This is a genomic window from Pseudonocardia sp. TRM90224 (assembly GCF_021245725.1).
Classification (GTDB): Bacteria; Actinomycetota; Actinomycetes; order Mycobacteriales; family Pseudonocardiaceae; genus Pseudonocardia.
This window is the reverse complement of record NZ_JAJGSX010000006.1, coordinates 399,408-457,078: the sequence shown is the minus strand read 5'-3', so window position 1 is coordinate 457,078 and position 57,671 is coordinate 399,408. Positions and strand designations below refer to the sequence as shown.

Genomic DNA, 57,671 nt, shown 5'->3' with positions numbered 1-57,671 from the left:
GGCGATCGAGACCTGCTGCCGTGCGGCGATCGACAGCTCCCCCACCGGCCGCGTCGCGACGGCAGCGGGCAGCCCGATCAGCTCCAGCAGCTCCACCACCTTGGTGTGCTGCGCCGCCCAGTCGATCCGCGGGCCGGACGTGAGCTCCCGGCCCAGGAAGATGTTCTCCGCGACGGAGAGCTCGGCGAACAGCTGCGGCTCCTGGTAGACGGTCGCCACGCCCAGCGCCATCGCCTCTGCGGTGTCGCGGATCTCGACCGGGCGCCCGTCGAACTCGACGGAGCCCGTGTCCGCTGCCACCGCCCCCGAGACGATCTTGATGAGGGTGGACTTCCCGGCCCCGTTCTCGCCGACGATGGCGTGCACGGTGCCGGGCGCGACCGTCAGCTCGGCCTGCGCGATGGCCCGCACCGCCCCGTACCGCTTGCTGATGCCGCGCATCACGAGCCGGGGCGGTGCCGATGTGGTGACGGCCATCAGTAGTTGAACTTGTCCACGTTGTCCTTGGAGATCACCAAGGGGTCGCCGAGCAGCAGCATCTTGCTGGCCGAGTCCCACTTCACCGCGGGGAGCTGGGCGTTGACGTTGTTGCTGGCCTGGAACGCCTTGCCGTCGGCCAGCTGCAGGCCGGCCCACGCCGTGAGGTAGCCGAGCTGCTCGACGTCCCACAGGATCGACGCCGACGACGAGCCGTCGGCCAGGTAGGCCTTCATCGACTGCGGCGTGCCGAGCCCGACGGTGAAGACCTTGCCGATCTTGCCGGCGTCCTTGACCGCCTGCGCGACACCCGGCGCCGACGACGTGCACTCGCCGACGAGCCCGGTGAGGTCGGGGTGGGCGTTCATGAGGTCGGTGGCCATCTGCGTCGCCTTGGCCTGGTCCTCACCCGCGTAGACGATGTCGACGATCTGCGCGCCCGGGTACTTCTCGGCCGTGTAGGCCTTCTGCACCGCGATCCACGAGTTGAGGTTCTCGGCGGTCTCGCCACAGGAGACGATCGCGTACTTGCCGGCGCCGCCCATCGCCGTGAGCAGCGAGTCGGTGAGGCCCTTGCCGATGCCGTCGGCGGTGGCCTGGTTGACGAACGCCTCACGCACCGACGACGGCGCGTCGGTGTCGGAGGTCATCACCTTGATGCCCTTGCCGGCCGCCTCGGCCAGCACCGGGGCCATCGAGTTGGGGTCGTTCGGGGCGACGACCAGCACGTCGACGCCCTGCTGGATGTAGGAGCGCACGATCTGGGTCTGCGCGGCGGCGTCGGCCTGCGTCGGGCCCTGGTAGAGCCAGTTGAGCCCGAGCTCGGCCGCGGCCTTCTTCCCGCCGGTGTTCATCGCCTCGAAGTACGGGATGCCCTGCAGCTTGGGGACGAAGGCGACCGTGCGCGCCTTGGGCGCACCGCCGCTCCCGCCCGCGGCCGGTTCGTCGTTCTTGGTCGTGCATGCCGACAGCGCCAGCGCCGCCACCAGGCAGGTCGCCAACGCGGCCGTCACCCGTCGAGCCCGCATCATCGTCTCCTTCGTGTGATCTCGGCGAGCAGCGACGCTGCCCCCGCCCAGTCCTGCCCGTTCCGTGGTTCCAGCTCGACCAGCTCGGTGGACGCCGTGATCGCCGCCCGGATCTCGTCGAGCCCGCCCAGCTCGCCCAGCGCCGCGAGCTGCACCCCCGCATTGCCCAGCGCCGTCGCCTCCACCGGCCCGCACCGCACCGGCAGCCCGGTCGCGTCGGCGGCCAGCTGCGAGAGGCCGAGGTGGCGCGAGCCGCCGCCGACGATGTTCAGCGAGGTCAGCGCCGTGCCGGTGACGTCGGAGATGTCCGCGGCGACTCCGCGGTAGCTCAACGCCAGCGAGTCGACGACGCACCGCGCGACCGCGCCGATCGACTCCGGCACGGGCTGGCCGGTGCGCGCGCAGAAGTCCCTGATCCGCGCCGGCATGTCGCCGGGGGCGAGGAAGTCCTCGTGCTCGGCGGGGATCACCGAGACCAGCCCGGGCTCCGCCGCCGCCAGCTCGGCGATCTCGCCGTAGTCGAGGTCGTGCCCGTCGCGCGCCCACTGGCGCCGGCACTCCTGCAGCAGCCAGAGCCCGACGACGTTGCGCAGCAGCCGGATGGTGCCGCCGTACCCGCCCTCGTTGGTGAGGTTCGCGCGCTGGGTGCCCTCGGTGATCACCGGTGCCGGGGTCTCGATGCCCAGCAACGACCAGGTGCCCGACGACAGGATCAGCCCGCCCGGCTCGGTCACCGGCGTGCCGACGAACGCGCTGGCGGTGTCGTGCGCGGGCGGGACGATCACCCGCGCGCCGCCGAGGTCGTGGGCCTCGCCGACGTCCGTCCCGGGCGCGACGACCTCGGGCAGGAAGTGGGTCGGGATGCCGAGCCGGTCGAGCAGGCCCGTGGCCCAGCTGCCGGTGGCCATGTCGTAGGCGCCCGACGTCGACGCCGCCGTGAACTCCGTCGTGCTGCTGCCGGCCAACAGGTGGTGGATGACGTCGGGCAGCATCAGTAGCGTCCGGGCGTCGACGAGGCGCTGCGGCTGCTCGCGCTGGTCGGCGTACAGCGCGAAGATCGTGTTGATCGGGATGATCTGCACGCCGGTCGCGCCGTACAGCTCGGCCCGCGGCACGGCGTGGAGCGCGGCGGTCATCGCCTCGATCTGGCGCGGGTCGCGGTAGCAGGTGGGCTCGTCGAGCAGCGTGCCGTCGGCGCCGAGCAGCCCGAAGTCGACGCCCCAGGCGTCGACGCCGACCGACGCCACCGGGCCGTCGACCATGTCGAGTCCGGTGCGGACGCCGCCCCAGATCCGGTCGAGGTCCCAGCGCAGCACACCGTCGACGGTCCTGGGCTCGTGCGTGAAGCGGTGCACGACGTCGAGGTGCATCCGCTCGCCGTCGAACCGGACGGTCGTGACGCGGCCGCTCTCGGCGCCGAGGTCGACCGCGACCACCGTCCGGTGCGTGGCGCTGTGCGTGCTCAACTGGCTCCCTCCGGGACGGCGACGGTGCGGACCGGGACCCCGGCGCGCCCCCATTCCGCGACGACGGCGGGGTCGATCGCGTCGTCGGTGTAGAGCGCGTCGATCCCGCCGGTCGCGACGAACGGGTGCAGCGCGAAGCGGCCGATCTTGGATGCGTCGAAGAGGCCGTAGACCTCGTTGCACGCGCCGACGAGCTGCGCTTTCGCCTGCGCCTCCTCCGGCGCGACGTCCATCAGGCCGTGCTCGATCGAGAGCCCGGCGACGCCGAAGAAGCCCTTGCCGATTCGCCCGCGGCCGGCCAGCACGTCCCCGATGGGGCCGACCACCGACGCCGCGGCCCTGCGCAGCACCCCGCCGGGCAGGAACACCAGCGCCGACGACTCCTCCATAAGCAACGACGCCGAGCGCAGGCCGTTGGTGACGACCACCAGGTTGCGCCGGTCGACGAGCTCCTGCGCCAGGTAGAAGCAGGTGCTGGAGGAGTCGAGGGCGACGACGTCGCCGTTGCCGACGATGCCCGCGGCGGCGCGCGCGATCGCCTGCTTCGCGGCAGCGGCGTGGTGCAGGCGGTTCTGGAACGCGCCCTCGTCGGGGACGCCGACGCTCACCGCGCCCCCGCGGATCCGGCGCAGGAGGGTGCGGCGCTCCAGCGCGTCGAGGTCCTTGCGGACGGTCACGGTCGAGACGCCGAACCGTTCGGCGAGCTCGGAGACCGTCACCCGGCCCGACGAGCCGAGCTCGAGCAGGATCGCCTGCTCGCGGTCGAACTCGTCGAAGGGCACTGCCGGAAATTACTGACGGCGTCACGTGATCGTCAACACAACGAAATGAAGCGAAAGTCGTTTGGTTTCGGAACTGCCTCCCCTGGACGTGTGCCGGGCCAGCAGCGACGATGGGACGCGGGTGACCGGCGACGTCGAGGAGTGTGGATCTTGGGCCGCGATGTCGAGCACATGGTGTTCACCCGCGAGGACCGGCGCCGGTTCCGCGACCGGATCCGGCAGAGCCTCGACGCCCTGACCCAGATGCTGCGCGAGTCGCAGTTCGAGTTCGAGCGCCCGCTCACCGGGCTGGAGATCGAGCTGAACCTCGTCGACGACGACGGCGAGCCCGCCAACGTCAACGCGCAGGTGCTCGACCGGCTGGCCGACCCGGCGTTCCAGACCGAGATGGGCCAGTTCAACATCGAGATCAACGTGCCGCCCAAGGAGATCGGCGGGCGCGGGCTGGCCGACTTCGAGGACGCCGTGCGGTCGAGCCTCAACTCCGCCGACCAGAAGGCCCGCACCGAGGGCGGGCGGCTGGTGATGACGGGCATGCTGCCGACGCTCATGCCGCGCCACGTCAGCCTCGACGCGCTCAGCGCGAGCCCGCGGTTCGCGCTGCTCAACGACCAGATCTTCGCCGCCCGCGGCGAGGACATGCACCTGTCGATCAGCGGCGTCGAGCAGCTCACCACCTACATCGACTCGATCACCCCGGAAGCCGCCTGCACGAGCGTCCAGCTGCACCTGCAGGTGAGCCCCGACCGGTTCGCGAACTTCTGGAACGCCGCGCAGGCGATCGCGGGCGTGCAGCTCGCGCTCGGCGCGAACTCGCCGTTCCTCTTCGGGATGGAGCTCTGGCGCGAGACCCGCATCCCGCTGTACGAGCAGGTCACCGACACCCGGCCGCAGGAACTGAAGGAGCAGGGGGTGCGGCCGCGGGTGTGGTTCGGCGAGCGGTGGATCACCTCGGTGTTCGATCTTTTCGAGGAGAACGCCCGCTACTTCCCCGCGCTGCTGCCGATCTGCGAGGACGCCGACCCGCTGGAGGTGCTCGCCGCGGGCCAGGTGCCGAAGCTGGACGAGCTGGCGCTGCACAACGGCACGATCTACCGCTGGAACCGGCCCATCTACGCCGTCGTTGACGGCCGCCCGCACCTGCGGGTGGAGAACCGCGTGCTGCCCGCGGGCCCGACCGTCGTCGACGCGATGGCGAACGCCGCCTTCTACTACGGGCTGGTGCGCACGCTCGCCGACCAGGAACGGCCGGTGTGGACGCAGATGTCGTTCTCGGCGGCCGAGGAGAACTTCCACGTCGGCGCGCGGCACGGCATCGACGCCACCGTCTACTGGCCGGCCCTCGGGCCCGTGCCCGCCGGCGAGCTCGTGCTGCGCAGGCTGCTGCCCATGGCGTACGAAGGGCTGGACGCGTGGGGCGTCGACCCCGCCGAGCGCGACCGGCTGCTCGGGATCATCGAGCGGCGCTGCGTCACCGGGACGAACGGCGCGGCGTGGCAGGTCGCAACCGTGCACGAGCTGGAGGACTCGGGCGGCATGGACCGCATCCCCGCACTGCACGAGATGCTCGCCCGCTACGTCGAGAACATGCACACCAACGCCCCCGTGCACACGTGGGAGTCGCAGACGCCGTTCGGCTACTCGTAGCAACCACGGCTCCACGAACTCGCGGCCGGGGAGGGCAGGAAAGCCACTTTCCGGCCCTCACAGGGCAGGAAAGTGGCTTTCCTGCCCTCCCCCCGAGGTGACTCTGCGTCGCAATGAAGGCGACACGGTCAGGGGCTGACGGCCACGCGGAGACCGAGCGCGACCAGGACCGTCCCCATGACCGCCTCCAGCCGGCGGCGGATCGTGGGGCGGCGGAACCAGCCGCCCACCCGCGCGACACCGGCGATGAGGGCCAGGCACAGCACCGTCTCGATCGCCACTTGGACGAGCGCGAGCATGGCGGTCGTCGCGAACAGCGGCCGGTCGGCCGGCACGAACTGCGGGTAGAACGCGACCATGAAGATCGCCGCCTTCGGGTTGGCGAGCTGCACGACCGCGCCCTCGCCGAACGCCTTCCACCAGCTCGCCGTCGACACCTCCACCTCGACCTCGACGGCGTCGCCCTTCCACGCGGCCCGCAGCGCCTTGACGCCCATGTACAGCAGCACCGCCGCGCCCACCACCCGCAGCACGACGAACGCCACCTCCGACACGGCGACCAGCGCCGCGAACCCGGCCGCGGCCAGCAGCGCCCAGATGTACAGCCCCACCTCGAGCCCGACGAGCGTCGGCAGCGCCCCGCGCATCCCGTGCAGCGCGGCCCGGCGCAGGAGCAGCGCCATCGCGGGGCCGGGGACGAGCAGGATCAGCACGACGGCGACGACGAAGGTCAGAATCGAGTCCACGTCCCGCAGCGTGCCGCACCCGACGCCGCCGGGTCAGCCGGATTCCGCCCCGACTTCCCCACCGTTTTGGGCACTTGCGCGCGTTTTCGGCGCGCATCCACCCAAAACGGTGGGGAAGTTGCCCACCGTTTTGCCAACCTGCAGACCCCCGACGGCGTGCAGGTTGGCAAAACGGTGGGGAAGTTCGGCTACTCGTAGATCAGCTTCTGCGGGCCCGGGTAGATCCACGACAAGGTGTCGCGGAGGGTGTCGCGCCAGTTCTCCCAGTTGTGCCCGTCGCGCGTCTCGACGTACCGGACGGTCATCCCGGCCGCCTCGAACGTCGGCACCATCGAGCGGTTCGCTGTGATCAGCGGCTCGTACACCCCGCAGCTGACGTGCAGCCGGTCGGCGACCCGGCGCGGACGCTCGCGGTAGCGGTTCACGAACTTCACCACCGGGTCGAAGACGGGGCCGCCGCCGTGGTCGGTGGGGATGTCGGTGAACACGAACGACCCCGACATCAGCGCGAGCGCACCGTACGTCTCCGGCGAGCGGAACGCCGTCGCCAGCGAGGCGACGGCGCCGAAGCTGGAGCCGAGCAGGCAGCGCCCCGAGCGGTTGCCGGCCAGCGGGAACTCCGCCTCCAGCGCCGCCAGCAGCTCGGACGTGACGAACCGCGCGTGCGCGGCCGAGTTGGCGTACTCGACGAGCCGGTCGTGCGGGTGCAGGAACGCCACGACGACCTCGGCGACGTCCAGCCGGTGGATGAGGTTGTCGAGCACCGCCTTCGCCGCGGCGTACTGCAGGAAGTCGCCGCCGTCGTGCACCACCAGCAGCGGGTAGGCCCGGGTGCGCCGGAACCGCGCCGGCAGGTACATCGTCACGCGCGCGTCGCGGCGCAGGGCCCGGCTCGGCACGACGGTGTCGACCAGCTCACCCGGCCGCGCGTCCGGGTCGGGCATCGTCCACTCGGGTGTGGTGTACCCCTGCGCGAAGCACACCGACGAGCTTCCGACGGGGCTGTAGGAGACGTGCCGGTTGAGCGGGTCGTTGATCCGCTCGCTGTGCTCGCCGCGGCGGACCTCCAGCTGGTAGTTGATCCGCGAGCCCGTCGGCAGCTCCAGCACGAGGTACCACAGGTCGGTGCCGTGCAGCCGCCGCAGCGGGATCCGTTCCGGCAGGCCGACGATGCGCTGGACGAGGTGCACCTCGTCCGCGTCTCCACGGTGGAGGAACGTGCACTTGGCACCCTCGACGATCGGCACCTCGTGCCGTTCGAGGAACCGGTCGACGGCACCGTTGTCGAGCTGGCCCGCCCGCAGCCGGTTGATCGCGAGCTTGCGTGCTGCGCTCATGCGGTGATCCGTCCGTCCGAGCCGATCACCTTCGTGCCCTCCGGGAGGCCGCCGCCGGTCAGCACGTCGATCCGCACACCGTCGTCGAGCACCACGCACGGCGCCGGCGCCGCCCGGCTCGCGAGCACGGCGAGCCGGTGCGGGTCGTCGGTGCGCAGCCGCCGGCGTGCGTGCGGGAGCAGCACGCAGCCCGGCAGCAGCCGCAGCCCGGTGTCGGCGAACTCGGGATGGGCCGGGCCGTGCGGCGCCTTGTCGTGGAAGAGCAGCACGCGGTCGGTCAGCGCCATCGCCCCCGCCGACCACGCCACGACCGTCCCCGGCACTTGCGCCGCAACGTCGAACAGCCGCAGCACGTGCAGCAGCACCCCGACGTGCCCGCCCGCGACGACCAGCGCCGACACCTTGCCCAGCACGTGCCGCACGGCGTCCCGGTGCTCCGCGACGGCCGCGCGCTCGCCCGGCCGCCACGTCTCGGCGAAATCGGCCGACAGCTCCTGCACCCGCGCGAGGTGCCGCTCGTCGACGAGCCGCACCACCGTCTCCGCGTCGGAGTGCGCGATCGCCCTGGTGCGGGCGGGGCCGCCGTGCCGGGCGATCTCCGCCAGCGCCTGCAGCGCGCCGTCGAGCTGCAGCAGGTAGAGCTCCTGCAGGTCGTCGAGCTCGCTGCGGTGCGCCAGCTCCGCGGCGGCGTACTCCGGGTCCCGGTCGAGGGCGTCCAGCCAGCGCGCGTGCAGCCGCAGGTTGGCGCTGCGGCCGCCGAGCAGCCCGTCGAGCTCGACGTCGTCGGGCTCGCGTTCCTGCCAGCCGGCGGTCACGGTCGCGATCGGACCCCCGGAGTCGATGGAGCTCCCGAGCGACGCGACGACGGTGTCGAGCGTGGGGCGGCGCTGCGGGCCGAGGACGACGATCCGGGTCATGAAGCGTGCACGTGGACGCTGCGGCCCACGTCGTCGAGCATGCCGCGCAGCACGTCGTAGTCGGGGTGGCGCATGCGCACGTAGGCGTTGGCCATGTAACCGGCCTCGACCTGCTGCGTCGGGGTGCCGGGCGATGGCAGGTGCGCGTCGAGCACCCACTCCCCCATGCGCGACTGGACGTCGTCGACGCCGGAGTAGCCGCTGATCTGCCCGTCGCGCTCGGGCCGCAGCGCGATGATGCCGGTGGCGAAGCGGCGCGACGGGCGCGTGGTGATCCGCTCGTTGACGACGGCGCTGGCCCACTCGCGGTAGATGTCGAGGTCGTTGCCCGCGGAGTACAGGTCCCAGGCGCCGACGCCGGGTGGGCGGCAGCCGATCTCGGAGAACCGCAGGCCCTTCGGCCCGAAGAACCACTCCATGTGCGTCGCGCTGGTGCCGATGCCGAGCGCCTCGTTGACCCTGGCACCCATCTCGCGCAGCTGCTGGTAGTCCTCGACCGAGTCGACCCGGTTGGTCGCGACGAACTGCGGCGAGATCCAGCGGTTGCGCATCGCCTCCAGCACGTTCGGGAAGTAGTGCGAGACGAAGTCCAGCTCGGCGTGCCCGTTGATCGAGAGGGTGTCGTAGAAGCCCTCGTGGCCCTCGACGAACTCCTCGACGGCGATCGACGAGGCACTCTGGGCGCCGAACTTGCCAAGCGCGGCGTCGAGCTCGGCCGCGCTGTCGACACGGGTGGTGTCGAGCGCGCCGGCGCCGGAGCGCGGCTTGAGGATCAGCGGGTAGCCGACCGACTCGGCGAAGGCGTGCACCTCCGCCGCGGACTCGGCGGCCATCGACGCCGCCGTCGGCACCCCGGCCGCCCGCAGCGCGTCCTTCATCGACGGCTTGTCGCGGCAGAGCCACGCCGTGCGCACCGACGTGCCGGGGATCGTGCAGGCCTCGCGCACCTGCGCGGCGGCCATCGTGTGCGCCTCGATCGTCGACTCCAGCCGGTCGACCCAGACCTTGTCCTGGATCCAGCGCACGGTGTCGGTCATGACGCCGACGTCGATGACCGTCGGCACCTGGTGGTAGTGGCTCATCCAGCCTCTGAGCTGGTCGTCCAGCTCGTCGACGTGGCGCTCGCCGACGCCGATCACCGTGGCCCCGATCTCGGCGAGCGCACGGACGAACTGGCGCTGGTTCGACGGGAAAGCCGGCTCGACGAAGACCACATTCACGTCGGCGAGGGTAGCGTCCTGACCCATGGTCGTCGCCGCTTTCGTCGCGCCGTTCCTCCTCCCGGCAACCGTTCGTTTCGTCGCGACGGCTGCTCAGCTGCCCGGCGTGCGGTTAGCAGTGATCACCACCGAGCCCGCGGAGAACCTGCCTCCGGTGCTCAAGGAACACCTCGCCGCGCACTGGCGCGTGCAGGACGCCCTCGACCCGCGCCAGATCGCGGAGGCCGTGACGGGCCTGTCCGGCCAGATCGGGCGGGTCGAGCGGCTCGTCGGCGCGCTGGAGCAGCTGCAGGTGCCGCTCGGGCAGGTCAGGGAGGGTCTCGGCATCCCCGGCATGGACGCCGGCACCGCGCGCAACGTGCGCGACAAGGCGCGGATGAAGGAGGTGCTGACCGCCGCGGGGGTGCCGTGCGCTCGGCACCAGCTCGTCACGCACCCCGGCGAGGCGCTCGCGTTCGCCGAGCAGGTCGGCTTCCCGATGGTCGCGAAGCCGCCGGCGGGCGCGGGGGCGCAGGCGACCTACCGGCTCGACGACATCGGCATGCTGCGCGGATGGCTCGACGCGATCCCGCCGCGCGCCGACGTCCCCGGGCTGCTGGAGGAGTTCCTGGTCGGCGAGGAGCACACGTTCGACAGCGTCACCGTCGGCGGGACCACGGTGTGGGGCTCGATCTCCGACTACCTCCCGCCCCCGCTGGAGGTGCTGCGCAACCCGTGGATCCAGTGGCAGGTGCTGCTCCCTCGGCACATCGACGACTCCCGCTACGACGCGATCAAGCAGATCGGCCCGGCCGCGCTGCGCGCGCTCGGGGTGCGCGACGCGTTGACGCACATGGAGTGGTTCCGCAGGCCGGACGGCTCGGTCGCGGTGTCCGAGGTCGGCGCGCGGCCGCCGGGGGCACAGCTCTCGTCGATGCTCGGGTACGTGCACGACGTCGACTTCTACCGGACGTGGTGCGAGCTGGTGATCCTCGACCGCTTCGACCCGCCGCCGCGCCGGTACGCGGCCGGCACGGCGTACCTGCGCGGGCAGGGCCGCGGCCGGGTGCGGGCGGTGCACGGAGCGGAGAAGCTGCAGCAGGAGCTGGGCCACCTCGTCGTCGAGGCGAAGCTGCCGGAGCCCGGCCAGCCGGCGTCGACGTCGTACGAGGGTGAGGGCTACGTGATCGTCCGCGACCCGGACACCGAGGTGGTGCGCGAGGCGCTGCACCGGATCGTCGACGGGCTGCGGGTCGAGCTGGTGGAGGCTCAGTGAGCCGGACGGTGGTGATGCTCTCCCCGGGCTACCCGGCGGAGATGGCGTACTTCACCAGGGCGCTCGCGAGCGTCGGGGCCACGGTGATCGGGGTCGGCGACCAGCCGCCGGACGCGCTGCCGCCGGCCGCCCGCGAAGGCCTCGCGCACTACGAGCACGTCTCGCTGGCCGACGACGACGCCGTGCTCGGCGCGCTGCACGGGCTGGCCCGGCACGCCCGGATCGAGCAGGTCGAGTGCCTGTGGGAGCCGTACATGATCCTGGCGGCGCGGATCAGGGAGACGTTCGGGCTGCCGGGGATGACCGTCGAGCAGACGGTGCCGTTCCGCGACAAGGAACGCATGAAGCAGGTGCTCGACGCCGCGGGGATCCGCACACCGCGCCACGTCAGCACGCAGACGGTCGCCGGGGTGTGGGAGGCGGCGGAACGCATCGGCTTCCCGATCATCGTGAAGCCGGTGGCCGGGGCCGGCTCCGCCGACACCTACCGCGTCGACTCCACCGAGCAGCTGGCCGAGGTGCTGCCGATGCTGCGGCACGTGCCGGAGGTGAGCGTCGAGGAGTTCGTCGACGGCGAGGAGTTCACCTACGACACCGTCTGCGCCGACGGGCGGATCCTGCACGAGAACATTCTCTGGTACCGGCCGCGGCCACTGCAGATGCGCATGCACGAGTGGATCAGCCCCGTGTCGATCGCGCTGCGGGACGTCTCGGTGCCCGATCTCGCCGACGGCCGGCGGATGGGCGCGGAGGTGCTGGCGGCGCTGGGCTTCCGCTCGGGGTTCACGCACATGGAGTGGTACCGCACGGCGAACGGCGAGGCGGTGTTCGGCGAGATCGGGGCCCGACCACCCGGCGCGCGGGTCGTCGACCTGATGAACTTCGCCACCGACGGCGACCTGTACGTCGGGTGGGCCGAGGCGGTCGTGCACGGCGGCATGAGCCACCCGCTGGAACGGCGCTACAACGCGGGCAGCGTGTTCAAGCGGGCCAAGGGAGCCGGGCGGATCACCGGCGTCGAGGGCCTCGACCCGCTGCTCGCCGAGTTCGGGGCGCACGTCGCCCTCGTCGACCTGCTGCCGGTGGGGGCGCAGCGCCGCGACTGGCGCGCGACCGTCGTCGCCGACGGGATGATCGTCGTGCGGCACCCGGAGCTGCAACGGGTGATCGAGATGACCGAGCGGTTCGCCGGGGAGCTGCACCTGCACGCGGGGTAGGACGGCCGGGCGGTCGGGCCAGGTGGGGGTTCGTGTCGATCCGGCCCACAGCTGTTCGTCGTTGGTGGTGGGGCCCGACGGTCGGGCCGGACGGGACGGGCACCATGACGGACGCGGGTCGCGACACCGCCCAGCGCACGGCCGACACCCTCGAGCTGCTGGCGAAGGAGTCGCAGCTCTGGCTGAGCACCGCGGCGGCCGACGGGACGCCGCACCTCATCCCGATGTCGTTCGTCTGGGACGGCGAGCGCATGACGATGGGGACCGCGGAGCGCAGCGCCACAGTGCGGAACCTGCGCAGCAGGCCGGTGGCCAGAGCTGCCGTCGGGCACCACTTCGACGTCGTACTCGTCGACGGGTCGGTCGACATCATCGCGCCCGAGGAGATCGACCCACCGACGGCGGACGCCTTCGCGCTGGTGGCCTCCGATCCGCGGCAGCTACCGGGCTACCTCTACCTGCGGCTCACGCCGCGGCGTGTTCTGGCGTGGCGGTCCTTCCCGGAGCGGCCCGGGGCGGAGATCATGACCGGGGGTCGTTGGCTGGCTTGAGAAGGTCGACGTCCGGATCGTGGGGCTGGCCGACTTGCGGGTGCTGAGGGCTGTCGCGACAGCCGTCACCACCCGCAACTCACGAGAGCGCGCCTGGAAAGCCACTTTCCCGGCCTCTGGTGCTGGGAAAGTGGCTTTCCCGGCAACGTATGCGTCCCCTGGGAGTGGTCCGTGAGCTTGCGCGAGATGATCGCGGCGCTGCCGCTCGTCGACCACCACGTGCACGGGGCGCTGCGCGGCGACCTGACGTTCGAGAGCTTCGCCGCGCTGCTCAGCGAGTCGGACCGGCCGGCGCCGCCCGGGACGAGCGCGTTCGACTCGCCGCTGGGGTTCGCCCTGCGGCGGTGGTGCGCGCCGGTGCTGGACCTCGAACCGCACGCGCCGCCGCAGGTGTACGTCGAGCGGCGCACCGCGCTGGGCGCCGCCGAGGTGAACCGGCGGTTCCTGCACGCGGCGGGCGTCGCGCGGTTCCTCGTCGAGACCGGGTACCGCGGCGACGAGCTGCTCTCCCCCGCCGAGATGGCCGAGGCGAGCGGGAGTGCGGCGAGCGAGGTCGTGCGGCTGGAGTCCGTCGCCGAGGAGCTCGCGGCAGCGGGGGTCGGGGCGGACGAGTTCGCCGAGCGCTACGCCGAGCGGCTCGCCGAGCGGAGCGCTGCAGCCGTGGGCCTCAAGACCGTTGTCGCCTACCGGTACGGGCTCGACGTCGACCCGGCCCGACCGGCGCCGGCCGAGGTCAGGGCGGCAGCAGCGAGCTGGCTGCGCACTGTCGATGCAGGCGCTGCGCCGCGCCTGGCCGACCCGGTGCTGCTGCGGCACGTGATCTGGGCGGGGATGGATCGTGGGCTGCCGTTGCAGGTGCACACCGGCTTCGGCGATCCCGACCTGCGGCTCGACCGAGCCGATCCGCTGCGGCTCACGCCGCTCGTCGAGGCCGTCGAGCCGACCGGGGTGCCGCTCCTCCTGCTGCACTGCTACCCGTTCCACCGCCACGCCGCCTACCTGGCGCACGCCTATCCGCACGTCTACCTCGACGTCGGGCTGGCGGTGCCCCACGTCGGCGCCGCGGCGCGGACGGTGGTGGCCGAGAGCATGGAGCTGGCGCCGTTCGGCAAGATCCTCTACTCGTCGGACGCGTTCGGGCTCGCCGAGCTGCACCACCTCGGGGCGACGCTCTGGCGGCAGGCGATCGGGGACGTCCTGGTCGAGCGGGTGGCGAGCGGGGATTGGGCAGAGGCGGACGCAGCGCGCGTCGCCACCATGGTCGGCTCCGGAAATGCATTGCGCGTGTACGGGACCGCCACACCGGTCAGATCTATTACCTGAATGGGGTAGATTCTCGACATGGCCGGTGACGGTGGGTCGACCGTGCGCCGAAGGGTGCATGACGGAATGGCGCAGCTCTCCCTCAGCGAACGGAAGGTGGCCAGGACGTTCCTGGGCGGCTATCCGGCTTCGGGCCTCGAATCGGCCGCTGACCTGGCCCGACGGTCGGAAGTGAGCACACCGACGGTCCTGCGGTTCGTCACGAGGCTCGGGTACACGGGTTACCCCGACTTCCAGCGCGCGCTCATCCACGAGGTGCAGGAACGAATGAGCACGCCGGTCGCCCCCTCCGCGACGCACACGGCCGATGCCATTCCCGCGCACGAGATCGGCCGCACCGTCGACCTGCTCGCCGACGGCCGGCGCCGGATCCGCCTCGCGGGCGGGCGGTTCAGCCAGGTGCTGGCCGAGTACCTCACGACCCGCCTCCAGGTGGTCCGCGGCGACGTCACGTGCCTCGGGTACGGCGGCCTGTGCCGCGCCAGCGCCGCGCTCGACGCCTGTCGCCGCGACGTCTTCGTCGTGATCGACGTGCGCGGCTACGAGGAGACGACGATCCAGCTCGCCACCACCGCCGACGCGGCCGGAGCGCCCGTGGTGCTGGTGACCGACCAGTTCCTCTCCCCCATCGCCGATTTCGCCGACGTCGTGCTCCCGGCCAGGATCGAGACACCCAGCGCGTTCATCAGCCTCGTGCCGGTGATGGCGGTGGTGGAGAGCCTCGCCGTCGGGGTGGCGGAACGGCTCGGCGACGCCGCCGCCGCGCGCACGGCACGGTTCGCCGCGCCGGCGGCGAGGGGCTGAGGGGAGGGCAGGAAAGCCACTTTCCTGCCCCCACAGGGCCTGAAAGTGGCTTTCCTGCCCTCCCACCCGACCGTGTCGGCTACCCCGCCGGCTGCGCCGCCTTCGTGTCGGTCACCCACAGCCCGACGAGGCCGCGGAAGTGGGCGATGAACCGCTCGTGCTCCTCGGCCGGGTAGGTGGCGTGGACGGTGTCGACGAGCAGCTTGTCGAAGTCGGGGCCCGCGACCCACTCCAGCAGCACCTCGTCGAGGTGGCCGAGGCGGCTGGCGGCGAAGTCCCAGTAGCGGTCGGTCTCGAAGTAGGAGTCGGCGAGGACCCGGTAGGCGGCGAGCTTGTCGTCGTAGGACATGTCGTCGCGGTCGGCGATGGCGAAGTAGTTGCCCATGTCCAGGTCGAGGCGCGGGCGCCGGCCCGTCACCGCGCAGAACACCGTCCAACGCACCAGCGCGGCCATCGCCCACGGGAAGTAGTAGTGCAGCGAGGTCAGGGAGACGTCCGGGCAGGCGTTGGCGTAGTCGATCGGGTGCACGTCGGTGCCGTGCACGAGGGTCTCGCAGGAGTTGAACTCCCAGCGGAAGAACGCGTTGACCAGCCGGGAGATCGTCACGACCTCGTGGCCGGTGTCCGGGGAGAGGAACCCGTGCTCGACGGCGTACCGCTCGTGCATGGGCAGTTCCGGGCGGAACTTCATCACCATCGTCTCGGCGCCGATCGAGAGCGACCGCGCGAACACGTCGTAGCCCTCGACGGACTTCTGCAGGTGCATCAGCCGCTGCCCGGACTGGTCGTAGGCCGTGTGCAGGTCGTCCTGGTTGCCGATGCGGGTGACGCCCACCCACGCGCCGCCGTCGTAGGGCTTCATGAACATCGGATAGCCCATGCGCTCGGCGATGGCGTCGAGGTCGAACGACTTGTTGTAGCGCGCCGCCGTGTACGCCCACTTGGTGTGGTCCGGCGGGTTCTTGTAAGGGACGAGCACGGTGTCGGGCACCTTCAGCCCGAGCCGCATCATCGCGCAGTACGCGGCGTGCTTCTCCATCGACTGGAACGTGAACGGGCTGTTCAGGAGGTACACGTCGTCCATGAGCGCGACCTTCTTCAGCCACTCCCTCGGCACGTAGTACCAGTACGCGAGCCGGTCGATGACGAGGTCGTACCGCGGCTTCGCGCGCAGGTCGAAGGGCTCGATGGTGATCCGCTCGACGTCGAAGGAATGCTCCTCGCCCGCCGAGTCCGACACCGGGCCGACGCGCCGCGCGAGCGTCTCGAACGCGGCGGGCCAGTCCTCTTCGGTGCCGAGCAACAGGCCGACGAGGTGCTTGTTCATGCGTCGCCTCCGATGATCCGCGGAAGGTGGTGTGCGATCTGGCGGCGCCACCACGGCCAGTCGTGCGCGACGTCGTGGCCCCAGAGGTCCAGCTCGTGCGGCACGCCCTTCTCCGACAGCCGCCCGGCGAGCGCCTTCGTGCTGTTCAGCGCGCCCGTGGTGTCCTCCCACTGCCCCTGCCCGCAGACCAGCGTGAGCCGCACCTGCGCGCGCAGCCAGTCGAGGTGGTCGCCGTGCAGGTTCCCGACGTAGTCGAGCGGGTTGTTGAAGTACAAGGCGTCGCCGCGCTCGCCCCACCCGTGCCACGAGCTGGGGTCGTAGTTGCCGGAGAGGCACAGCGCGCGCGGGAACAGGTCGCCGCGCTTGAGGGTGAGGTTGGCGGCGTGGAACGCGCCCATGCTGCAGCCGGTGGTGACGATGCCCGTCGGGCCGCCGCAGTCGTCGTGGATCCAGGGCACGACGTGGTCGAGGATCCACGACTCGTACGCGTCGTGCCTGCGCGCCCGCTCCTCGAGCGGGAGCCCCTTGTGCGACCACGACTGCGCGTCGTAGCTGTCGATGCAGTAGAGCTTCACCTGGCCGGAATCGATCAGATCGGCGACCGCCCCCACCATGCCGTTGGACGCCGCATCGCCCGCCCGCCCCGCCTCTGCCGGGAACATCAACACCGGCCGTCCCCAGTGCCCGTACGCGATGACGGACCCGCTGCCGCCGAGTGCCTGCGACCAGAGGTCGGCGGAGCGTTGCCTCATCACACCTCCGTAAGATCCGGCGGCGGCCAGCCTAACCCGATCGAGGCCGTCCACGTCGAGAAACCGCGGCGATGCCTTCACTCGCCGGGCAGCGGTGGTCAGCCGGCGATCTGATGGACCCGCTGGTAGGAGATCTGGACGACGTCAGCGATATCTCGCAGCGACAAGCCAGCTGCCCGCATCGCCTCGATCGCTGCTTTCCGCGCCGCTTCGTGATGCTCGACATCCACGCGCAGGCGGTCCTCCCACATCCGAAACTGCTCCAGCCGGCTCGTGTAGTCCTGGTCGCCCTGGATGTAGTGCCACACGAGGTCGAACTCGTCCGGTTCGGTCTCCATGAGACCGGCGATCAGATCGCGGACCTCACGATCCAGATCGGCGAAGTGCTCGACGTCGGTCGCCGCCGCGAAGTTCGGCGGCAGCCCGTCGACCTCAGCAGTCCACAGCCCGTCCTCCCGGCCGACGGTGACGCCGTACGTGGGGCGCTTGCTCATCGGTCAGCCTCCATCCATTTGTCGCCGAACCATGGCGCAAGCGCAGTCTCGACTCCGCGCAGCACCGTCCACGTGAGCTCCCGCGGATGATCCGTGAGGCCGAAGCGCGAGACCTCGATCCCTTCGGAACTCTGCACGGAGTAGATGCGATGGGAGCCCTTCCCGCGGCCAGGCAGCTCGACGACGGCCATCTGATGCTCCCGAGCCGTTCGCCGGACGAGCTGAAGCGCCTGTGCAGCCTTCATCCTTCGCTTGACCACGCTACTGTCTAGCGCACTGGACGTGCAAGCGTCAAATCGACTAGACGCCACGGCTGGGCGTTCCGGCCATGCGTCCGATTTGTCGATAACGCGTTTTGGCTGTTCCGAGGCCCCGAAAACGGCCATAACGTCGTTGTCGACGGCTGTGTGGCCGGTTCCCCCGGTTGGGCGATACCCTGACGCGACCGACTCCAACACGCCAGAACGGTGGTCGACGCCAGGATGAAGAAGATCGTTGGGCTCGTCCTCATCGCGTTGCTGATCTTCTTCATCGTCGCGCAGCCCGACGCCGCAGCGAACTCCCTGCAGAACATCATCGCGTTCCTGCGCAACGCCGCGGAGTCGATCGTGCGGTTCTTCACCTCGCTCGTATAGCCCGAGCGGCCCGGCCGGCGCGCCGCACCCGAGGGCAGGAAAGCCACTTTCCTGCCCTGTGAGGGCCGGAAAGTGGCTTTCCTGCCCTCCCCCGGCACCCGCCCGCCCAGGCACTACCGTCCCGCGAGGTAGCGGCGGATGCCCGCCACCATCTCCGCCTCCAGCTCGGCGGTCGTCAGGTCGATCTCGTGGCCAGGGCCGGAGGGGCGGCGCGGGGTGAGCCGGTCGACCTCGACGCTGTCGAGGGTCGCCGCCCCCACGTACCGCTCCCGGAACGCCGCGAGCGTGATCGGCTCCGGCGCGCCGTCCCAGGTGACGGAGAGGCCGACGATGTCACCGACGGCCGACGCCGGCAGGGCGCCGATCTCGAGCAGGTAGGCCTGCAGCTGCTCGACGGACCCCGTGGGGAGCCCGGTCAGCAGCCGCGCCACCCGGGCCCGCTCGGGGGCCGGTTTGAACAGCTTGGGGTTGTTCTTGACGCTCACGTAGCGACTGAGCCCGCCAGGTCCGACGATCAGGTAGTCCAGCTCCAGCACGTCGGCACGCGCCGTGCCGTCGCGGTGCGCCATCCGGACGGCCACGTTCTTCAGCACCCGCTCCCCGGGCTGCGCGAGCCGCTCCACGACGGGTCGGGCCAGCTCCTCCAGCAGGTGGCCGAGGGCGTCGGCGGCCCACCCTCCGCGGACGTACTGGTGCGGGTCCAGCTCGAACAGCGCCCGCTCGTGGGACTCCGCCAGCCACTGTCCGCGCAGCGCGATCTGCTCGTCGACGACGCGCTCGACCGGCGGGCCGCGCGGCGCGTTCGCCTTCCGCGCGCCGGACGTCACTGGCCACCGCACCGGACGCGGCAGCTCCTCGCCGGGCACGAGCCGGTACTGCCGCTCCCCTAGCTGGATCACGCCGCCGAGCTCGACGTGCGCGGACCCGGCGACCCGCTGCCCGGCCACCCGCACGTCCGGCGCCCGCCTGAACCGCCCAGGCCGGTGCGGGACGACGACGTGCCAGCCGTCGGCCCGCTGCACGAGCACGGCGTGCACCGGCGCGATTCCCGTCTCGTGCAACCAGACGTCGGACGTCACGGCAGAGCCGATCACCGCGGTGGGGCCGCGCACCGCGACGGGACGGGGCCGGGCGAGCTCGACGAGAGCGGCGCCGCGCCCGAGCACCCGGTCCTGCGTGTCCACCCCCTTCGGCGCCAGCACGACAACCCGTTCCATGTCGCCGTCCGCCTGCGTGACGAACAGCCGCGACGACCCCTCGGCCGCTCGCAGCACCGCGTGCCGGCTCGCCCCGACCCGTCGCACCAGGTCGGACACCGTGGTGACGCTCCCCGCCCGGCGCACCTGGCCGACGAGCTCCGCGGCGAGCGCGGCGTCCCACGGCGCGGGACGGTAGAGCGCAGCCACGGTCGGCGCCCCGCTCAGGTCGCTGACCTCGAGGAAGGCGCGCACCGCGAGGCCCGACACCGCAAGGCCCTCGACCGCGGACGCATCCCTGCCGGGCCCGCCGGCCGCGTGCACCCCGTGCAGGGTCTCGCCGCTAGGCCCGACCAGCGGTCCGCCGGAGTTGCCGCCGGCCGACCACGGGTTGCCCTCGACGGTGGTGACGAGCTCCGTCGTGCGGCCGGCCAGCGCGGCGGCGACCACGGCGTACCGGCCGCGCAACCGCTTCTGCTTCGCACCGACGGGGGCGGTGGTGTGCGGGTAGCCGAGCTGCACGACCGCCGACCGCGGACCGATCGGCTCGTAGGACAGCCCCGGCAGCGGCATCCGGAGCAGCTGCGACCCCGTGATCCTGACCAGCGCCACGTCGAGGTCGGCGGCCCGCGCCCGGATGTCGCTCATGTCGTCGGCCGCGCCGACCCTGCGCAGCGCCGCGGCGAGCACGTCCGGGGTGGGCCGCTCGACCACGGTGCCGAGGAACGTCCCCACCCCCGTCCGCACGACGATCCGCCCGTCCGGGGCACGGTCGAGGACGTGGGCGGCGGTGACGACGTACCCGACCGCACCCTCGACCGCGAGCAGCACCCCGGACGATGATTCGACGCCGACCAGCCGCGCCAGCATCGGGTGCGCGTCCGCCCCCAGCACCGGGACCTGCAACGTCGATCGCGACAGCGGGACAAGCGGCGGCGACCGTCCGGGGTGGACGCCGACCGCCGCCCCCAGCGCACGCAGGTCCGGCAGCGGCGCCTCCTCCATCACCTCGCGCTCGTGGAACTCAGGGTGGCGGGTGTGGAGGAGCTCGTGCGCGAACAGCGCCCGGCGCTCGCCGCGGCGCAGCACACCCGCGCGCAGCGCGTCGAACGTGCGCCGGTCCATGTACAGCCAGCCGTCGCCGCCGGCCCAGACGGCGAGGTCACCCGGCCCGCCCACGGCGGCGACCTCGGCGTTGAGCCCGTCGATGACGCACACCCCGTGGCAGCGCGCCGCGTCCAGCTCGGCGGCGGTGAACCCGCCGGTCAGCTCCTGGACGACCAGGTCGTCCGCGGCGAGCCGCAACGCCACCGGCATCCTGGCCACGACGTGCGCGGTCACGGCGGCCTGCCACCGCGTGATGGCCTTGCCGGAGAACAGCGCCGCCCCACCGCGCGGGTCGGTGTGGCGGATGATCGCGCTCAGCGCGCCGAAGTGCTCGGCGACCGTGCCGGGGCCCAGCTCGTCGGGGATCCACGCCCCATCCCGGTCGGTGACCAGCCGGCGAGCGGCCCGCAGCGCCTGCAACCGCGCTGCCCGGTGCGTGTTCCGGACGTTCTCCGCGGTCGGCTCGTGCACCTTCGTCGCGACGACCACGGTCGGCCGGGTCGCATTGCGCCACGACGGGCCCGGCTCGCTGTCCAGGCCGAGGTAGCGCAGGTGCGACTTGATCCCCCGCAGCAGCGCGGCGTCGGTGCCGCCCGTCCGGATGATCAGCGCGCCACCGAGCCGCAGCGCCTCGGCGGCCGTCACGAGTGCGCTGTCCCGCAGCCCCATGAACGTGCGGACCGGGACCTGGTCGAAGACGATCTCCGCGAAGTGCCCGGCCGGCAGCGTCAGCGCCGCCATGTCGGCGAGGACGTCGGGTCGGGCCGCCTCGACCGTGTGCACCGACGTGTCGCGCTCGGACAGCGGCGGCATCCCCGCTGCCCGCCCGCCACCGACGACGAGCCGGGGCGACGTCCGGCCGCCGCGCGCCGGCAGCCAGCCCGAGAGCAGCCCGCCCACCGGCATCTGCCGGTCGGACCGCTCCGCGAACCACTCCGCGTCGTCGGGGTGGCGCAGGTGCGCGAGCTGGTGGCGCACCGTGGTCCGCGCCGCCCACGAGCCGGACCACAGCGCCTCGACGAGCCGCGCGTCGGCGACGATCCAGCCGTCCGCGGCGATGATCGCGAGCCCGCCCCGCACACCGGCCGCCGCAGCCAGCTCGGCCAGGTTCGGGACGGCGCAGAGCCCTCGGCACATCGCGGCATCGCCGAGCTCGACGCCGACCAGCTCGGCCAGCTCGCTCGTGAGGAGCACGACCTCGCCGGCCGCCGGCCTGAGCAGGTGCGCGAGCTTCCGCCGCTGCGCCGCCGTCACCACGGGGTGGTTCTTGAGGAGCCCGACGATCCGCTGTGAGTCCTCGACGTGGCCGAGCCGGGGCCGGCGGAAGTCCAGGTCCCGGTCCTCCGCGAGCCGACCGCCGATGTGGTGCACACGCTCGTGCCGGAGCACCTCGCCCAGCAGCCCGTACTCCTGCATGTGCTCCAGACGCTCGGCCGTCATCGCGATGACCCCGGTGCCGTCGGCGTCGCGCCAGCTGAACGCCCACACCTTGTCGACGAGCGCGGTCGCCTCCTCGACCGTCATCGCGAACCGCTCGTGCAGCTCGGCGATCAGCTCCGCCTCGCTGACGGTCAACAGCTCCTCGTTCTCGGTGAGCTCGACGGGCGGGCCGCGGTTGTGCAGCGCGACCGGGCCCCGCACGCGCTGTCCCGCGCGGCGCTCGCGCAGGCCGCCGAACGCCTGGCGCAGCCGGTAGCGCGATGCCGAGACGTCGCCGTCGGCGAGCGCGCCGCCCCCGTCGATCGCGGGCGGGCCGCTGTTGACCGCGACAACGACGGCCGTGCGGTCGCCGGGGCCGCGACGGGCGGTGGCGGCGTCGACGAGCTGCCGCGCGGCGAGCTGCGGGTCCTGGAACGCGCGGGCGATGTGGATGCTCGCGGCCAGCTCCTGCGGCGAGCCGAACGCCCCGTCGACGCCCTTCGTGACCAGCACGAGCAGCGCGGGCCCCGACACGCTCGCGGAGCCGGTGGTCGGGGTCGGACGCGGGCCGGCGCCCAGCAGGCCGACCGGGTGCCCGCCCGGCGCGACCAGCTCGGTGATCGAACCGTCGGCGCCGACGAGGTAGGCGCGGCTGCCGCCGACCCCCGTCCACGCGATCTTGCTGCCGGCCGTCGTGGGGGCGACGGCCGCGACGAGCAGCCCCGTCGCGCCCGGGCCGGTGGCCGCCCTGACCGCAGCATCGAACGCCGCGGCGACCACCGGCTTCACCCCGGCGCCCTGCTCCTGGGCGGGCGCGCCTGCGGCGACCGCGGCCAGGGCGACGGCTCGCGACTCCTGGACGGTCGACGTCCCGCCGCCGTGGTCCGCCACGGCGGCGACCACCCGCCGTCCGGCCGCTGCGGCGCGCCAGGCGTCCAGATTGATCAACCCGGCACCCCTGGTGGCCGCGCCGAGCGTGTGGTCCGACCGCGGCAGCTCGGGCAGCGCCGAGCCGAGCGCGGCATCGATCGCGGAGTTGGCCAGGATCGCCCGCACGAGCTTGCCGTGGCGGCGCGCGAGCACCCGCCGCGCGATCGTCCGCTCCGGGCCGACCCGTTCGAGCAGGCGGGCCACCCGCAGCAGCCGGGCCTGCAGGCGGGTCTGCTCCGCGCGCACGCGGCGCTGCGCCCCGGTCGCGAGCCGGGCCCGGTAGCGGTCGGCGCGGGCGGCCACCCGCGCCGGGATCGCGGAGTACGCGCGACCCACCCGGCCCGGGAGCACGCGCCCGATCGCGCGGGCAGCGGCGGCGAGGACCTTGCGCAGCATCTTGCTGGGGCCCTCGATCATGTCGTAGCGGCGGGCGACACCGTCGCGCCCGACGATCGTGAACGACCGGTAGGTCCACCGGAAGTCGACCGGGCCGACCCTGATCCCCAGCTGCAGCACCGAGAAGAACCGCAGCAGGTTCGTCGTCGCCAGCGAGAAGTCGTGCGACACCACGAAGTTGACGAGCCTGCGCACCGGGCGGAAGCCGACCGTCTTCGGCCTGGCCACGCTGGGTACAAGCGGCTTCCCGCCCAGGTCGTACTGCTGGAGGAAGATCGCGATGGGGATGTCGCTGCCGCCGATCCGCAGCCACAGCGACGCGCGGAACACCGGCAGCCCGCCGGCCACCCGGCTCGGGTCGAGCATCCGGCCGGACAGCTCGGTGTTGTCCTCGACGATGATCCCGAAGATGACGTCGCCGCTGAGCGTGAGCCGGATCTCGAGGATGTCCGCCAGCCAGCCCCAAAGCGGCATCCACGGCGTGCCGATCGACCACAAGGAATACGTGATCCCGAACGCGCCGGCGCGTTCCACACCGGTCCTGGCGAGGATCTCCCGCAGCTTCGCGAGCCGCTGGCGCAGGCCGACGGCCTTCTTGTCCCGCCGATCCTTGCGGTGCAGCTTGATGTGGAAGAACTCCTGCAGGTAGGCCTGGATCAACGGCCACACCTCGGTCTGCAGCCACTCCGCCACGCCCGGCGCGTACAGCCGCCGCTCGGCCTCGACGCTGAACGAGCGCCGCGGCTTCGCGACGACCACCGCGGTGCTCGCCCGCGCAGCCGTGATCGCGGGGTGCTGGCCGGTCACGGCCGTCCGCAGTGCCGACGCCACGCCGGCCCGCCACGCGCGCAACGTCCCGCGCAGGCGCTGCACCAGCGGCGGGCCACGGGGCCGCAGCGACAGCAGTGCCAACCCGATCACCGCCGCGGCCGAGGTACCCGTCACGACGTGGCCCAGCACCGGGCTGGTGAGCACCGCGAGCAGCGTGTCGAGGAAGCTGCCCCCGCCGTCCCCGCCGCCGGGCACGGCAGCGTGCGCCCTGCCGGTCATGAGCAGCGACAGGAGCAGCGTCGTGGCACCGATACGCGCGATCCGGCGCCAGCCGACCACACCCCGCACGAGGCGCTGCCCGAACCGGACGAGCAGTTGCCCGAACCGGCCGAGCAGCTGCCCGAACCGGCCGAGAGCCGATGGCCGCGCCGGCGGGTCGAACGTCCGCAGCGCTGCGCGCAGCACCACTCTCTCGGCGGGGTTCAGCGTGATCTCACGCTGCCGATCAGCGCGGGCGGCGAGCCGCCACTCGGTGAGGAGGCGCGGCCGCCAGCTGTCGGACAGGAACAGAGCGTGCGCCGACCCGACATCACGCAGCCCGTGGTCGGCGAGCTTCTTGGCGATCGACTTGACCTGCTTCTCGGTCGCGTCGGCCGCGGTCAGCGCTGCCTTCAGGTCGTCGAGCGTCCCGACCCGCAGCCGGGCCACCGCGATCGCGACGAGCAGCGGGACGACGACGATCGGCACGGTCAGCGCCGCGATCGTCGTCGTCGCCGCGGTGACGACCGCGCCGTAGTCGCCGCCGACGGCCACCTGCCGCTCGATCTCGGTGGCGAAGCCGCCCAGCACGGCGGAGCTGAGCGCCGCGCCCACCGCGATGCTCAGCGCCTTCGCGGTGTTGTTGAGCGACGCCCCGGTGGCCCCTTCCATCCACCGGTTCACCGGCATCCGCGCCCAGGCCGAGACGACCGAGCCGATGGTGAACAGCGCACCGAACGTCACCACGTTCGGCACCAGCGCGAACATGCCCGCAGGCACCAGCAGCACGGCCGGGAGCAGCGCCACCGCGACGAGCACGCGCGACTCGCGCACCGGCCCGACGACGGTGTCGCGCCCGAACAGCCGGCCGATCGCGCCACGGCTGCCCAGCAGCTTCTTCAGCGGGACCCACGCCTTCGACACCGTCATCGTCGCCGCGCCACGGACGAGCAGCAGCGCGCTGACGGCGACCGCGATCGCGCCGGGGCTCATCGTCGGGCCGGCGATCCGGACGACCTGGTCGACGAGCGCGGCGCCGAGCGCCGTCGCGTAGAGGCCGGTCAGCATGGTGAGCAGCGGGATCGACAGCAGCCATCGCGCCACCCCGCGCGGGGTGCCGGCGACCTGGCGGAGCATTCCGCGCAGCGCGGCGCCGACGTTCGGCGGCGCGCGCGGCTGGGCGTCGGGGTTCTCGCCGCGCAGCAGGACGAACACGGCAGCTGTCACCAGCAGGGTCACCGCGGAGAGGACCACCATCGTCGGACCGACGCCGACGATGCTCACCCCCTGGGTGATCCCGAGCGGCATGAACAGCTGCGTCGCCCGGAAGGCCGTCTCGTACCCGGAGTCGCGGGAGTCCTTGAGCTCCGCGGCGACCGGGTGGTAGGTGTCCATCCGACCGCGGATCAGCCCGCCGCCCAGCCCCATCACGCCGGCGAGGATCACCGCAGGCAGGAACAGCGGCGGGGAGGGCACCAGCCCGATCATCGCGAGCCCGATCGCGCCGCCGATGCCCAACCCGACGATCACGATCATGTTCTTGATCAGCCGGTCGCCCAGCGCCGCGACGCCGAGCCCGGCCGCCGAGGTGACCGTCGTGCCGGCCGCGCCCTGCTGGGTGATCCAGCTGGGGTCGTCCTGCCCGTAGTGCTTTGCGAACGCCCCCGTGGCGTTGGAGTGCGCGCCCGCGACCTGGCCGGGCAGCGCGCCGGCGAGCCCGGCCAGCGGCGCCAGGAACATCTTCCACTTCAGGATCGCCCAGTCCCGGACGGTCTCGACGTCCTTGCCGTGGAACCCGACCAGCGCCGCGACGGCCGTGCCGTGGCTCGCCGCAGCCCGCTCCTCGCCCTGCGCGGCGGCCAGCTCCCGCTGCGTGGTCCGGATCCGCTGGAACAGCTCGGCCCGCACGTGCACACCCGGCGCGCGGAGGTCGGCCGGCAGCTTCCGGGCCGCCGCCGAGGAGCGCAGGTACGCCCGCAGCACCCCGACCGCGGCGGGGCCGACGCGCACCGTCGCGGCGATGCGGCGGCGCACCGAGCCGCCGCGCAGGTCGTCCAGCAGGGCCGAGAGCCGCAGGCCGGCCGCGAACCGGCCGGGCGCCAGCTGCGCCATCCGCCCGGCCGCGCGGGACTGCGTGCGCAGCGTCTGCAGCTCCTGCCGGATGCCCTCGATCCCGACGGAGGCCGTGCGCGCCGGTGCGAACAGGTTCCAGAGCGTCGCCCGGTCGCCGCGGCGCACCACGACGGGCAGCAGTGCCGTGCGTCGGCCCGCCGCCGTGCCGACCAGCACCGCGTCGCGCAGCCCGGCCCGCAGCACGGCGGCCAGCTGCGGCGCCGAGCGCTGCCCGAGTTTCGGATCGCCCAGCACGCCGGCCGGGTCGCGCAGCAGCGCGGCGACGAAGCCGAACGGGGCCTCGGCGAGCAGCGCGTCGAGCATCGGCGCGAGCCGCACGACCCGACCGGCCGGTGTCCGGTCGACGACCACCAGACCGGCTGCGACCAGCTCGGCGAGCATCCCGCTCAGCTCCGCCCGGTCGGGCAAAGCGGCGAAGTACACCGTGAGCGTCGCCGACTCGCCGACGACCGGCCTGCCGAACCGCGGCAGGAGGACGCCCTGCTCACCGGCGACGAGCACGCGCTGCAGCAGCAGGTCGGCCCGCAGCGGCGCGCCGGGCGGCGGCGCCTCGGCCACCGCCACCGCAGCCCACCCGTCGTCCAGCTTGCGCAGCGCGCGCCCGGCCAGCCACTGCTTCAGCCGCTTGCCGGTGAACAGCACGGAACCCGCGCCGGACAGCACCCGCCGCACCGACGCGCGCACCCCCGTGGAGGCGCGCGCGTCGGCGGCGGCGATCCGGTCGACGATCGAGTCGTTGTCGCCCCGGTGGTGCGCGTGCGGGCGCGTCCCGTCGAGGTGGAAGGCGCGCTCGTGCGCCAGCACCTCGTCGAGCATCCCGGTGCGCCGCAGCTGCGCGAGCCGTCGCGCCGGCACCGCGATCACCGCAACGCCCGACGGGTCGCGCCAGCTGTAGGCGATGAGCCGGTCGGCGATGTCGGCCGCTTCCTCGGCCGTCGCACCGACCGCGCGCAGCGCCTGCACCAGCGCCCGGTCCGTCCTCCCGCCGACGACGAACAGCTCCTCGTCGGCGCGCAGCTCCGCGGGCGGGCCGCGGCTGCGGACGGGGCTGCCGCGCCACCGCACGCCCACACCGTGGTCACGCAGCCGCGCCAGCGCGGCCTGCGCGAGGTTGCTCTGCTGCCGGTTGAGCCCGCCGACGGCGAGCGGGCCGCCGCCGACCCCGCCGCTGCCGGTCACGCCGCCGACCTGCAGGGCGACGCCGGGCCCGAACATCTCCACCGGCCACCGGACCTCGGCGACCCGCTCGGTGTACCCGCGGGCCTGCAGCTGCGCGCGGACCGCGTCGGCGAACGTCCCGCCGGCGCTGGTGGCGAAGATCGCGCGCAGGTCGAGTGCGTACTCGTCGGACGCTGCTGCCAGTGCCGGCGGAAGTGTCGCGAGCGCCGCCGCGAACCCGCCGTCGCGGTCGCCGTGGAGCGTGCCGTCGTGGCCGACCAGCAGCCGTTCGGTGCCCGCGGGCGTGGTCAGCTGCAGCACGACCGGACGGCCGAGCGCCCGCGCGACCAGCCGGACGTTGCCGAGCACACCGTTGATCCGCCGGTCGGTGGCGGTCGCGGTGATCACGACGTCGCGGGCGCGGCGCGGCAGGCCCTGCAGGACGTCCGCCATCGCGCGGTGCGGGGCGGTTGCGAAGGTCAGCGGGTCGGCCCGCTCCGCGGCCGCGGCGAGCTGCGCCAGCGGGACGGCCGGTCCCTCGCTCCACGCGCGGAACGGCGCCGCGCCGCGGCCGCCGAGCAGCCAGCCGCGGTCGTGCAGGCCGGCGATCTCCTGCGCGGCGGCGGCCGCGGCCAGGTCGCGGTCCCAGAGGGTGACGTAGCCGGTGCCGTGCTCGCGGAAGCTGCGGCTGTTGCGGACCAGCAGCGTGCCGTCGGCGCGCACCCAGCCGCGGCGCAGCGTCACGTCGACGGCCAGGTCGAGCGCGATCGTGCCGCCCTTGCCGCCGACGTAGAGGGTGATCTCGGTGCGGGAGCCGGCGGTGCCACCGATCCGGTGCCCGGCCTGGGCGCCGCCGGAGAGGCCCGCGTTCACACCCTGCCCGACGTGGTTGCCGCCGACGCTGCGTCCGAGCGGGAGCAGCTGGGAGTCGGAGACCCCGACGGTGACCCGGACCTCCTTGCGGTCGACCGTCCGGAGCTCCTGCTGGCGGCCCGCGACGAGGGTGCGTGCGCCGGTCGCGGTCGCGCGGAGCACGACGTCGACGAACTGGCCGCCGCGCACCGGGATCCGCACCACCTCGTAGCCGTCGTCGGTGTGCATCCGGCGCAGGAACGCGGTGCGCGCGTTCGCGGCCAGCGCGTGCGCGATGTCGGCCCGGTACTCCTCGGCCCGGCCGCGCCCGATGATCGACCAGCGGCCGAGCTCGGCGACAACGGCGTCGACCAGCGGGTCCGCGATCGTCGTCTCGACGCTGAACGCCGCCGGCAGCTGCAGCTGGCGAGGGTCGGACGCGGGCACCTCGTCGAGCGTGAGAGCGGCATGCAGCGCCGGGTCGAGCGGTGCTCCCTCGCCGCGCTCGACGACGGTGGTCAGCCCGTCGGGGATGAGCCGGACCGCGACACCGCCGAGTTCGACCGGTGCCGAGACCTTCGCGCGTCGACCGGGGCCGCTCTCCCGCTTCGCGGTGATCGTGATCCGCACCGACTGCAGGATCCGGTCGGCGCCGTCGAACGACGCCGTGCCGTCGAGGCGGGTCTGCTGCCCGACCGCCCCGCCGGAGCTGCCGCGGCTGTGACCGGAGCCGAGCTTGGCCTCGCCGCCGCCGACCGGCCAGCCGGCGCTGCCGCTGATCCCGGCCGAGCCGGTGATGCCGGTGCTCGCGCCGTGCTCGCGCTGGCCGTAGCCGTAGTCCTGGATGATCTGGACGACGGTGTCGGTCTCGTCGAGCCGCTGGGCGTCGTCGTGCAGCCGCGCGGCGATCCGCACGGTCACCCACGCGATGCGCGAGCCGCCGGGGAACCAGCGTGCGGTCCGGATGGGGATCTTCACCTCGAACCCGTTGCGCTCGAGCATGGCGTCGAACTTGCCCCACCAGCGCTTGCCGGCCAGGTCGTTGGACAGCCGCTGCCACAGCAGCGGGTCGCGGGCCAGTGCGCCCGGCACGACCTCCTCGACGGCCTTCTGCACCGCCTCGAACACCCGCAGCGCCGGGCCGCCCAGCTCGGTCGTCACCGACTCCAGCGCCGACTGGCCCAGCCCGACCCGGAAGTGCTCCGGCATGTCGACGTACTGCGCCTGCTTCGCCCGCGCGAGCCCGGCGTCGATCCGGTCCTGCAGCGAGCCGCGGGCGCCGGCGGCCGGGTACCCGGGGCGGTTGCCGAACAGCTTGTCGAGCCGGTGGACGAGCGACTTCGCCTCCGCGCCCGACCACGGCGTGCCGCGCTCGGCCCGGACGCGCTGCAGCAACCGGTGCGCGACGGCGTCGTCGAGCACCAGCGTGCCCTGCCGGAACCGCGTGACGACGTCCTCGACCTGCGCCCGCGGCAACGCGAGGAGGCCGCGGGCGTAGAGGTCGACGGCGTCGCGTTCGGGCAGCGCGTAGACAACGGTCGCCTGCGTGGTGTCGGCCTTCTTGCCCGCCTGCACGCCGAGATCAAGGGCCATCGAGTAGAGGTAGTGCCGTCCGGTCTCGATGGTCAGCCGCTCGCGGCCCCAGATCCGCAGCCACAGCCTGCTGAACGCGGTGTTGCGCGACCAGCCGAGGTTGCCGCCGGCGTTCCCGGTCGGCTGCGCGAGCTGGCGCCAGCCGAACGAGCCGGAGAGCCCGAACGACGGCCCGTGGGACGTGCTCGCGTCGGTGCCGTGGCTGCCCAGCGTCAGGTTGATGTCGCCCGTGACGAGGTCGCTGACGCTCAGGAACGTCGAGTCGCCCGCGTTCGCGGTGAGCCGGACCGTCGTGCGGGTGGAGCGGCCGTTGCGCCCGCGCACGGCCAGTGTCGTCTGGTACCCGTCCGTCAGCAGGTCCAGCAGGTGCGCCCGGATCCCGTCGACGCTCACCAGCTCACGCAGGTGCTGCGCCGAGGGCGAGTCCGGCCGCATGCCGGTCCGCGCCAGCCGCTCCAGCATCGCCGCGACGTTGCCGGCGTCGAGCGCGAGCGCGGTCATGCGGTGCAGCACGGCGTCGGTCGTCGGCCGCGCGATGCCGTCGGTCACCGGGTTGTCCGCAGGCATCCAATCGCTCGGCATCAGCAGCCGCGCGGTGCCGGAGGTGCGCCCCAGCTCCAGCGGGCGACCGCGCGCGGCCAGCTGGTGGACGACGATCCGGTGGTTCGCCAGGAACTCCGCAGTTGTTGTGGTGCCTTCGACGAGCGTGACCTGGTTGACCGTGTCGCCGGCCGAGCTGCCCCAGCCGCGGCCGAACTCGTACTTGCCCTCCGGCCCGCCGCCGATCACCCGTCCGCCCTGGACGCCGGCCTTCTTCGGGTCGCCGTCGCTTCCCAGCTGCAGCGCCAGCGACGCCGAGCCCGTGAGGCCGAAGCGGCGCGAGCGCGACGTCGACCGGCCGGAGGTGTTGGAGCCGATGTCGAGCCCGACCATCGTCCACGCGGTGCCGTGGCCCTGGTAGATCAGCTTGTCCCAGTCGACCGTCGCCCGCACCCGGATCGTGACGTGCTCCGGCGAGCGCAGCCGCCGGTAGCGCACCAGCGAGAGCACGAGGCCCTGCTGCGCGAGCTGGTCGTAGCTGGCCGCAAGCCGGTTCGGCGAGAGCAGCTCGGCCACCTCGCGCGCGTTGGACCACTGCGCCATCAGCTCCAGCCGGTTGCCCGACCAGTCCTTCGGGTCGGTCGGCGGCAGCAGGCCCTGCGCACGCAGGTTGCGCTCGACGTCCTTGCGCAACTTCGTGAGGTCGGAGATGTCGCGGACCAGCCCGTGCCCGACCCCGCGGACCTGACCGGGCTTGGTGCCGATGAACGCGGGCTGGGCCTTCCTGCGGCCCTTCGGCGCCTTGCGGTCCAGGTCGTCGCGCAGGCGCGCCGAGCCGTCCTTCGCCGTCCCGGTCACCGCCTGGGCATCAACCTCCAGCCCGTAGCGGTACGCGTCGGACTCCGCCATCCGCACCAGCGCCCGACCCGACCCGGGGATCGGGTCCGGTCCGTCGCCGGAGCGGCCGTCGAGCCACTGGATCCGTACGGTGAAGCCCAGGTCGAGCAGCTGTCCCTGGGTGTGCCCCGAGTAGCGGTGCACGCCCGGGTGGATCGCGACGCTGCTCGCGCTCGCCCCGACCGAGCGCGAGTACGACGCCGAGAACGACAGGCCCAGCTTGAGCGCGAGCCGGCCGAGCAGCCACTTCCACGTCGGGAGGCGGCCGCCGAGGTCCAGCCCGAACCCGAACGAGCGCCCGGCCGAGGTCGAGCCGTTGACCGCCGAGAACGCGACGTGCAGGTCCTCGATGTGCTCCTTCACGCTTGCAGTGCCCAGCAGCTTGCTGCCGGTGACCTCGGAGTTGACGGTCAGCGCCGCGATCGGCCGGCCGCGCCGGTCGGTGATCACCCGCTGCAGCCCGTCCGGCCCGCTCGCCGCCGACAGCCGGGCCGGCAGGTCGTAGGCCAGCAGTGCCTGCAGCTGCGCGCGGGTCAGCGACCCTGCGGGTGCGTCCTTGCCCAACGCCGTCGCGACGTCGTCCACCAGCGCCTGCAGCCCCGACGCGGAGATCACCGCGTGGTTCGGGAGCCCGGCCACCGTACGGGTGCCCGGCACCGTCGCGGGCGGGGCGCGCGCCGCGTAGGTGTGCGGGACCCACAGCCGCAGCACGTCCGCATGCGTTCCGGTGACCTCGCCGGTCGCGCCCCACTCCGGGTGCTTCGCGGTGCGGACGGCGACCTTCCACGTGGTCCCGATCTCCAGCAGCACCGAGTCGCCGCGGTTGTCCACCACGCCGCCGCCGACCGCGTAACCCGCCGCGCCGCCGGTGCTCGACTCGCTGCGGCCGATGTTGACGTTGAGCTTGACCCCCGGCACCGCCGTGAACAGCTTCGCGAACCCGCCCGAGAGCCCCAGGCTGCGCAGCACCGCCGCCGACACCGACGTGCCGCCCTGCGGCAGGCTGCCGATCATCACCTCGGTGGCCAGCTCCTGCGTGGTCACGTCCTCGACGACCGTGCCGGCGTGCCAGCTGATCCGCAGCTCGGCCGGCCGCAGCCGGGTGCCGACGCCGAGCACCAGTCCGTCCTCCGACGCGACCGCGCGGAACTCCGCGCCGATGGTGTCGGCCAGCTCCAGCTCGGTGAACCGGCGCCGCACGCCCATCTCGGCCAGCTTCGCGTTCACCGTTTCCGTCAGCTGCGGCAGCAGCGGCAGGACGTCGGTCGGCACCCCGGCCGGGAACGCCTCCGCCGGCGGCAGCGCCGCCTCCAGAGCCGTCCGGTAGCCGGCGACCACCACCGTCGCCGCCTTCGCCGCCCGCTCGACCGAACGGGTCCAGGCGAGGTTCGGGGTGACCGGCGGCTGCGCCAGCAGGTCCGCGAGCTTGGCGAGCGTGCGCTCCGCCGTCGCGGCGCGCCGGGCCGCGACCCGGTACGCGTCGCGGGTGCGGCCCAGGCGCAGCTGCTTCTCCAGCGCCACGTCCTGGTCCGCCGCCGCCTTGCGGGCGCGCTCGGTGGCGCCGTCGTCCGCCTTGATCTGCGTGGTGCCCGGCACCTTCTGCGCGATCCTGCGCCCGGCCTTCGCGGCGTCCCGCCCGGCGTCGACCGCGCCCTTGGCCTTCGCATTGGCACGCTGGGTCAGCGCCGTGCGGGCTTCGCCGAGCAGCCCGGCGAACGTCGCGACCTGCCCGGCGAAGTGCGGGTCGCGCGTGCCCGAGCGGAAGGCGTCCAGGCCCTCGCCCAGCTCGGCGAGCGGCCCGCCGACGTCGACGCGCAACGCCAGCAACGGGCTCGTGCCGGCCCCGGAGACGGCCGAAGCAGCGACCGCGCCGAGCTGCGCGAGCAGCGCGGCGCCGGCCGGCGTGAGCTCGCCTTCGGCGATCTTCCCGGCGCCACCGTTGACCGTCAGCACCATCTCGCCGACGGCCAGCGCGGCCGGGCGCAGGTGCTGGTCACCGACCAGCTCGCCCAGCGCGTTCAGCACACCCGCCAGCGGCGCGACACCGCCCGCCGCACCGACATGGGCGCCCCACCACGCCGCCGCCTCCGCCTGCAGCCTGGCTTCTCCGGTGCCCTCGGCGGCCCGCGCGGTGAAGCGGGCCAGCACGTCCCGGACCTCCGCCGCCGGGATCTCGACGGCGCCGCCGCCGGCGACCGGCGCAACGAGCCCCGAGCCGGTCCACTCCGGGTCGAGGCCGAGCGCGCCGGCCGCCGTCGTGAGCAGCTCCAGCCCGCGGGTCGTGCCGTCCAGCATCGCGTTCAGCTGCGCGAGCAGCTCGCGCGCGCGGGTGACGTCCGCCGGGCGGCCGCGGCGCAGCTCGACGAGAATGCCCGCCAGCTCAGTGGTCGCGGCGCCGGCCGCCTGCACCTGCGCGGGCGTCCAGCCCGAGGTGGCCGCGGCCAGCGCGGTTGTGACCGCCGCTTCCTCGCTGGTCAGCGTCACGACGGCGGGCGACCACCCGGTGCGTGCCGCGAGCGCTTCCGCCGGCACCCCGCGATCGGCGGCCTCGACCACCGCTACGACCAGCCCGTCCTGCGCCGCCTGCTGCTCCGGCGGCCCGGCCTGCTCCAGCGCCGCCACCGCGCCCCTGACCGGGCGCAGCAGCTGCCGCCGCTCCCACCGTCCGGTGATCGCCGCGCGCGTCCGGCCCGGGAGGCCACGCAGCCCGGACCGCTCGCTCTTGTAGTCGTCGAGGCGGGCCGCGACCGCGCGGCGGGTGAACCCGCCGAGCGCGGCGTCGTTGAGCACGGTCACCGTGACGGCCCGCTCGGCCTTCTTGGCCGCGTCGAGCGCGTCGCGTTCGGTCTGCGTCGCTGTGCGCAGCGCGTCACGCTGCTCGTCGGGGGTGAGACCGCGCAGCTTCGGCAGCTCCGCGCGCACCCGCTCGTCGAGCGCTGCGGAAGCCTGCTCGGTCGTCGCGCGAGCGTCGAGGAGCGGCGCCAGCGTCTTGCCCAGCCGGCCGGGCACCCGCGGAGCCCGGATCGTGTGCAACGCGCGCTCGGCCCAGATCGTGTTGCGCAGGCCCGCGCTCACGACGATCAGCAGCTCGTCGGCCGGTCGCCGGTCGAACCCGGCGTCGTCCAGCACGGCGGCCGGGTTGCGCAGCATGGCCTCCACGAACGCCGGCGGCGCGCGCGCCATCAGCTGCCCGAGCACACCGCCCGCACGGAAGCGCTGCACGCCCCCGGGCCCGGCGACCTGCTCCAGCAGGCCGGCGGCCGCCAGCTCGTCGAGCGCACCCGCGACCCCCGCCTGGCCGGCCTTCTCGACCAGCTCCGAGAGCGACCCGGTCCATGCGTGATCCGCGGTCCGCAGCATGCCGCCGATCACGTCGGCAGCGCTCACGCCCGTCACGGGGATGCCGTTGTGGGCGTCGAACACCTCGGCTGCCCAGACCAGCCGCCACACGACGCTGATCAGCGTCTCGGGGCCGGCGGTCGGCAGCTCGGCGGGAGCGGTGGCGTTCCAGGCGAACTGCCGGCGCTCCCACTCCAGCCGCGGCGGGCCGCGCTGCCGGGCGAGGTAGCGGATGAGCCAGCGGGTGCCGAGCGCCGCAACGACGACGGCGGCGCTGTAGAGCGTCGGTGTGCTGGCGAGCGCGTCGAGCACACCGCCGAGCAGGTCGCCCACGGCGTCACCGCCCGCCATCGCGATGCCGACGACGTCCGGCATCGTGCCGGAGCCGCCACTCTCAGACGTGCTCAGCAGCAGGTTCGCGCCCACGAAGGCCAGCACGGCGAGCCCGGCCCGGCGGAGCTTGCCGCCCTTGCCGCTCTTGCCGCTGTCCGGGCCGTCGGGGCCCTCCGGCGAGCCGTCCGACGCGGTGCCGCCGGTCGACGGCGGGCCACCGCCGGGCGGGCCGCCACGACCGGTACCGCCGCCCGTGCTCGCGCCGGTGTTCTCCGGGAGCGGCACCTCGTACGTCGTCGTGCCGGCGGGCTGCGTTCCCGGCTGGGCGCTCGACACCGCGCCGCTGATGTCGGACGGTCCGCCCGGCACGATCGCCACCGGCGCCTCCGGCGTGGCCGCCTTCAGCGCGTGGCGCACGCGGCGCTTCTCGCCCCGGTTCCAGTCGAGGCCGTGCTCGGCGGCGAACCGCCCGATCGCGTCGGCGACGGGCGCCTTGGTCGGCCACTGCGCGCGCTGGATCAGCGCGCGCAGCTCCGCGGCGTCGACGGCACCCGAGACGACGAGGTCGTGCAGGTCGCGCAGCAGGTGCTCGGGGATCCCGGTGCCGGCGAGGCGCTCCAGCTGTGTGCGGGCGTCGTCACCGATGAACGCCGTGATCGTGTCGGCCGCGACCCCGGCCGGCACGCCGGCGACCGCCGATTGGAGGCGGATGAGCGCGGCGTCCACCAACCGCTGCTCCGGGGCCGTCTCCGGTGTCCCGAGCGTCTGCTCGACGCCGGCCGCCCGCTGCAGCGCCGCCAGCGCCTGCGCCGCCGCGACCCGGGCGTCGGCGGCGGCGGCCCACTCGCCGGCCTGCTCCATCGCCGCGTACTGCGCCGCGAGCCGCGTCAACGCCTCGACGGCGCCCGCGCGGTCACCGGCGGCGATGAGGTCCTGCACCGCCTGGACGGCCTCGGGCGTGGCGCCGAGCTGCTCGGCCGCGATGGCGTCGGAGCGGGCCGACGACGGGGCGAGCTCGCTGGTGCTGCCGGTGAGCGAGCGGTACTCGCCTAGCGCGGTGTGTAGGTCCTGGCGGATCGCGCCGACCTGCGTCACCGCCGCGCCCAGCGCAGCCGCGCCCGAGCCGTCCTGCAAGAAGGACCCGGTGGCGTTCGCGACAGCCTGCCGGGCCGCGGTGAGATCCTTCTGCAGCTGCGTGATGCGGTCGGTGACGGCGGTGACGGCGGCATCTGCGGCTGTGCTGACGCCGGTGGTGCGGCCCGGCGGCGTGCCGAGCCCCGTCGCCGCCGCCTCGCCCTGCACGGTGCGTGCGATCTCGGTCTCGGCAGCGATCTTGCCGGTGAGCACGTCCTTCAGCCGGGCGTTGGTGATCCGGTCGGCGCGCTTGATCGTCTTCTCGACGAACCGGACGGCGTCCTTGGGGAGCGCCCCGCTCCGCCCGGAGTACTTCTTCCGCAGCGCCGCAAGCTTCCTGGCGTTGCCGTACCGGGCGAGCAACGGGTCGTCCAGCGAGACCTTCAATCCCGCGTCACCCGGCTCACCGTTGCGCCCGGCCCGGCCGAAGCCCTGGTCGAGCGGCCGGCTGCCGTCGAACATGCTCATCGTGGTGACGCGGAGGCCGCCGGCGCCGGTGACCGCGTTCCACGCGGGCGAGCCCTTCGCCCCGAGCGAGATGTCGGTGCCGCGGCCCATCATGTTCGTGGCCACCGTGATCGCGTGCGGGCGCCCGGCCGCCGCGGCCACGGCGTTCTCCCAGTCGATCACGCCGTCCAGCGCGTTGACGACCTGGACGGTGATGCCCTCCTTGCGCAGCGCCGCCGCGAACAGCTCGGTCTGCAGCGGGGTCCGGAAGAGCAGCAGCTCGGGCTGCGGGCTGTTCGCCCGCTTCTTCAGCTCGGCCAGCATCGCGGCGGTCAACGGACCGTTGCCGCTGTAGACCTCGGTTGGGCGGATCTCCAGCCTGCGCGCCTCGTGCGTCGGGATCCGCACGACGTCCATGCCGTAGAGGCTGCGGAACAGCGAGCGGGCCCGCATCCCCGTGCCCGTCATGCCGGCGACGGCGCCGTAGTCCTTGAGGAACGACTTCACCGTCATGGTCGCGACGGTCCGCTGCGCGCGCTGCGCCGGGATGTCCAGCTGCGTCTCGAGGGCTTCGTGCAGGCCCTGCGTCCAACGCTGGCCGGTGAGCGAGCGGCCGTTGTTGTTGTCGAGGATCTCGGCGAGCGTCTCGCCCCTGAGCACGAAGTCGGACGCGTTGACCAGGCGCCTGGCGCGCAACGCGTTCGCCAGGTCGACGCGCTGCGTCTCCGACAGCTCGCCACCGATCTTCTGCTCGATCAGCGTGTGCTGCCGGCGGCTGATGGTCAGCCCGTCCTTGCCGAACGAGAACTCGGTGCCCTCCGTCAGGCCCCGTGCGGTGTCGCGCGCCCACTGCAGCTCAGCGGTGCGCACCCGCGCCTGGACGCTCTCGGCCAGTCGGTGCGGGCTGGCGCCCCAGTCGAGCAGCACCATGTCGGCCTCGTCGACGAGCGCGAACGCCTGCCGGCCCATGACCCGGTCGGACTTCGGGACCCGCAGGTCGTTCATCCGGTCGAAGATCATGTCGGTGGCGGTCGAGATCGTGATGTCGGCCTTGTACGCCGCGCGCCGGTCGGCGAGCGACTGCAGCTCGCCGCTGCGCAGCCCGACCGTCAGGCCGAGCTCCTTCGCGACGGGCTCGTAGTACTTCTCGAACGCGAGCTCCGCGAGCGGCCCGCTCGTCGTCATGACGTGCACGCCGCCGGGGCGACCCTTGACCCTCCCCTCCAGCGCGCGCTTCATCGCGACCGCCATCCCGGTGACGGTCTTGCCCTCACCGGTCAGCATCTCCACGACGTTGCCGCGCAGCCGCAGGCTGAGCTTCACCAGTCGCGCCGATCCGAACACCTGGCCGTCCATCACGAGGGCGGCAGCCAGCTGCACGGGCCGGAGCCCGTAGTACTTCCCGTCGATCCGCGTGGTGCGGATCTTCTCGGCGACGACGGCCAGGTACTGCGCCCTGCTGATCTTCGAGCGCTTGGTGCCGTTCGCCACCAGGTCCTGCGCCTCGGCCAGGCGGTTCTCGTCGGTCCAGATCCGGATGACCTCCGAGACACGCGCCTTGAACGGGCGCATCATCCGTGCGTCTCTGACTGCCTCCTTGGCGTACTTCAGGTTGAGCTTGGCTTCGGCGACCGCCGCGTCGTGGCGGTCGTACGCGTCGAGCAGGTCCTTCCGCCGGGTGCTGTCGGTCGACTTCCAGTACTCGCGTTCCAGCTCGGGCCGGGCAGTGTCCCGCTTCGCCTTCGCGTCGCGGAGCGCCTGCTTGGCCGTCTTGACGTCGGCCTTGCGGCCCTTGACGTCGGCCGCCTTCTCGGCATCGCCGACCTCCGGCCGTGCGGCCGGCCCGTCGGTGCTCTTGACCGGCTCTCCCGAGCCGGGTGTGGTGCCTTCCTTCGTCGCCGGCGGGTCGCCGCTGCGCACCGCGCCGTGCTTGGTGATCCCGACCTCGGCCGAGCTGTCCGGTTTCCCGCCGGACTCGGTGGTCTTGGCGCCAGGCGTCTCCGGCCCGGTGCCCGGGGTGGGGGTGCCGCCGCCGGAGCCGGGGTTCTTCGGGCCGCCGCCCTTGGACGCCACCGGCGACGGCGCTGACGGCGGCGGCGTGGCCGGATCGCCGCCGGGGGTGCGCGGGCCGGCCGGGGTGCCCGGGACCTGCTGGGTCGTCCGCTCGCCGGCGCCGGTCTTGCTGCCCTGCTTGCCCGACTGCGAAACCTGCGAACCCGACTGCGAACCGGTATCACCGGTGTTCTTCCCGGAGCCCGTGCCGGCCTGCTCGCCGCGGCCGGTGCCGAGCGGGTTCTCGCTGCTGACGTTGGGGCCGGTCGACTCGCCGGTCCGCTCGCCGGTGCGGCCGCCCGTCGGGCCGGCGCTCGTCCCGGTGTCGCCCATCGACGCCTGGCCGCCCGGCTTCGTCGCGCCCGTCGGCTCCGTCCGGATTCCGGTGCGCGGCGCCGTGCTCCACTCGGCCTTGTAGCCGGCGGGGCGCTGCACCCACGCGGTGCCGTTGCCGTCGATGGTGACCTCGACCCGCGGGCCGGCGCCGGGCGGCGCCTGCTCGCCCGCGATCGCCTTCTTGATCGCCGACTTCTTGACGCCCAGCTGGCGGGCCAGCTGCGCGGCCGTCACGGGCTGGCCGCCGGCGTCGGTCATCATGGCGTCGACCTTGTCGGCGAGCGTCATGTCGCGTGGCGCCTGTGCCCACGGCTTGCCGGCGGCGAGGTCGCGGCCGAGCACGCGGTCGGTGACCCGCGCGCGGTCGGCGGCGACCCGCTCCCACGAGCGCTGCACGCCCGCGAGCCGGGCGTCGCGGATCACACCGGTCGTGCGCTCGGTGACCTTCCCGACCGTGCGCTCGTACGAGCGGTTGAGCGCGGGGTCGAGCGCGGTGCGGCGGCTGCCGACGTTGGCGTAGGCAGCGTTGCGACTGTTCCATCCGATGATGCCGTACCGGGTGATCAGGCGCGCGTTGTCGGCGCCGCGGGCGAGCGAGCCGGCGGTCTTCTGCAGGCCGGTCGACGTGTAACCCCACAGCTTCGTCGTCGGGCGGCCCGCGATCGCGCCGGCGAGCGACCGCATGCCGGCCGCCTGCGCGCCCTTCTGCGCGACGTGCGCCAGCGGGGTCGCAACACCGCGGTAGACAGCCGCGCCGGCCCGGAACGGCACACCGACGAGCGTGTACGGCAGCGTCGCGACGTGCACGGCACCCGCGGTCGGCCGGCTCAGCCCACTGTAGATCTTCGACCGGAGCGTGAACGTCTTCGCCGACGCCTCCAGCGACCGGATCGTCGCCGCCTGGCCGCCGCGCTTGGCCATCGTGGCCGCCAGGTTCTGCGCCGCCGTCGCGCGGGTGGCGTTGCGCAGCGCCGCACCCTTCAGGCCGGCCGTGGTCGGCCCGAGGACGATGAGGATCGGGAGGCCGTCCTCCATGAGCGTCTCGATCGGGCGCGTGCGGTAGTCGTTCTTGGCGGTGTGGTTGACGAACCACCGGTTGTAGGCGTTGGTGAGCGGCGTGACCACCATCGAGCCGGTCAGCGGGTAGAGCGCGGTGTGGTACTCGGCGTAGGTCTTGAACTGCTCCCGCTTGGGCTTCTTGTCGTTGGCCCACGCCGTCGGGTCGATCTCGCTGATCTTGCCGGCGAGCGGGGTGAACCCGAGCCCGACCGCCCTCGCGGTGTTGCCGAACACGCCGTCGTACCGGAGGCGGTTCCACGCCTCCTTCGCGCCTTCGCCGATGATCACACCGGGCATGGAGACGATGCCCGCAGCAGCGGTGAACGCACCGCGGGCGAGATTCTTGCCGAAGTGGTCGGTGTCGCCGCCCCACTTCCGGTTGAAGCGGCGCACCGTCTCCGACTGGATGAGTTGCGCACCTTCTGCCACGAACCGGAAGAAGCCCTTGAAGCTCTTCGGGTCGTGCTTGTTGATGGCGTCGCGCAGCCCGTCCTTGCCGTCCTCGTCCAGGACAGAGCCGAGGTCCCTGATGAGCCCGGCCCCGTTGATCTGCCTGAGCAGACCCTCCTCCATCTTCCCGCGACCTTCCGACCCCTCTGGGCCGAGGAGGAACTCGAGCGCCTGCTTGTCGTTCTGCGGCAGGCTCTCCAGCCTGGCGGCTTCGGAGAGGTTCGCCGGCAGCCTCAGCTTGCCCGTCTTGGGGTCGGGGAAGTGGTACGCCCACGTCGCGGCGAGGTCGGAGATCTGGTCCGGCGTGAAGTCCGAGCCGTCCTCGTTGACGAACGGGCTGTTCTCCGCCTCGACCATCTTCTTGACGAAGTCGTAGCCGCCGGCGGCGCGGATGGCCAGCGGCACGTCCGGTGAACCCGTCGACGGGAGCTGCATGTCGTTGAGCGGGTTGGAGACCCGCCGCGGCGCCTCGATGCTCGCCTCGTACCCGAGCTGGACGGCCTGGGAGAAGTTCGCGACCTTGTTCGCCGCACGGGCCTGGGCGTCCGTCTTCGGCGTCGGGATCAGGTCGACCGCACCGGCGATCGCCTTGACGTTGCGGTCGGCCGCGGCGATCTTCGCCGCGTACTCCGGATCACCGGCGGCGGCGACCATGGCGTCGTAACCGCGCAGGACGCTCTGGCTGCCCTCGAGCTGCTGGCGCAGCTTGCCGGTCTCGCCGTCGAGCACACCCTGCGCCTTGGCGATCTTGTCCTGCTCCGCCTGCAGCGCCTTCTTGTCGCCGCCCTTGCCGTTGTTGTAGGCCTCGATCGCCTTGTTGTTCTTGTCTCGGCGCTTGTCGAGCGCGTCCTGGCGCGGGTCGAGCGCCTTGAGCTGGTCCATCGTCTTCGCGGAGACGTCCTGCTTGTCCAGGATGGTCGTCCTGGCCTTCTTGAGCTCCTCCTGCGATGGCTTCCAGCCGTCCTTGTAGGTCTTGCCGAGCACCTGGGCGACAAGCTTCGGGTCGCCGGCCAGCTTCCGCTCGACGTCCTCGGTGGTGTGCTCCTGGGTGCCGTTGACCGTGAGCACGTCGCTGAGCGCCGCGCCGGTGCGCCCGAGCCGGGTGTTCGTGGTCTTGCCGAGCTTGTCGACGGCCTTGGCGATCGCCGCGACCTCGGCGACGGTGAGCTTCTCGCCCTTCTTCTTCTTGGCCATCGCGGCCTCGATCAGGTCGACGACCGGCTTGGCCTTGGCGTTGCCCGTGTTCGCCATCCAGCCGAGGTGCGACTGGCCCGCGGTGTAGCGGAACGCGGCCCGCGCCTTGTCGAGCAGCGTCGGCCGCCCGCTGGAGCCGTCCGGCCGAGCGGTCGGCATGCCGAGCGCGTCGGTCACCTTGCTGGTCGGCTCCACCCAATCGAGCCGCTCGTCGGGGCTGACCGAGCCCTTGCAGTCGCCCTTGCAGGCCTGGCCCTTGTTGTAGCCGTCCTTCTCGGTGTAGAGCAGCGCGAACCGACCGCCGTCGCCGCGGGTCTCGACCCATTCGCCGTACGCCTCGCTGCCCCGCGCGTACGCCGCGCCCTCCGTGAACGCGATCGCGCCGCCACCGCTGCCGTCGTCGTTGCGCAGGAACTGGACCCACTCGGCCTTGCCCTTCTGCGCCGAGTCGATGTTCGCCTGCTGGGAGTCGAAGGTGTTGTTGATCTCCGAGCCGGTCCCCTGGCAGGCCGCTCCGGGCGAGGAGATCGAGCAGAAGTTGATCCCGCCCTTGCCCTTCTCCGTCGGCATGTAGTGCCCGCCGTCGCAGTTCTCGCAGTTGAACTCGACCCCGTCCGCCGTGCGGATCTTCCCGTAGCCGTTGATCAGGATGGAGCCGCCGAGACCGGCCGCGTTGCGGGTGACGATCGAGCCCTTGCCGGTCGCCATGCCCGGCTCGATGTCCATCCCGTCGTTCAGGACGTCGCCCTCGGCCGAACGGAAGGAGATCTTGCCGTTCCAGGTGATCTGCGCCGGGTTGCCGTGCATGTCGCGGCCGGTGATCATGCCGTCGCCGTCGATCGTCACCTTGTCGATGAACGGCTTGCCGGGCAGCTTCGCCCCGGTATAGGTGCAACCGCCGCGGCAGGTCGTCTGGAACGGCGAGCCCGTCTTGATGTTGGTCAGCCGGAAGTTGTTGTACTCGTTCTTGTTCGGCGACGTCCGGTTGTAGGTGGTGGTCTCTCCGGTGGCGCCGTTGGTCACTCCACCCTTGCCGCGCACCCAGCCCGCGCCGTTGCCCTTCGCGTCCTTCGCGACGTAGATGCCGTTCTCGCCGTACGCCGAGTCGCGCGTCTTGCCGGTCTTCGACTTCGGCAGGGAGCCGGAGTACGGGCCCTTCTTGGCGTTCGGGTCGAAGTCGACCTTCTCGCCGTTCGGGCCGGTCTCGTTGACGCGCGTGCAGGGCGCCTTGCAGACGCTGCCGTAGACCTTCTCGCCCTTGGGCTTGATCTTCCAGACGACGTTGCCGTCCTTGTCGCGCTCGATCAGGACACCCTGGTCGTCCTTGCCCATCTTCTCGATCTTGACGGGCTTGCCGTTCTTGTCCAGCACGGTCCCGGGCGGGAGCACCAGCTTCGGCGGCGCGGTCGAGGTGAAGACGTTGCCGCTGCCGCTCGTGTCGCAGGTCGAGTAGCTGCCGGAGCACTTGCCGCGGCCGAAGCCGTTCGGGCCGGCCTTCGCCTCGGCCGTCACACCGCAGCCGCCCGCGGTGCCGCCGCCGCTGCAGGTGGCCTTGCCGGTGGCGATCCAGTAGCCCTCACCTGCCTTGGCGAGGCTGTCGTAGACCTCGGCGTGCGCGGTCCAGTTCGCCCGGCAGTTCGCCGCGCCAGCACAGCTCGCCGACGCGCTCGCGCCACCGGGGCCGGCGTTGGCCGAGGCGGTGACCGAGACCCCGCCACCACCCATGCCGCCGCGGCCGGAACCACTCGCCGAGGCGCTCGCGGAGCTTCTGTCCCGGACCTTCCTGCCGTCGGGCAGCGTCTTCTCCGGCCCGGCCCAGCTGGCCGACGCCGAGACCGACGCCGAGTACGAATGGCGGCAGGTCGTGCCCTTCGTGCCGGAGCACGACGCCGAGGCCTGCGCCCAACCCGGCCCCGACGCCGCGGTCGCCGTGACGGCAACCCCGCCGCCACCCATCTTGCCGCCGCCGAACCCGCTGGCCGACGCACGCGCACCGGCGGCTCGCGCCGAGACGTCCGCACGGTAGGAGTACCGGCAGTTCGTGCCCTTCGTCCCGACACAGGACGCCGACGCTTCGGCCTTCCCACCGCCGGCGCGAGCGGCCGCGGTCGTCATGACCTGCCCGGCGCCCTTCGTGCCCTTGCCGAACCCGCGGGCGGACGCGCTCGCCGCGCCGCCTGCGGAGGCCTTGCTGCTGGCGCGGTAGGAGTAGCGGCACGAGATGCCCTTGCTGCCGGAGCAGCCCGCCGCGGCCATCGCGGACGTCTTCGTCGTCTGTGCGACGCCGGTGGTGCCGCACCAGCCCGCACGGGCCGCGCCGCACTTCGCGCTCGCCGACGCCTTCTGCTTGCCGGTCCTGCTCTTGTCGGAGCTGCTCGCCGAGAACTTCTGCTTGCAGTTGGTGCCCTTGCTGCCCTGGCAGTTCGCCGCCGCCATCGCCGAGGTCTTCGTCGTCTGCGCGACCCCGCTCGTGCCGCACCAGCCGGTGCGGGCGGCGCCGCACTTCGCCTCGGCGAGGGCCTTGTTCTTGCCGGTCTTGCTCTTGTCCTTGCTCTTCGCCGAGAACTTCTGCTTGCAGGCGGTGCCCTTGCTGCCCTGGCACTGCACAGCGGCCATCGCCTGCTGCTTGGACGTCTGCGCGACGGCGTTGGTCGCGCACCACCCGGCCTTCGCGCCGCCGCAGCTCGCGGTGGCCGCGGCCGTGTTGCCCTCGGTGCGGCTGGACCGGGCACTCGCCGCCGAGAACTTCTGGGTGCACGTGGCGCCCTTGGCGCCGGTACAGCTGGCCGCGACCTGGGCCCCGCCGGGTGCCGCGCCGACCCGCGTGGTCGCGCCGCACTGCGCGCCCGCCCCCGCGTTGCACGCCGTGCTCGCCGTGGCACGGTTCCCGTCGAACCGGGCGTTGCCGCTCGTGCGGGTGGTGCAGCCCTTGCCTGCGCACCCGGTGGTCACCTCGGCGACGTTGTCGGCCACGAACCCGCCGGTTGCGCTCTGGCAGCCCTCGGTCGAGCGGCAAGCGGCAACGCCGACCGCCTGCGCCGTCTTCCCGAGCGCGGCCGCCTTGCCGGAGCGCAGCGCGTTCGTGATCGTCGCCGGGTCGTCGGTGCCGACGGTGCGGCTCGACGTCGTGACCGGGCAGCCGCCGGCGCCGCGCTTGCAGGAGCCCGATGCCGACGCGGACGTCGTGCCGAACCAGCTGTCCTGCGGGGCGGCGGCCTTCTTGCCCTTCTTGCCGTTCTTCTGGGTTGTGGCCTTCTGGGCTGTGCTCTTCTGGGCGGCGGCCTTGACGTTGGAGACCGCCATGCTGGCCGACGTGCCGACCCCGGCCTGGCAGGGCGCGCCCGGGGTGCAGGCGGCGGAGCTCTTCGAGACCGAGACGCTGGTCGGGTCGGTCTTGGCACCGTTGCCGCGAGGGGCCTTCTCGCCCTTCTCACCCTTCTTTGCCTTTTGGGCCTTGTTGGCGGCCTTGGCGGCGGCGGCGAGCGCCGCCCGCGCTCCCCCGCCCGGCGACGCGGCCGAGGCCGAGTCGCTCGTGACCGAGCCGGTGCAGCCCTCGGGGCAGTCGATCGTCGCGGTGGCCTGCGTCGAGCCGGAGACACCGGGCAGCAGGCGCTTCTTCTTCTTGTCGGTGGGGTCGGGCGTGCCCGAGTTCGCCACGGTCGCCGCGGAGGCGTCGGCCCCGATCGCGCACCCGGCGGTTGCGCCGGTGCAGCGTCCCTCGGAGCGGGAGCGCGAGACCGCGGAGTCACCGAGACCCGTCGTCGTCGACGAACCCTTGACCGCCGCCGTGCAGTCCGGGCCACCGCACTCGGCGAGACCCGACGACTGGCTGAAGGTGATGGGCAGCGGACCGGCGAGATCCTTCGCCGCCTGCTCCAACGCCTTCCGGTCTTCGGCAGCCTGTGCCTTGGCTGCCTTCTCCGCCGCGCGCTTCTCGGCTTCGAGCTGCTCGGCGGACTTCGTGCTTTCCTGCGTCTGGCTGTTCTTCGCGTTCTTCGTCCGGACCTGGGGGCCGTTCGCCATCTCCACGAGGTTGCGGGTCATCAGGTACCCGACACCCGCGCCGGAGGCCGCGGCCGACTTCGACTGCGCGACGCACCCGTTCGTACCGGCAACACAGGTGGAACGGAAGGTCGTGGTGCTGCTCGACGGTGGCCCGCGCGAGCTCTTGTTGCCGGCCATCGCCTTCGTAGCCGCCGGGCCGTCGGTGCTGGTGGTGCTGGACATGACCCCGCCGGTGCAGGTGCTCTCGCACTCGCCGATGGCGTCGGAGGTGGAGAAGCTCGACGGGCCGGCGACCGGCGCAGGAGCCGCGACGACCTTCTTGCCGTTCTTGGCCGGCGTCAGCGGCGCGCCCTGCTCGTCCTTGTCCTCCTGCACGGCGGCGTTCGGGCCACCGGACAGGTCGGGCAGCACGTCCGCGACGTTGTTGCCTGCGCTGGCTGCCGATGTCGCCGAGCCCTCGCAGCTGCCGCCGTTCATCGTGCACTCGGCGGTGCCCTTCGAGCCGCGATCGCGCACACCGTCGTTGCCGGTCGCGGCGGTCGTCACGGTGCCGGTGCAGCCGTCGGCACAGTCGAGCGATGCCGTCGCGATCGAGGCGCTCGACGGGCCGGGGGTCGGCTTGCCGGTCTTCTTGATCTCGACCGGGCCGGTGCCCGGCTGGGTCTGCGTGCCGTCCTGCTGGCCCTGCAGCTGCTGGGCGAGGACCTTCGTGGCGCCCGGCGCGGAAGCCCCGACCGACTTGGTGCTGGCCTCGCAGGCGCCGCCGGAGACCTTGCAGGTGACGGTTGCGGTGGAGGTTTGCGGGACGCCCTTCTTGACCGCGCCGTCGAACCCGGCGGCCGAGCTGGACGCCTTGCCGGTGCAGCCGTTCGGGCAGTCGAGGCTCGCGCTGGAGCGGGAGACGCTCGACGGGCCAGCGGTCGGCTGGCCGGCAACCGGGCGTCCGGTGGCGGGGTCGATCACCACGTGGTCAGCGGCGCTGGAGGCGGCCGACTCGGCGTCACCGTCGCACCGGCCGCCCCGCACCGTGCAGGTGACGGTGGCCGACGAACCGCGCGCGAACTTCGTGACCGCGGTGTCGCGGGCCTGCGTCGTGGTGGTCACCGTCGTGGTGCAGGTGCCCGCCCCGCCGTCGCAGGACCCGTTGCCGGTGGCCGTGGAGCGGCTGACCGGTCCGGTGACCGCCTTCACACCCGGCTGGGTGCTCGTGGTGGGGTCGCGGTCGGCCACCTCGGAGCGGGCGCCGATCTCGCAGCTGCCACCGTCGCCGCGGGCCGAGCAGGTCGAGCGGCCGGTGCTGTCGCGCACACCCTTGATGTCACCCGACGCGGCACCGGCCGTCTCCGCAACACCGGAGCCGCGGCAAGCGGCGGTGTCGCAGTCGAGGGAGGTGGCGGCCTCGCTCGACGCGGTCAGGCTGCGGCGGGCCTTCGTGAAGAGGCTCGCCGGCTGGGCGGTGTCGCCGACCTGGGAGGCGGCGTCGCTGTCGCAGTCACCCGCGGCGGCGCCGCACTTGGCGTTGGCCTTGGTGGTGCGGACGGCTGCCTTCTTGCCGGCGGCCGCCGCGGCGACAACCTTGCCGGTGGTCGCGGTGTTGGCCTTGCCCTTGCAGCCGGTGCCGTCGTTGCACTCGACGTCGGCGGCGACGTCGCTGCGGGCGCCCTCGGAGTCGCTCTCGGTGCGGCTCTGCGTCTCACACGCACCGGCGGCGATCGAGCAGGTGGCGGTGCCCGAACCGGCGCGGGAGGCGTCGGTGGCCTTCTTCGTCGTCTTGGCCGTCTTGGTTGGCTTGGTCGCCTTCTGTGTTGCTGCCTTCTGGGCGGTGACCGACGTGCTGCCGGCGCCGGTGGTCGACTTGCCGTTGCCCTTGCAGCCGGTGGCGCCGTCGGCGCAGCGGACGTCCGCGGTGGCGGTCGCGGCCCGACCCTCGCCGTCGTCCAGCCGGACGCTCGTGGTGATGGTGCAGCCGGCGCTCTTCGCCGCGCAGTCCGCCGTGGCCGTCGCGGAGCGGTTGTCCTTCTGCGCCTTCTCCCCCGCCGTCGCCGCCGCGGTGCCCTTTCCGTTGCCGCCGGTCCGGTTGGTGCAGGTGCCGTTGTCGCTGCGGCAACCCGCGTCGGCGCCGGTGAACGTCGCGGCGCCGTCCAGGTCGCAGCGGCCGGTGCAGGACACGTTCGCCGACGTGCGCGTGTCGGTGGTGGCCTTCGCCGCGGCGGTCTTGCCGCGCGGCGCGGCCGAGCCGGACCCGTCGCAACGGCCCTTGCCCGTCGCACAGGTGAAGCTGGCGCTCTCGGCGTCGGCGCGGGTGCTCTCACCGCAGTCGGCACCCGTCTTGCAGGTGGCCTTCGCGATGTTCTGGCCGCGCTGCGCGGTGCTGCCGCAACCCTGGCTCTTGCCGGTGAGCGTGCACTTGGCGGAGGCCTTCGTGCCGCCGGACTTCGTCGAGACGCCACATCCGGATGAGACGCCGGCCAGCGCGACACAGCGGTCGCTCTGCTCGCCCGTCTTGCTCTTCGACACAGCACCGCACTCGACGAACCGGCCGCTGCTCCCGCAGCCGGCCGCGGACCCGTCGGTGGGGGTGTCGCCCCGCAGCGCGTTCGGGTCGCGCCGCTCGGTGGCCTCACGCAGCTCGTCGGTCGCGGTGTAGAGAGCGGCTTCCGCCTTCTCGTACGCGGCGACGTTCTTCTTGTGGGTGGCAGCCGACACCTTGCCCGCCTTGACCTTCTTGGCCTCGGCGTCGAGCTGCGCCTTGCGCTTCTCGATGGAACGGTGCCCGTTGACCACCTGGTCGACCAGCGCGGCATCCTCGGTGGACAGCTGCGCACGATCGGCCTTGTAGGCCGTGGTCTGCTTCTTGTACGCCGCAGCCTTCGCGTCGTACTGCTTCTTCGTGATCTTGCCCGACTTCAACTTCTTCTGATCTGCCGCGAGCGACTGCTTCGCCTTGTCGTTGGCGATGCGCCCGTCGAGGACCTTCTCGATCTGGTCCGCCTCGTAGTCCTGCTCGTCGCGTGGTGGGCCGCGCGGGTCCGCGTCGGAACGTGTGGCGCGCTTCTCCGCGCCGGCGCCGCAACCGGAGCCACCACCCGAGGCGCACAACACCGACCGCACGCCGTGGTCGTCGGTGACCGCGTCGGCACCCGAGCGGGTGCCGCCGTTGCCACCACCGGAGAACAGGAGAGCCATCGCCTTCTCGGTGTCCGAGCCGTTCGGGTTCACCGGCGGGAAGCCGCGCTTGGCGCCGGCGCGCTGCGCGCACGCGTCCGAACCGCACTTGCGCTTCGCCTCGGCGACCTTCGACTCGATCGTCCGCTCGACCTTCGACAGTGCCTCACGGACGGCGTCGCGCAGCGCGCGGTCCGAACGATCGGCCGCGCTGGGCTTGCCGGCCGCTCCCTTGCCTGGGTTGTTCTTGCCGTCGGCGCCGGTGGTCTTCTTCGAACGCTTGGCCGCCGCCACGATCTCCGCGGCGCGCTCCTTCACCTTGGCGGTCCACTTCTCGGCCGAGCCCGCCTGCTCCACGGCATACCGCACGAGATCGGCGCCGATCTTGTCGTCGCGGCGCTTGTTGTCGGCCTTCTTCGTCTCGCCGGCGATGAACTTCCGAGCGCGGTCCACAACCTTGTCGACGTCACCCAGCTTGTCCGCAACCGCGGTCAGGTCTTCGAGTCCGGTGAGGCGCTTCTTCTTGTCCTTGTCCTTGGGGTTCTTGGCGCCCTGCTTCGTGGCGGCGTCGACGTGCTTCTCGACGAGCTTCTCGATCGCAGCTCGCGCCTTCTCCGGGTTCTTCGTCACGTCCTTCGCGAACGCGCGGATGTCGTCGCCCAGCTTCTCCGGGTCGATACCAGCGAGCCGGACCGCCTTCTCGACAGCCTGCTCCGCCGACTTCTCCGTCGCCTTCTTGGTGCCCTTCTTGCCGGCATCCTTCAGCGCCGCAGCTACGATCTCGAACGCCTCGGAGTCGCGCTTGGCCGTGGGCTTCTTCTTGCTGGCGCCCTTCTCGGTCGCCTTCTCCCCGGTCTTGCCCGCAAGCTTCTCCGTCGCCTTGTCGACTGCCGAAGCGATCGCCTTCTTCGCAGCCTTCTTCTTCTCGGCCGCCTTGTCCAGCTTGGCGTCGATCGTCTTCTCGATCTTCGCCTCGATCTCGCCGATCTTCTTCTCGATCTTCTTGTCGAGCTTCTTCTGGGACTCGGTCGTCGCGGACTTCTTCTTCGCGCCGCTGCCGTTGTCGCCGCCACCGTTTCGGTTCACCACGGCCTGAATGCTGGGCTCGTCACCGTCGTCGGTCGTCCGGGTCGGCTTCTTGGTCCTCTTCTCGACCTTTTCGACCGGCTTGTCGTTCTTGTCGCTCGCGTCGCCGGATGCATCCTGCTTCTTGGTCGGCTTCTTGGCGGGCTTCTTCTCCGGCTTCTTCGTCGGCTTGTCGCCATCGCCGTCGCCGCCGGCGCTGCCACCGTTGCCATTGCCGTCGTCGTTCTTGACGGTCTTCTTCTGCTGACCCTTGTCCTTCTTCACGGGCCGGACGTCGTTGTCGCCGTCCGAGTCGTCGTTGTCGTTCTGCGTCTTGGCGGGCTTCTTCTCGGGCTTCTTGACCGGCTTGTCGCCGTCGCCGTCGCCGCCGTTGTCATAGTCCTTCTTCTTGCTGGGCTTGTTCTCGCCCTTGTCACGGTTCCCGTTGTCGCCCTGGTCGCCGTCGTTGTTGTTGTCGTTCTTGTTCTTGTTGTTGCCACCGCCACCGTCGCCGCCGTTACCGCCGCCGCCGTTGTCGCTCTTGCTTTCCTTCTTGCTCCCGCCTGAGGGCTTCTCCTTACCTCCCTTCAGCACCCACTGGGTAGCAACCGCCGGCGCTGCGACCGCGGCCGATGCGGGCGTGGCGAGCAGTGCCGCCCCGGCCCACAGCGCGCCGACCGCAACGGCCAGCCCGAACGTCCAACGCAGGATCAGAAGAGCGCGGTCGGCCGCGGAGACCCGGAGCCGCACGGGAACAACGGCATCCGCACGCACGGCAAGGCCCAAGGCCTCACCGTCGTGATCGGGGTGCCGAAGCATGCGCGGGTTCTCCTGACGTGACCGTCGAATTGGTGCTGACCTGCGGGGAACAATGAGATATGGGCACGAGCGGACAGCACCCTGCAACCTGCGGGTCGCGGGGAACTCAGCGACTCGCGATCGGCCCCTGGACTCGATGCGCAACGTCAGCATCTTGCCGTTTCGGTGACCGGATCCTGACGGTAGCAGACGTCGGGGCAGAGATCGACCCCTGGCGCGCAGCTTTCGTCCGAGCGATCCACCCACCGCGAATTGGCACTGGCCGGAGCGGTCGAGAGGCCCGATCGTCAAGGCATGACAGCAGGCAACTCACCGGCAACTCGGCGCCGGTTCGCACAGGTCGACGTGTTCGTCTCAGGCCCGTATTCGGGCAACCCGCTCGCCGTTGTGCTCGACGGCGAGGGGCTTTCCACCGAGCAGATGCAGCGGTTCGCGAACTGGACGAACCTGTCGGAGACAACGTTCCTGCTCCCGCCTACGGCGCCGGAGGCCGACTACCGGGTCCGCATCTTCACGCCGGCCGAGGAGCTGCCCTTTGCCGGCCACCCGACATTGGGCAGCGCGCACACGTGGCTCACGAACGGTGGCAGGGCGAAGGGCGAGCATGTCGTGCAGGAATGCGGGGCCGGGCTCGTCCGGGTGCGCACCGACGGTGGCGCGCTCGCTTTTGCGGCGCCGCCGCTGATCCGCTCCGGCCCGGTCGACGCAGCCGAGCGCGCCCGCGTCGTCGAATACCTCCGCATTCCCGATTCCGACGTCGTGGACATCACGTGGGCCGACAACGGGCCCGGCTGGATCGCGGTGTTGATGAAGGACGCGCAGGCGGTGCTCGACGTCTCCCCCGGTTTCGTCGACGCATCCGTCGGGATCGTCGGGCCGCATCCGGCGGGCGCGCCGTTCGCTTTCGAGGTGCGGGGCTTCTTCCCGAATGCCGGCAGCACCGTCGAGGATCCGGTGACCGGCAGCCTGAACGCGGGCCTCGCCCAATGGCTGCTTTCCACCGGCAGGGCAATCGCTCCCTATACCGCGCGGCAGGGCACCGCCATCGGTCGCGACGGCCGCGTTTCGATCGATCAGGACGAGGACGGCACGATCTGGGTCGGCGGCGCATCCGTCACGTCCGTTACAGGGGATGTCCTCATCTAGGCCGGGCCGTACCGGTCGTACCGATATAGCGTGTGCGGTCATGGACCTTGGTTTGTCTCGACGCACCGCGCTGGTGCTCGGATCGACGAGCGGGCTCGGCAGAGCGATCGCTGACGGGTTGGCAGCAGAAGGCGCGCGCGTGGCTTTTTGCGGGCGTCGGACGGAGATCGTCGCGAGCGCCGCGGCGGCGCACCCCGGATCGATCGGGGTGGCCATCGATCTCACCGACCCCGAATCGACGGCCGCCGCACTGGACACGGTCGACGAGGAGTTCGGGCACGTCGACGTGCTCGTGCTCAATTCGGGCGGGCCACCGCCCGGCACCGCGGGCGAGCTCACATCTGGTCAGCTCGCTGAGAGCTTGCAAACCCTCGTGCTCACGCAGATCGATCTGGTCGCGCGGTACCTACCCGGAATGCGCGAGCGGGGCTGGGGCCGGATCGTCGCGGTCGGGTCGAGCGGGATGCAGCAGCCGATTCCCGGACTCGCCCGTTCCAACGCTTCCCGCGCCGCACTCGCCGGCTATCTCAAGACGCTCTCCGCGGAGGTCGCCGGCGACGGCGTCACCGTCAACATGGTGCTGCCCGGCAAGATCGACACCGACCGCCTCACCCAGATCGACAACGCCCGCGCCGGCTCGACCGGAGCGGCCGTCGAGGACGTCCGCGCGCAGTCGCAGGCGGCGATCCCGATCGGCCGCTACGGGCGGCCGGAGGAGTTCGGCGCGGCGGCCGTCTTCCTGTGCGGCGAGCCGGCCGGCTACATCACCGGCATCCAGCTGCGCGTGGACGGCGGGGCGGTCGGCTCCTACTAGACCCACCAGCCGGCGCTCTCGCGAGGGCAGGAAAGCCACTTTCCGGCCCTCACAGGGCAGGAAAGTGGCTTTGCTGCCCTCCCCCAACCCGGGGGTGCTGCGCGCATCGGGCGCTCACCGGGCCATCCACCAGCAGGAGCCGGGCTCCGTCGCACCATCACGCCCACCCCTGGCCGGCTCTCGCCGTCGGGGTAGGCCGCTACGCTGCCCGCCGACATGAGTGCACTTCCCGCGTGGGCCGGACGGGCGGCCCGGCCCGTCGCCATCGGCGCCGCGACGGTGGCATGGGTGCTCAGCGCGTTGGTCAACAACCTGTCGGGTTGGCTGCTCGCCGGCAGCGTGACGGCGGGTGCGGTGCTGACCGTCGTGGCGGTCGGGTTGCCGATGCACGCCGAGCGGCAGGCGCGCGGGCGGGCGGCGACCGCGGAGCAGGTGGCCGAGGAAGCCGCCGCGAAGGTGCAGCTGGTCGTCGACGACGCGCTCGAGCCGCTCGCCTACCTCATCGGCCGGATCAGCGACCGCCGGCGCTGGGTCCGCGGTCGCGAGCTGCAGGAGCTGCAGGGCCAGGCCAAGGTCGTGGTGCTCGCGGCGACCGCCGAGGTGCTCGGCGCCGACCGGCTGCGCGCCTGCTACTTCCGCCTGACCGACGACCGGCCGCGGCAGCTCGTGCCCGCCGGCTTCCACGGCCGCGCCGAGGCGCCGCGCTCCACGTTCGTCGGCGGGACGCCCATCGGCGACTTCGCGCTCGACCTGCTCGACCGTCGCGACGACCTCTTCTGCGCCGACGTCCAGGACGGCGACCTCCCCGGCTTCCAACCCGGCGGACACGCCTACCGCACCTTCATCGCGGTGCCGGTCGCGACCGAGGCCCGCGCCTTCGGGATCCTCACCATCGACGGGCTCAAGGTCGGCGACCTCACGGAGGCCGACGTCGCCGCCGTCCGCGTCTTCGCCCGCCTCTTCGCCATCGCGCTCAACACCTAGGCCGTGTTTAGGAGGTCCTGATCGCGCTCTTCGCGCCCAGATCGCCGCTGGCGGTGTTGCCGCCACGACCGGGTACTCAGTACGACGGCTCGCGGCGGCGCCTTGCCAGCGGCGATCTGGATCACGAAGAGCATCGATCCTGACCTCCTAAACACGGCCTAGCTTGGGTATCCTGGCCTCGTGAGCAAGGGGACACGGCACAACGGCGACGCCACCCAGAAAGTCAGGCTGGCGCGCATCCTTCGCAACCCCGTCGACTACTTCGCCGACGCCCGCAAGGACGCCCACGAAGACGCCCGCCGCGCCCTCACCGCGCGCCTCGAGGCCCGCGCCGCCGAGTCCCGCTGACCCGCACGCCCAGGGCCACCACGAACTTCCCCACCGTTTTGCCAATCTGCATGCCCGGGAGGCCGTGCAAGTTGGCAAAACGGTGGGGGGCTTCGGTGCCGTTGCGGTTCGGGGTCACCGCTGGCAGACGCCCTGCCCTGTCCCTAAAATCGCCTCGTGCCTGACGGCTGGCCCCTGACGGGCCGAGGCGATGAGCTGCGCATGGTCGACGCACTGGGGCGCCGGCGCGGCGCCGCGTCCGGGGTCGTCCTCGCCGGTGCGCCCGGGGTCGGGAAGACTCGCCTCGCCAAGGAGGCGCTCGCCGTCGCCGCGCAGCGCGGCGCGCTCACCCGCTGGGCAGCGGCCTCGGCCTCGGCACGCACGCTCCCGCTCGGCGCGTTCGCGCCGGTCGTCGCGTCGATCGGCACCGACCCGACCCAGCTCGTCCGGCAGGCCGGCGAGGCGCTGCTCGCGGGTGCGGGCCCCGCGGGCGTCATGCTCGGCGTCGACGACGGGCACCTGCTCGACGAGCTGTCCGCGCTGCTGGTGCACCAGATCGTGCTGCGCAGGGCGGCGACGGTCGTGGTCACGCTGCGCACCGGCGAGCCAACCCCCGACGCCGTGACCGCGCTGTGGAAGGACGGCCACCTGGAGCGGCTGGAGCTGCAGGCACTCACGCTCGACGACAGCACCGCGCTGCTGGAAGCCGCGCTCGGCGGGCCCGTCACGGGCGCGGCCGTCCGCAGCCTCTGGACGATCACCCGGGGGAACGTGCTCTACCTGCGCCACCTCGTCGACGGGGAGCGCGAGGCGGGCCGGCTGCGCGAGGTCGAGGGTGTGTGGCAGTGGACGGGGACGCCGCGGCTGACGTCCGGGCTGTCCGAGCTGCTCCAGGAACGGATCGGGGCGCTCTCGCCGAAGGAGCGCGACGTCGTCGAGCTGCTCGCGTTCGGGGAGCCGCTCGGCGTCGCCGTGCTCACGGGTCTCACCGACGGCGCGGCGGTGGAGGCCGTCGAGGCTCGCGGCCTGATCGAGGTGACGCTCGACGGGCGCCGGTTGCAGGCCCGTCTCGGCCACCCGCTGTACGGGGAGGTGCAACGGGCGAGCTGCGGGCAGGTGCGGGCCCGGCGGCTGCGCGGGCGGATCGCGGAGGCGCTCGCGGCGACCGGCGCGCGACGGGCCGACGACCTGCTGCGCCGCGCCGTGCTGACGATGGAGTCGGACCGGTCGTTCGACCCCGACCTGCTGACCGCGGGCGCGCACCGCGCCGCGGCGCTCGTCGACGCGCCGCTCGCCTCCCGCCTCGCCGGTGCCGCGATCGCGCAGGGCGGCGGGTTCGAGGCACGGCTGACGCTCGCGACCGTCCTCGTCGGGGTGGGCCAGGAGGCGCGCGCGGAGCTGGCGGACCTCGTCGCCAACGCCCGTACCGACCGTGAGCGCGCGGAGGCGGCGATCCTGCAGGTTGCATCGCTGGCGTGGATGTCGGCCCGGCCGGAGGCCGCCGCGGAGGTGCTCGACGCCGCCGACGCCGAGGTCGAGGACCCGGCGGCGCGCCGGACGCTCGCCGCGCTGCGCAGCTGCCTGGACGCCGCGCAGGGCCGGGTCCGCGAGGCGGCCGGAACAGCGTCGGCGGTGCTCGCCGCGCCGGGGATCCCCGACCACGTCGAGGCGTTCGCGTCGTGGGGTTTGACGCTCGCGCTCGGCGCGATCGGCAAGGCCGACCAGCTCGGGCCGGTCGTGGAGCGCGGCCGCGCCGCCGCGGTGCGCGCGGCCGACGCCGCATGGCTCGGCGTCACCCTCGCCGGGTGGCACACCTACGGCGTCGGGCTCGCCGGGTACGTCGACGAGGCGCTCACGATCGCGCGGGCCGCCGAGGAGCACTTCGGCGACGCCCCGCTGCCCGCCGCGATCAGCAGCATCCTCGCGGGCTTCGCCGAGACCACGCACGGGCGGGTGCGCACGGCGCGACGCCGGCTGAAGGAGGCCCACGCGTCGCTGGCGCCGTTCGGCATCGCGGGCGGCTGGCTGGCGGCGTGCCTCATGCAAATGCCGCAGGTGCTTGCGACGTGCGGGGAGCGGGAGGCGGCCCGGGAGGCGCTCGTCGCGCTGGAGGCGACGAAGCACCCCGGCCTGACGCTGCTCGCGCCGGCGATGCGTGTGTCGGAGGCGTGGGTGCTTGCCTGCGAGGGCGGGATGAGCGCTGCGATCGAGACGGCCCGCTGCGCCGCGGCGGAGGCCGCCTCGAGGGGCCAGTCGGCCGTCGAGGTGCTCGCGCTGCACACCGCGGTCTGCTTCGGCGACCGCACCGGCGCCGGCCGGCTCGCCGAGCTCGCGACGTTCGTCGACGGGCCGAGAGCACCCGCGGCGGCCGCGCATGCCGAGGCGCTCGCCACGTCCGACGCCACCGGGCTGCTGGCCGCGGCGGAACGGTTGGAGGCGATGGGCGCGTTGCTGTTGGCAGCTGATGCCGCCGCACAGGCGGCCGCCGTCTACGACCACAACGGGCAGCGCGGATCCGCGCTCGCCGCGGCAACCCGCGCGCACCGGCTCGCCGCGGAGTGCGAAGGCGCCGTGACCCCCGCGTTGCGGGCGCTCGACCAGCCGCTCCCCCTCACCGACCGGGAACGTGAGGTCGCCGCGCTCGCCGCGACCGGGCTACCCAACCGGGAGATCGCCGAGCGGCTCACCCTCTCCGTCCGCACAGTAGAAGGCCACCTCTACCGCGCCTGCCACAAGCTCGGGGTCACCGACCGCGGCGGCCTCGGCGAGCTCTTCCGATGAGCGGCCCCAGTCACCCGCAGCCACCGGGACCGGGCTGGTGGCAGGCTCGCGACGGCCGTTGGTACCCGCCCCGACCCCCGCAGCAGCAGTACCAACAACAGCAGTACCCGCCCCAGGCACCACCGCCCAAGCGCAGCAACCGGGGCTGCCTGATCGCGGTGCTCGTCGTCGTCGGGTTGGTGCTGGTCGGCGGCGGGGTTGCCACGTACCTCGTCGTGCAGGCCGCGCAGCGGATCAGCGCGACCGTCGGCGACGGCATCATCGGCTCGGCGCAGCAGAACTGCCCGCCGACCGCCGAGATCTCCGCGGCCGTGGGCTCGCCGTTGCGGGATCCGATCGGCGGCACCCTCGTCGGCAGCACCGGCTGCGCCTACCTCGCCGTCGACCAGTCGAACGGCATCGACGTCAACATCGTCACCTCCCCGGCGTTGATCGCCGACGAGCAGTTCAAGGACTTCTCCGACGAGGGCATGGCCGCCGGCGCCACCCCCGTCGACGTCGCGTTGGGCGATCGCGGGCAGGCCTGGGCCGCCGACCACAAGAGCGCCGCGATCGGGATGGCCGACGGCCGGGTGGTGCTGGTGGAGCTGATGGCGACCGGCGCCGGCTCGCTGGACGACCGGACGCAGACGGCGATCGACCTGGCCCGCAAGCAGCTCGGCTGACCCACGAACCGGTCAGCCACCCACCATCCCCCCACCGTTTTGCCAACCTGCACGCCTCCGCGGGTGTGCAAGTAGGCAAAACGGTGGGGAAGTTCGGGACGGGGTCAGCGCAGAAGGGTCAGCGCAGAAGGGTCAGCGCAGGGTGGCCGCGTACAGCTCGCCCATCGCCGCCCAGTGCCGCTCCTCGGCGTCGGCGTCGTGGGTGGGGTTGTCCCGCACCGCGAAGCCGTGCGCCGCGGGGTACGTCACGAGCGTGTAGTCGACGCCGGCGGCCTCGAGCGCCTTGTCGAGGCGCTCGTACTGGTCGGCGGGGAACGAGTCGTCGTTC

General features: G+C 72.7%; 27 protein-coding genes (2 of these 27 cut by a window edge). 13 read left to right on the top strand and 14 right to left on the bottom strand.

The window, feature by feature from the left end; translation table 11 throughout:
• The 4 genes in view from LL648_RS12680 to LL648_RS12665 are tightly spaced (each overlapping or abutting the next) and all read right to left on the bottom strand, a layout consistent with a single transcriptional unit that may run on beyond the window.
• Positions 1 to 477 carry the start of a sugar ABC transporter ATP-binding protein gene (locus tag LL648_RS12680; protein WP_232662698.1) on the bottom strand. 1,038 nt of this gene lie to the left of the window's left edge, so 477 of the gene's 1,515 nt are visible here — the first part of the coding sequence; its start codon is at positions 475 to 477; its stop codon lies beyond the left edge, outside the window.
• Positions 477 to 1,505, bottom strand: a complete 1,029-nt coding sequence (locus LL648_RS12675; protein WP_232662697.1) for an autoinducer 2 ABC transporter substrate-binding protein — start codon at positions 1,503 to 1,505, stop codon at positions 477 to 479. Before LL648_RS12675 ends, LL648_RS12680 begins: the two co-directional genes overlap by 1 nt.
• A complete protein-coding gene (locus LL648_RS12670) occupies positions 1,505 to 2,971 on the bottom strand; it encodes a rhamnulokinase (protein WP_232662696.1) in 1,467 nt (488 codons plus the stop codon). Before LL648_RS12670 ends, LL648_RS12675 begins: the two co-directional genes overlap by 1 nt.
• Entirely contained in the window at positions 2,968 to 3,753 is a 786-nt protein-coding gene (locus LL648_RS12665) for a DeoR/GlpR family DNA-binding transcription regulator (RefSeq protein ID WP_232662695.1), read from the bottom strand. The genes LL648_RS12670 and LL648_RS12665 overlap by 4 nt, the downstream gene beginning before the upstream one ends.
• Positions 3,754 to 3,903: 150 nt before the next feature.
• Between LL648_RS12665 and LL648_RS12660 the strand changes: the two genes are divergently transcribed.
• On the top strand, positions 3,904 to 5,400 hold the full coding sequence (locus tag LL648_RS12660; RefSeq protein WP_232662694.1) for a glutamate--cysteine ligase: 1,497 nt from the start codon (positions 3,904 to 3,906) through the stop codon (positions 5,398 to 5,400).
• Between the two features lie 128 nt (positions 5,401 to 5,528).
• Here LL648_RS12660 and LL648_RS12655 read toward each other — a convergent pair whose 3' ends face one another.
• From LL648_RS12655 to LL648_RS12640, 4 genes are all read right to left on the bottom strand, one after another.
• The gene (locus LL648_RS12655; RefSeq protein WP_232662693.1) at positions 5,529 to 6,146 is read right to left on the bottom strand and encodes a LysE family translocator; all 618 of its coding nucleotides are present in this window, start codon (positions 6,144 to 6,146) and stop codon (positions 5,529 to 5,531) included.
• 188 nt (positions 6,147 to 6,334) lie between these two features.
• The gene (locus LL648_RS12650; protein ID WP_232662692.1) at positions 6,335 to 7,483 is read right to left on the bottom strand and encodes an alpha/beta hydrolase-fold protein; all 1,149 of its coding nucleotides are present in this window, start codon (positions 7,481 to 7,483) and stop codon (positions 6,335 to 6,337) included.
• Positions 7,480 to 8,400, bottom strand: a complete 921-nt coding sequence (locus tag LL648_RS12645) for a hypothetical protein (RefSeq protein WP_232662691.1) — start codon at positions 8,398 to 8,400, stop codon at positions 7,480 to 7,482. The genes LL648_RS12650 and LL648_RS12645 overlap by 4 nt, the downstream gene beginning before the upstream one ends.
• Positions 8,397 to 9,620 (bottom strand): ATP-grasp domain-containing protein, encoded by a 1,224-nt coding sequence (locus LL648_RS12640; protein ID WP_232662690.1) that lies wholly within the window; start codon positions 9,618 to 9,620, stop codon positions 8,397 to 8,399. The genes LL648_RS12645 and LL648_RS12640 overlap by 4 nt, the downstream gene beginning before the upstream one ends.
• 25 nt (positions 9,621 to 9,645) lie before the next feature.
• On the opposite strand from LL648_RS12640, the gene LL648_RS12635 reads away from it, so the two are divergent.
• The 5 genes from LL648_RS12635 to LL648_RS12615 all read left to right on the top strand — a co-directional run bounded on the left by LL648_RS12635 (position 9,646) and on the right by LL648_RS12615 (position 14,770).
• Positions 9,646 to 10,875, top strand: coding sequence for a hypothetical protein (locus LL648_RS12635; RefSeq protein ID WP_232662689.1), 1,230 nt, complete (start codon positions 9,646 to 9,648; stop codon positions 10,873 to 10,875).
• The gene (locus LL648_RS12630; protein ID WP_232662688.1) at positions 10,872 to 12,092 is read left to right on the top strand and encodes an ATP-grasp domain-containing protein; all 1,221 of its coding nucleotides are present in this window, start codon (positions 10,872 to 10,874) and stop codon (positions 12,090 to 12,092) included. Before LL648_RS12635 ends, LL648_RS12630 begins: the two co-directional genes overlap by 4 nt.
• Before the next feature lie 32 nt (positions 12,093 to 12,124).
• Entirely contained in the window at positions 12,125 to 12,643 is a 519-nt protein-coding gene (locus LL648_RS12625; RefSeq protein WP_232662687.1) for a pyridoxamine 5'-phosphate oxidase family protein, read from the top strand.
• Positions 12,644 to 12,814: 171 nt separating this feature from the next.
• Positions 12,815 to 13,966, top strand: coding sequence for an amidohydrolase family protein (locus LL648_RS12620; RefSeq protein WP_308190311.1), 1,152 nt, complete (start codon positions 12,815 to 12,817; stop codon positions 13,964 to 13,966).
• Positions 13,967 to 14,032: 66 nt separating this feature from the next.
• Positions 14,033 to 14,770 (top strand): MurR/RpiR family transcriptional regulator, encoded by a 738-nt coding sequence (locus LL648_RS12615; protein WP_232662686.1) that lies wholly within the window; start codon positions 14,033 to 14,035, stop codon positions 14,768 to 14,770.
• Between the two features lie 79 nt (positions 14,771 to 14,849).
• Here LL648_RS12615 and LL648_RS12610 read toward each other — a convergent pair whose 3' ends face one another.
• From LL648_RS12610 to LL648_RS12595, 4 genes are all read right to left on the bottom strand, one after another.
• Positions 14,850 to 16,097, bottom strand: a complete 1,248-nt coding sequence (locus tag LL648_RS12610; RefSeq protein ID WP_232662685.1) for an ATP-grasp domain-containing protein — start codon at positions 16,095 to 16,097, stop codon at positions 14,850 to 14,852.
• Positions 16,094 to 16,849, bottom strand: coding sequence for an esterase family protein (locus tag LL648_RS12605; RefSeq protein ID WP_232662684.1), 756 nt, complete (start codon positions 16,847 to 16,849; stop codon positions 16,094 to 16,096). The genes LL648_RS12610 and LL648_RS12605 overlap by 4 nt, the downstream gene beginning before the upstream one ends.
• A 98-nt stretch (positions 16,850 to 16,947) precedes the next feature.
• Positions 16,948 to 17,343 (bottom strand): MerR, encoded by a 396-nt coding sequence (locus tag LL648_RS12600; protein WP_232662683.1) that lies wholly within the window; start codon positions 17,341 to 17,343, stop codon positions 16,948 to 16,950.
• Positions 17,340 to 17,534: a hypothetical protein gene (locus LL648_RS12595; RefSeq protein ID WP_232662682.1), complete on the bottom strand. Its 195-nt coding sequence runs from the start codon at positions 17,532 to 17,534 to the stop codon at positions 17,340 to 17,342. The genes LL648_RS12600 and LL648_RS12595 overlap by 4 nt, the downstream gene beginning before the upstream one ends.
• Positions 17,535 to 17,825: 291 nt before the next feature.
• Between LL648_RS12595 and LL648_RS12590 the strand changes: the two genes are divergently transcribed.
• Positions 17,826 to 17,978, top strand: coding sequence for a hypothetical protein (locus LL648_RS12590; protein ID WP_232662681.1), 153 nt, complete (start codon positions 17,826 to 17,828; stop codon positions 17,976 to 17,978).
• A 113-nt stretch (positions 17,979 to 18,091) separates the two neighbouring features.
• On the opposite strand, the gene LL648_RS12585 is transcribed toward LL648_RS12590, so the two are convergent.
• Positions 18,092 to 50,557 carry a preprotein translocase subunit SecA gene (locus LL648_RS12585; RefSeq protein WP_232662680.1) on the bottom strand — a complete coding sequence of 10,822 codons (32,466 nt, stop codon included), beginning with the start codon at positions 50,555 to 50,557 and terminating at the stop codon, positions 18,092 to 18,094.
• A gap of 321 nt (positions 50,558 to 50,878) precedes the next feature.
• On the opposite strand from LL648_RS12585, the gene LL648_RS12580 reads away from it, so the two are divergent.
• The 6 genes from LL648_RS12580 to LL648_RS12550 all read left to right on the top strand — a co-directional run bounded on the left by LL648_RS12580 (position 50,879) and on the right by LL648_RS12550 (position 57,343).
• Complete coding sequence (locus LL648_RS12580) at positions 50,879 to 51,772, top strand: PhzF family phenazine biosynthesis protein (RefSeq protein WP_308190310.1); 894 nt, start codon at positions 50,879 to 50,881, stop codon at positions 51,770 to 51,772.
• A 40-nt stretch (positions 51,773 to 51,812) separates the two neighbouring features.
• Positions 51,813 to 52,586 (top strand): SDR family oxidoreductase, encoded by a 774-nt coding sequence (locus tag LL648_RS12575; protein ID WP_232662679.1) that lies wholly within the window; start codon positions 51,813 to 51,815, stop codon positions 52,584 to 52,586.
• Positions 52,587 to 52,802: 216 nt separating this feature from the next.
• A complete protein-coding gene (locus LL648_RS12570) occupies positions 52,803 to 53,570 on the top strand; it encodes a GAF domain-containing protein (RefSeq protein WP_232662678.1) in 768 nt (255 codons plus the stop codon).
• Positions 53,571 to 53,750: 180 nt separating this feature from the next.
• Positions 53,751 to 53,918 (top strand): hypothetical protein, encoded by a 168-nt coding sequence (locus LL648_RS12565; RefSeq protein ID WP_232662677.1) that lies wholly within the window; start codon positions 53,751 to 53,753, stop codon positions 53,916 to 53,918.
• A 156-nt stretch (positions 53,919 to 54,074) separates the two neighbouring features.
• Positions 54,075 to 56,678: a helix-turn-helix transcriptional regulator gene (locus LL648_RS44845; RefSeq protein WP_308190309.1), complete on the top strand. Its 2,604-nt coding sequence runs from the start codon at positions 54,075 to 54,077 to the stop codon at positions 56,676 to 56,678.
• Entirely contained in the window at positions 56,675 to 57,343 is a 669-nt protein-coding gene (locus tag LL648_RS12550; protein WP_232662676.1) for a hypothetical protein, read from the top strand. Before LL648_RS44845 ends, LL648_RS12550 begins: the two co-directional genes overlap by 4 nt.
• A gap of 132 nt (positions 57,344 to 57,475) precedes the next feature.
• Here the strand turns inward: LL648_RS12550 and LL648_RS12545 are convergent, their stop codons facing one another.
• Positions 57,476 to 57,671 carry the end of a dienelactone hydrolase family protein gene (locus LL648_RS12545; protein WP_232662675.1) on the bottom strand. It continues 545 nt past the right edge of the window, so the window shows 196 of its 741 coding nt (coding positions 546–741); its start codon lies beyond the right edge, outside the window; it ends in the stop codon at positions 57,476 to 57,478.

Coding starts and splice junctions, on each gene's coding strand:
- LL648_RS12575 (WP_232662679.1), top strand. CDS start 51,813: ATGGACCTTGGTTTGTCTCGACGCACCGCGCTGGTGCTCGGATCGACG.
- LL648_RS12590 (WP_232662681.1), top strand. CDS start 17,826: ATGAAGAAGATCGTTGGGCTCGTCCTCATCGCGTTGCTGATCTTCTTC.
- LL648_RS12635 (WP_232662689.1), top strand. CDS start 9,646: ATGGTCGTCGCCGCTTTCGTCGCGCCGTTCCTCCTCCCGGCAACCGTT.
- LL648_RS12605 (WP_232662684.1), bottom strand. CDS start 16,849: ATGAGGCAACGCTCCGCCGACCTCTGGTCGCAGGCACTCGGCGGCAGC.
- LL648_RS12645 (WP_232662691.1), bottom strand. CDS start 8,400: ATGACCCGGATCGTCGTCCTCGGCCCGCAGCGCCGCCCCACGCTCGAC.
- LL648_RS12570 (WP_232662678.1), top strand. CDS start 52,803: ATGAGTGCACTTCCCGCGTGGGCCGGACGGGCGGCCCGGCCCGTCGCC.
- LL648_RS12650 (WP_232662692.1), bottom strand. CDS start 7,483: ATGAGCGCAGCACGCAAGCTCGCGATCAACCGGCTGCGGGCGGGCCAG.
- LL648_RS12675 (WP_232662697.1), bottom strand. CDS start 1,505: ATGCGGGCTCGACGGGTGACGGCCGCGTTGGCGACCTGCCTGGTGGCG.
- LL648_RS12595 (WP_232662682.1), bottom strand. CDS start 17,534: ATGGCCGTCGTCGAGCTGCCTGGCCGCGGGAAGGGCTCCCATCGCATC.
- LL648_RS12550 (WP_232662676.1), top strand. CDS start 56,675: ATGAGCGGCCCCAGTCACCCGCAGCCACCGGGACCGGGCTGGTGGCAG.
- LL648_RS12615 (WP_232662686.1), top strand. CDS start 14,033: ATGGCGCAGCTCTCCCTCAGCGAACGGAAGGTGGCCAGGACGTTCCTG.
- LL648_RS12610 (WP_232662685.1), bottom strand. CDS start 16,097: ATGAACAAGCACCTCGTCGGCCTGTTGCTCGGCACCGAAGAGGACTGG.
- LL648_RS12600 (WP_232662683.1), bottom strand. CDS start 17,343: ATGAGCAAGCGCCCCACGTACGGCGTCACCGTCGGCCGGGAGGACGGG.